The organism is Streptomyces sp. NPDC002734 (assembly GCF_040295685.1).
Taxonomy (GTDB): Bacteria; Actinomycetota; Actinomycetes; order Streptomycetales; family Streptomycetaceae; genus Streptomyces.
Genome location: NZ_JBEOVU010000011.1, coordinates 136,153 through 191,935 on the forward strand (window position 1 = coordinate 136,153; position 55,783 = coordinate 191,935).

The 55,783-nt window shown below is 72.6% G+C and carries 51 protein-coding genes and 2 tRNA genes; 21 read left to right on the plus strand and 32 right to left on the minus strand.

Annotated elements, in window-relative coordinates:
* Window positions 1–80 precede the first annotated feature (80 nt).
* The gene (locus ABT026_RS12670) at window positions 81–389 is read left to right on the plus strand and encodes a hypothetical protein (protein ID WP_351114212.1); all 309 of its coding nucleotides are present in this window, start codon (window positions 81–83) and stop codon (window positions 387–389) included.
* A 57-nt stretch (window positions 390–446) separates the two neighbouring features.
* Here ABT026_RS12670 and bcp read toward each other — a convergent pair whose 3' ends face one another.
* The gene (gene bcp / locus ABT026_RS12675; RefSeq protein ID WP_351114213.1) at window positions 447–914 is read right to left on the minus strand and encodes a thioredoxin-dependent thiol peroxidase; all 468 of its coding nucleotides are present in this window, start codon (window positions 912–914) and stop codon (window positions 447–449) included.
* Between the two features lie 177 nt (window positions 915–1,091).
* Between bcp and ABT026_RS12680 the strand changes: the two genes are divergently transcribed.
* Together ABT026_RS12680 and ABT026_RS12685 are read left to right on the plus strand one after the other, a co-directional pair.
* On the plus strand, window positions 1,092–1,454 hold the full coding sequence (locus ABT026_RS12680; protein WP_351114214.1) for a DUF3618 domain-containing protein: 363 nt from the start codon (window positions 1,092–1,094) through the stop codon (window positions 1,452–1,454).
* Window positions 1,455–1,571: 117 nt separating this feature from the next.
* On the plus strand, window positions 1,572–1,874 hold the full coding sequence (locus ABT026_RS12685) for a GroES family chaperonin (protein ID WP_351114281.1): 303 nt from the start codon (window positions 1,572–1,574) through the stop codon (window positions 1,872–1,874).
* A gap of 129 nt (window positions 1,875–2,003) precedes the next feature.
* Here the strand turns inward: ABT026_RS12685 and ABT026_RS12690 are convergent, their stop codons facing one another.
* Window positions 2,004–4,457 carry a transglycosylase domain-containing protein gene (locus ABT026_RS12690; RefSeq protein WP_351114215.1) on the minus strand — a complete coding sequence of 818 codons (2,454 nt, stop codon included), beginning with the start codon at window positions 4,455–4,457 and terminating at the stop codon, window positions 2,004–2,006.
* 252 nt (window positions 4,458–4,709) lie between these two features.
* On the opposite strand from ABT026_RS12690, the gene ABT026_RS12695 reads away from it, so the two are divergent.
* Window positions 4,710–5,360 carry a DUF1707 SHOCT-like domain-containing protein gene (locus ABT026_RS12695; protein WP_351114283.1) on the plus strand — a complete coding sequence of 217 codons (651 nt, stop codon included), beginning with the start codon at window positions 4,710–4,712 and terminating at the stop codon, window positions 5,358–5,360.
* 185 nt (window positions 5,361–5,545) lie between these two features.
* Here the strand turns inward: ABT026_RS12695 and ABT026_RS12700 are convergent, their stop codons facing one another.
* Together ABT026_RS12700 and ABT026_RS12705 are read right to left on the minus strand one after the other, a co-directional pair.
* Entirely contained in the window at window positions 5,546–7,039 is a 1,494-nt protein-coding gene (locus tag ABT026_RS12700) for an MFS transporter (RefSeq protein ID WP_351114216.1), read from the minus strand.
* Between the two features lie 64 nt (window positions 7,040–7,103).
* Window positions 7,104–8,591: a DUF445 domain-containing protein gene (locus ABT026_RS12705; RefSeq protein ID WP_351114217.1), complete on the minus strand. Its 1,488-nt coding sequence runs from the start codon at window positions 8,589–8,591 to the stop codon at window positions 7,104–7,106.
* A gap of 189 nt (window positions 8,592–8,780) precedes the next feature.
* Here ABT026_RS12705 and ABT026_RS12710 point away from each other — a divergent pair, with 189 nt between their 5' ends.
* From ABT026_RS12710 to ABT026_RS12725, 4 genes are all read left to right on the plus strand, one after another.
* On the plus strand, window positions 8,781–10,097 hold the full coding sequence (locus tag ABT026_RS12710; protein WP_351114218.1) for an SGNH/GDSL hydrolase family protein: 1,317 nt from the start codon (window positions 8,781–8,783) through the stop codon (window positions 10,095–10,097).
* A gap of 115 nt (window positions 10,098–10,212) precedes the next feature.
* Window positions 10,213–10,863: an HNH endonuclease signature motif containing protein gene (locus tag ABT026_RS12715; protein ID WP_351114220.1), complete on the plus strand. Its 651-nt coding sequence runs from the start codon at window positions 10,213–10,215 to the stop codon at window positions 10,861–10,863.
* Between the two features lie 58 nt (window positions 10,864–10,921).
* Window positions 10,922–11,506, plus strand: a complete 585-nt coding sequence (locus ABT026_RS12720; protein ID WP_351114221.1) for an HNH endonuclease — start codon at window positions 10,922–10,924, stop codon at window positions 11,504–11,506.
* A 39-nt stretch (window positions 11,507–11,545) separates the two neighbouring features.
* Window positions 11,546–11,620: transfer RNA gene (locus ABT026_RS12725), tRNA-Leu, on the plus strand.
* Window positions 11,621–11,668: 48 nt separating this feature from the next.
* Here the strand turns inward: ABT026_RS12725 and rdgB are convergent.
* Window positions 11,669–12,271, minus strand: coding sequence for an RdgB/HAM1 family non-canonical purine NTP pyrophosphatase (gene rdgB / locus ABT026_RS12730; RefSeq protein WP_351114222.1), 603 nt, complete (start codon window positions 12,269–12,271; stop codon window positions 11,669–11,671).
* Between the two features lie 60 nt (window positions 12,272–12,331).
* On the opposite strand from rdgB, the gene rph reads away from it, so the two are divergent.
* On the plus strand, window positions 12,332–13,063 hold the full coding sequence (gene rph / locus ABT026_RS12735; protein ID WP_351114223.1) for a ribonuclease PH: 732 nt from the start codon (window positions 12,332–12,334) through the stop codon (window positions 13,061–13,063).
* A gap of 130 nt (window positions 13,064–13,193) precedes the next feature.
* Window positions 13,194–13,610: a hypothetical protein gene (locus ABT026_RS12740; protein ID WP_351114224.1), complete on the plus strand. Its 417-nt coding sequence runs from the start codon at window positions 13,194–13,196 to the stop codon at window positions 13,608–13,610.
* Between the two features lie 68 nt (window positions 13,611–13,678).
* Here ABT026_RS12740 and ABT026_RS12745 read toward each other — a convergent pair whose 3' ends face one another.
* From ABT026_RS12745 to clpS, 8 genes are all read right to left on the minus strand, one after another.
* Entirely contained in the window at window positions 13,679–14,431 is a 753-nt protein-coding gene (locus ABT026_RS12745; protein ID WP_351114225.1) for an MBL fold metallo-hydrolase, read from the minus strand.
* Between the two features lie 302 nt (window positions 14,432–14,733).
* Window positions 14,734–15,684: a PLP-dependent cysteine synthase family protein gene (locus ABT026_RS12750; RefSeq protein ID WP_351114227.1), complete on the minus strand. Its 951-nt coding sequence runs from the start codon at window positions 15,682–15,684 to the stop codon at window positions 14,734–14,736.
* A gap of 20 nt (window positions 15,685–15,704) precedes the next feature.
* A complete protein-coding gene (locus ABT026_RS12755; protein WP_351114229.1) occupies window positions 15,705–15,983 on the minus strand; it encodes a MoaD/ThiS family protein in 279 nt (92 codons plus the stop codon).
* Between the two features lie 132 nt (window positions 15,984–16,115).
* Window positions 16,116–16,217, minus strand: a complete 102-nt coding sequence (locus ABT026_RS12760; RefSeq protein WP_351114230.1) for a putative leader peptide — start codon at window positions 16,215–16,217, stop codon at window positions 16,116–16,118.
* Window positions 16,218–16,324: 107 nt separating this feature from the next.
* Window positions 16,325–16,756, minus strand: a complete 432-nt coding sequence (locus tag ABT026_RS12765) for a M67 family metallopeptidase (protein WP_351114231.1) — start codon at window positions 16,754–16,756, stop codon at window positions 16,325–16,327.
* Window positions 16,757–16,896: 140 nt separating this feature from the next.
* Window positions 16,897–18,348: an amino acid permease gene (locus ABT026_RS12770; RefSeq protein WP_351114232.1), complete on the minus strand. Its 1,452-nt coding sequence runs from the start codon at window positions 18,346–18,348 to the stop codon at window positions 16,897–16,899.
* A gap of 418 nt (window positions 18,349–18,766) precedes the next feature.
* Window positions 18,767–19,396, minus strand: a complete 630-nt coding sequence (locus ABT026_RS12775; RefSeq protein WP_351114233.1) for a DUF2017 domain-containing protein — start codon at window positions 19,394–19,396, stop codon at window positions 18,767–18,769.
* Window positions 19,397–19,454: 58 nt separating this feature from the next.
* A complete protein-coding gene (gene clpS / locus ABT026_RS12780) occupies window positions 19,455–19,778 on the minus strand; it encodes an ATP-dependent Clp protease adapter ClpS (RefSeq protein WP_351114234.1) in 324 nt (107 codons plus the stop codon).
* Between the two features lie 105 nt (window positions 19,779–19,883).
* On the opposite strand from clpS, the gene ABT026_RS12785 reads away from it, so the two are divergent.
* Together ABT026_RS12785 and ABT026_RS12790 are read left to right on the plus strand one after the other, a co-directional pair.
* Entirely contained in the window at window positions 19,884–21,215 is a 1,332-nt protein-coding gene (locus ABT026_RS12785; protein WP_351114235.1) for a nicotinate phosphoribosyltransferase, read from the plus strand.
* Between the two features lie 99 nt (window positions 21,216–21,314).
* Window positions 21,315–21,914, plus strand: a complete 600-nt coding sequence (locus tag ABT026_RS12790; protein ID WP_351114237.1) for an isochorismatase family protein — start codon at window positions 21,315–21,317, stop codon at window positions 21,912–21,914.
* 181 nt (window positions 21,915–22,095) lie between these two features.
* Here ABT026_RS12790 and ABT026_RS12795 read toward each other — a convergent pair whose 3' ends face one another.
* Both ABT026_RS12795 and ABT026_RS12800 read right to left on the minus strand, forming a co-directional pair.
* Window positions 22,096–22,437 (minus strand): hypothetical protein, encoded by a 342-nt coding sequence (locus tag ABT026_RS12795; RefSeq protein WP_351114238.1) that lies wholly within the window; start codon window positions 22,435–22,437, stop codon window positions 22,096–22,098.
* 137 nt (window positions 22,438–22,574) lie between these two features.
* Window positions 22,575–24,905 (minus strand): immune inhibitor A domain-containing protein, encoded by a 2,331-nt coding sequence (locus tag ABT026_RS12800; protein ID WP_351114239.1) that lies wholly within the window; start codon window positions 24,903–24,905, stop codon window positions 22,575–22,577.
* 414 nt (window positions 24,906–25,319) lie between these two features.
* On the opposite strand from ABT026_RS12800, the gene ABT026_RS12805 reads away from it, so the two are divergent.
* The gene (locus tag ABT026_RS12805; RefSeq protein ID WP_351114240.1) at window positions 25,320–25,574 is read left to right on the plus strand and encodes a hypothetical protein; all 255 of its coding nucleotides are present in this window, start codon (window positions 25,320–25,322) and stop codon (window positions 25,572–25,574) included.
* A 21-nt stretch (window positions 25,575–25,595) separates the two neighbouring features.
* Here the strand turns inward: ABT026_RS12805 and ABT026_RS12810 are convergent, their stop codons facing one another.
* The gene (locus tag ABT026_RS12810) at window positions 25,596–26,405 is read right to left on the minus strand and encodes an RDD family protein (protein ID WP_351114241.1); all 810 of its coding nucleotides are present in this window, start codon (window positions 26,403–26,405) and stop codon (window positions 25,596–25,598) included.
* A gap of 84 nt (window positions 26,406–26,489) precedes the next feature.
* On the opposite strand from ABT026_RS12810, the gene ABT026_RS12815 reads away from it, so the two are divergent.
* The gene (locus ABT026_RS12815) at window positions 26,490–27,272 is read left to right on the plus strand and encodes a S16 family serine protease (protein ID WP_351114242.1); all 783 of its coding nucleotides are present in this window, start codon (window positions 26,490–26,492) and stop codon (window positions 27,270–27,272) included.
* A gap of 34 nt (window positions 27,273–27,306) precedes the next feature.
* On the opposite strand, the gene ABT026_RS12820 is transcribed toward ABT026_RS12815, so the two are convergent.
* Window positions 27,307–27,816 carry an Lrp/AsnC family transcriptional regulator gene (locus ABT026_RS12820; protein ID WP_351114243.1) on the minus strand — a complete coding sequence of 170 codons (510 nt, stop codon included), beginning with the start codon at window positions 27,814–27,816 and terminating at the stop codon, window positions 27,307–27,309.
* 124 nt (window positions 27,817–27,940) lie between these two features.
* On the opposite strand from ABT026_RS12820, the gene hppD reads away from it, so the two are divergent.
* Entirely contained in the window at window positions 27,941–29,086 is a 1,146-nt protein-coding gene (gene hppD / locus ABT026_RS12825; protein ID WP_351114245.1) for a 4-hydroxyphenylpyruvate dioxygenase, read from the plus strand.
* Between the two features lie 114 nt (window positions 29,087–29,200).
* On the opposite strand, the gene ABT026_RS12830 is transcribed toward hppD, so the two are convergent.
* Entirely contained in the window at window positions 29,201–30,757 is a 1,557-nt protein-coding gene (locus ABT026_RS12830) for an RDD family protein (RefSeq protein ID WP_351114246.1), read from the minus strand.
* Between the two features lie 265 nt (window positions 30,758–31,022).
* Between ABT026_RS12830 and ABT026_RS12835 the strand changes: the two genes are divergently transcribed.
* Window positions 31,023–31,442, plus strand: a complete 420-nt coding sequence (locus ABT026_RS12835) for an SsgA family sporulation/cell division regulator (protein ID WP_351114248.1) — start codon at window positions 31,023–31,025, stop codon at window positions 31,440–31,442.
* 35 nt (window positions 31,443–31,477) lie between these two features.
* Here the strand turns inward: ABT026_RS12835 and ABT026_RS12840 are convergent, their stop codons facing one another.
* On the minus strand, window positions 31,478–32,863 hold the full coding sequence (locus ABT026_RS12840) for an FAD-binding oxidoreductase (RefSeq protein ID WP_351114249.1): 1,386 nt from the start codon (window positions 32,861–32,863) through the stop codon (window positions 31,478–31,480).
* A 214-nt stretch (window positions 32,864–33,077) separates the two neighbouring features.
* Here ABT026_RS12840 and ABT026_RS12845 point away from each other — a divergent pair, with 214 nt between their 5' ends.
* A complete protein-coding gene (locus tag ABT026_RS12845) occupies window positions 33,078–33,713 on the plus strand; it encodes an IclR family transcriptional regulator (RefSeq protein WP_108955131.1) in 636 nt (211 codons plus the stop codon).
* An 81-nt stretch (window positions 33,714–33,794) separates the two neighbouring features.
* Here ABT026_RS12845 and ABT026_RS12850 read toward each other — a convergent pair whose 3' ends face one another.
* From ABT026_RS12850 to ABT026_RS12870, 5 genes are all read right to left on the minus strand, one after another.
* A complete protein-coding gene (locus tag ABT026_RS12850) occupies window positions 33,795–37,763 on the minus strand; it encodes a phosphorylase family protein (RefSeq protein ID WP_351114250.1) in 3,969 nt (1,322 codons plus the stop codon).
* 182 nt (window positions 37,764–37,945) lie between these two features.
* Window positions 37,946–39,751, minus strand: a complete 1,806-nt coding sequence (locus tag ABT026_RS12855; protein ID WP_351114251.1) for a DEAD/DEAH box helicase — start codon at window positions 39,749–39,751, stop codon at window positions 37,946–37,948.
* Window positions 39,752–39,861: 110 nt separating this feature from the next.
* A complete protein-coding gene (locus tag ABT026_RS12860; RefSeq protein ID WP_351114252.1) occupies window positions 39,862–40,266 on the minus strand; it encodes a type II toxin-antitoxin system death-on-curing family toxin in 405 nt (134 codons plus the stop codon).
* Window positions 40,263–40,463, minus strand: coding sequence for a CopG family transcriptional regulator (locus ABT026_RS12865; protein ID WP_351114253.1), 201 nt, complete (start codon window positions 40,461–40,463; stop codon window positions 40,263–40,265). Before ABT026_RS12865 ends, ABT026_RS12860 begins: the two co-directional genes overlap by 4 nt.
* Before the next feature lie 68 nt (window positions 40,464–40,531).
* Window positions 40,532–42,076 carry an MFS transporter gene (locus ABT026_RS12870; RefSeq protein ID WP_351114254.1) on the minus strand — a complete coding sequence of 515 codons (1,545 nt, stop codon included), beginning with the start codon at window positions 42,074–42,076 and terminating at the stop codon, window positions 40,532–40,534.
* A gap of 158 nt (window positions 42,077–42,234) precedes the next feature.
* Between ABT026_RS12870 and ABT026_RS12875 the strand changes: the two genes are divergently transcribed.
* Window positions 42,235–42,309: transfer RNA gene (locus ABT026_RS12875), tRNA-Cys, on the plus strand.
* A gap of 231 nt (window positions 42,310–42,540) precedes the next feature.
* Window positions 42,541–43,122: a hypothetical protein gene (locus ABT026_RS12880; RefSeq protein WP_351114256.1), complete on the plus strand. Its 582-nt coding sequence runs from the start codon at window positions 42,541–42,543 to the stop codon at window positions 43,120–43,122.
* Window positions 43,123–43,150: 28 nt separating this feature from the next.
* Here the strand turns inward: ABT026_RS12880 and ABT026_RS12885 are convergent, their stop codons facing one another.
* The 6 genes from ABT026_RS12885 to ABT026_RS12910 form a co-directional block, all read right to left on the minus strand.
* Window positions 43,151–45,442: a molybdopterin cofactor-binding domain-containing protein gene (locus ABT026_RS12885; protein ID WP_351114257.1), complete on the minus strand. Its 2,292-nt coding sequence runs from the start codon at window positions 45,440–45,442 to the stop codon at window positions 43,151–43,153.
* Complete coding sequence (locus tag ABT026_RS12890) at window positions 45,439–46,725, minus strand: (2Fe-2S)-binding protein (RefSeq protein ID WP_351114259.1); 1,287 nt, start codon at window positions 46,723–46,725, stop codon at window positions 45,439–45,441. The genes ABT026_RS12885 and ABT026_RS12890 overlap by 4 nt, the downstream gene beginning before the upstream one ends.
* Window positions 46,722–47,735, minus strand: coding sequence for an FAD binding domain-containing protein (locus ABT026_RS12895; RefSeq protein WP_502967960.1), 1,014 nt, complete (start codon window positions 47,733–47,735; stop codon window positions 46,722–46,724). The genes ABT026_RS12890 and ABT026_RS12895 overlap by 4 nt, the downstream gene beginning before the upstream one ends.
* A gap of 227 nt (window positions 47,736–47,962) precedes the next feature.
* A complete protein-coding gene (locus tag ABT026_RS12900; RefSeq protein WP_351114261.1) occupies window positions 47,963–49,564 on the minus strand; it encodes a beta-N-acetylhexosaminidase in 1,602 nt (533 codons plus the stop codon).
* A gap of 32 nt (window positions 49,565–49,596) precedes the next feature.
* Entirely contained in the window at window positions 49,597–49,893 is a 297-nt protein-coding gene (locus ABT026_RS12905) for a DUF3039 domain-containing protein (protein WP_170145114.1), read from the minus strand.
* A 73-nt stretch (window positions 49,894–49,966) separates the two neighbouring features.
* Window positions 49,967–50,527, minus strand: a complete 561-nt coding sequence (locus ABT026_RS12910; RefSeq protein ID WP_351114262.1) for a YqgE/AlgH family protein — start codon at window positions 50,525–50,527, stop codon at window positions 49,967–49,969.
* Window positions 50,528–50,793: 266 nt separating this feature from the next.
* Between ABT026_RS12910 and murA the strand changes: the two genes are divergently transcribed.
* Window positions 50,794–52,140, plus strand: a complete 1,347-nt coding sequence (gene murA, locus ABT026_RS12915) for a UDP-N-acetylglucosamine 1-carboxyvinyltransferase (RefSeq protein ID WP_351114263.1) — start codon at window positions 50,794–50,796, stop codon at window positions 52,138–52,140.
* An 88-nt stretch (window positions 52,141–52,228) separates the two neighbouring features.
* Here the strand turns inward: murA and ABT026_RS12920 are convergent, their stop codons facing one another.
* Window positions 52,229–52,510, minus strand: a complete 282-nt coding sequence (locus tag ABT026_RS12920) for an HU family DNA-binding protein (RefSeq protein ID WP_108955122.1) — start codon at window positions 52,508–52,510, stop codon at window positions 52,229–52,231.
* A 339-nt stretch (window positions 52,511–52,849) separates the two neighbouring features.
* Window positions 52,850–54,259, minus strand: coding sequence for an NAD-dependent malic enzyme (locus ABT026_RS12925; RefSeq protein WP_351114264.1), 1,410 nt, complete (start codon window positions 54,257–54,259; stop codon window positions 52,850–52,852).
* A 638-nt stretch (window positions 54,260–54,897) separates the two neighbouring features.
* On the opposite strand from ABT026_RS12925, the gene ABT026_RS12930 reads away from it, so the two are divergent.
* Window positions 54,898–55,740 carry an LAVTG motif-containing sortase-dependent surface protein gene (locus ABT026_RS12930; RefSeq protein WP_351114265.1) on the plus strand — a complete coding sequence of 281 codons (843 nt, stop codon included), beginning with the start codon at window positions 54,898–54,900 and terminating at the stop codon, window positions 55,738–55,740.
* Window positions 55,741–55,783: the final 43 nt, after the last annotated feature.

Below are 55,783 nucleotides of genomic sequence, written 5' to 3' on the forward strand. Positions count from 1 at the left end.
TGGCGTCGGAGCCCTGGGGAGCCGGTGACAGGATGGACGGAAGCTGTTCGGGCGATGTGACGCGAGGCGAGGAGGACGTGATGGCGGCGAAGGTGCCCACGGGGCTGGTGGCGGCGGCCGGACTGGTCGGCGGGTTCGGCGTGGCGCGCGGCACGAAGCGGCGTGAGCTGGGCGGGGTGGTGCTGGCCGCGGCGGGCGCGGCGGCGGCGACCCGGTGGAAGCGCCAGGCGGGCGGCCCGGTGGCGGCGGGTCTCACGACGGCGTACCTGGCCGCCTTCGCGGGCTCGCACCCCTTGGCCAAGCGGCTCGGCGCCTGGCCGTCCGTGCTGACGGTGACCGCGGGCGTCGCGGCGGCCTCCTGGGCACTCGCCGACCGACGCGGGGCCTGAGCCGACCGGGGCGGCGGGTGCGACTCACCGCCCCCGCCCGGCCCGGCTGCCGGCGTCTCAGACGCCGAGGTCGCGGATGATCTTGGCCACGTGTCCGGTGGCCTTCACGTTGTACAGCGCCCGCTCGACGGTCCCGTCGGCGTCCACCACGACCGTGGACCGGATGACCCCGACGACCGTCTTGCCGTACAGCTTCTTCTCGCCGAACGCCCCGTACGCCTCCAGGACCTTCTTGTCCGGGTCGGCCAGCAGGGTGACCTTCAGCGACTCCTTGTCGCGGAACTTCGCCAGCTTCTCCGGCTTGTCCGGGGAGATGCCGACGACGTCGTAGCCCGCGCCGGCGAGCAGCTCGAGGTTGTCGGTGAAGTCGCACGCCTGCTTGGTGCAGCCGGGGGTAAGCGCCGCGGGGTAGAAGTACACGATGACCTTGCGGCCCGCGTAGTCGGCCAGCGAGACCTCGTTCCCGTCGGCGTCGGGAAGGGTGAAGGCGGGGGCGGTGTCGCCGGGCTGAAGTCGCTCGGACATCGGGTGGGGCTCCTTGGTCACTCGTCACCGGGTGGGCGCGTACGAGCGTAACCGGGGGGCGTGGCCGTGCGGCCCGGCCCCGAGCTGACAGACTGGTGCACAGCACCACGGAACGCAGGACGACGTACGGTACGGACGACGGACATCCGACGGCGAAACGATCACGGAGGCGGCACGGTGGCGGACAGCCCGGACACCAGGACACCGGCGCAGATCAAGGCGGACATCGAGCGCCGTCGCGCTCAGCTGGCGGAGACGCTCGAGGAGATCGGGGTGCGGATGCACCCCAGGACGATGGTGGACGACGCCAAGGCCAAGGCGCGCAGCCAGGTCGACCAGACCCTCGGACGGGCCTACGTGAGCGTCAACCGGACGATGACCGAGGTGCGGGGACGTTTCGTCGACGAGGAGGGCTCGCCGCGGATGAACCGGATCGTGCCGGTGGCGCTGGTGGCGGTCGGCGTGGTCGGCCTGCTGGTGCTCAGCGGCACCCGGAGCTCCGGCGGCTCGCGCGGCAGGCGCTGCCGGCGCCGTCGCTGAGCGACCCCCGCACAGCGGCACCCGCTCGGACGGCGAGGGGTCCGGGCCAGGTAGGTTCGGACCGTGAGCGTCAACAGAACTGTGAGCGACACCGAGCACGACAAGCTTCCGATCCGGATGCTGCACGACCGCGTGCTGGTGCGTCAGGACACGTCGGAGGGTGAGCGCCGCTCGGGCGGCGGCATCCTGATCCCCGCGACGGCGGCCGTCGGCCGGCGCCTCGCGTGGGCGGAGGTCGTCGCGGTCGGGCAGAACGTCCGTACCGTCGAGACGGGGGACCGCGTCCTGTACGACCCGGAGGACCGGGCCGAGGTCGAGGTCCGGGGCATGACCTACGTCCTCATGCGGGAACGCGACCTGCACGCGGTCGCCGCGGACCGCTTCGAGGGCACGGAGGACACCACGGGCCTCTACCTCTAGCGACACCGCTGGGGACACCCGCGACACCCGAAGGGGCCGGACCGCCAACGCGGTCCGGCCCCTTCTCCCTGTCCCGCCGGGGCGGTCGCCGTTCCGGCGGGGTGGTCGCTCTCCCGCCGGGCCGGTCGCTCAGGGCATGAACCGCGGCGGCCACGGGAACTGCCCGTGCGGCGGAAGGTAGGGCCCTCCGCCGGGCCACGGCGCGGGCCTCCCCGGCGGCCGGCCGTCGACGGGGACGCCGTCGGAGGAGGCGGACTCCCCCGGCTGCGGCCCGTGCCCGGGTGACGGCAGCATCGCCTCGCCGGGTGCGGGCCCGGCGTCCGGGCCGCCCGCCCCCTCGACGCCGTGCCCCTCGCCGCCCTCCCCGCCCTCGACGGAACCGCCCTCGGAGGAACCGTCCTCGAAGGCCCCCTCCTGCTCCGGGTCGTCCCCGGGCTCGAACGCCCCTTCCTCCGACGGCTCGCCCGACGGCGAGGCCGAGGCGCCGTCGCTCGGCACGGCGTACGGCAGCTTCAGGTTGCCGCTGCCGGTGCGCACCTGGAGGTCGAACGCGGTCGCCTTGCGTCCCTTCATCGCGTCCTTGACGAACGCCGCCCACACCTCGGCCGGCGCGCCGCCGCCGTTGATCCGTCCGAGGCCCATCGCCCCGTACAGCGGCTTGTGCGCGGCCGTCTTCGGGTCCTGGCCCATCACCGATACCACCGCGGCCAGTTCGGGCGTGTACCCGGCGAACCAGGCCGCCGTGTCCTCCTCGGCCGTGCCGGTCTTGCCGGCCGCCGGCCGCCCCGCCGCCAGCGCCGCCGTGGCGGTGCCGCCGGACACCACGCCCCGCAGCACCGACGTCGTGGTGTCCGCCGCGACCCGGCTGACCGCCTGCGAGCTGTCGCGCTCCGGCACCGAGAGCGTCTGCGACCCGTTGCGGGTGATCTTCTCGATCAGCGTGTACGGCCGGTGCCGCCCGTGGTCCGCGAGGGTCGCGTATGCCTGCGTCATGTCCAGCACGCTCGCGGTGGCCGTGCCCAGCGCCATCGACGGGGAGGCGATCAGGTCGGGGGTGCGCTCCGGGAGCCCCAGCCGCACCGCCGTCCGGTGCACCCGGTCGGGGCCCACGTCCACCGCCATCTGGGCGTACACCGCGTTCACCGACTTGTCGGTGGCCTCGCTGACGGTGATCTCGCCGTAGTCCTTCCCGTCCTCGTTCTCCGGCGTGTACCGGGCCCCCGGCCAGCCCTCGACCGCCCGCTTGCTGGTGCCGTCGTACATGGTCTGCGGGGTGATGGGCCGTCCGTCGTGGGTCTGCGCCTGGTGCTCGAGGGCGGCGGCCAGCACGAACGGCTTGAACGTCGAACCCACCTGGAAGTCCCGGCGGGTGGCGTTGTTGGTGTACTGCTTCAGGTAGTCGGTGCCGCCGTACATGGCGACCACCTTGCCCGTGCGCGGTTCGATCGCCGCGGCCCCGGCCCGCACGTTCTTGTCGGCGTCCCGGGCCTTCGGCTCCAGGTTGTCCAGGACCTCCTCCTCGACCGCCTCCACCAGGGCGTCCTGGGCCGGCTTGCGCAGCGTGGTCCAGATCCGGTAGCCGCCGCCGTCGAGCGCGGCCTCGTCGAGGATGCCCCGCTCAGCCAGGTACGCCTTCACGGCGTTGACGACGTAGCCGCGCTGGCCCGACAGGGCGGTGTTGATCCGGTTGGGGCGCGGGGCGGGGAACTCCAGGGAGGCGCGCTGCTGCTGCGTCAGCCAGCCCTCCTTGACCATGCCGTCCAGCACGTACCGCCAGCGCACCAGGGCCTTCTTCCGGTTCTCCGGGTAGGCGTCGACGTCGTAGGCGTTCGGGGAGTTGAGCAGCGCGGCCAGGTAGGCGCCCTGGGCCGCGTTCAGCTCCGATGCGTCGATGCCGTAGTAGGCCTGGGCGGCGGCCTGGATGCCGTAGGTGTTGCGGCCGAAGTAGCTGGTGTTCAGGTAGCCCTCGAGGATGTCGTCCTTCCGCTTCTCCCGGTCCAGCTTGATCGCGATGAAGAACTCCTTGGCCTTGCGGGTGAGCGTCTGCTCCTGGCCCAGGTAGTAGTTCTTGACGTACTGCTGGGTGATGGTGGAACCGGACTGCCGGCCCTTGCCGGTGACGGTGTTCCAGGCGCCGCGGACCATCGCCTGCGGATCCACCCCGGAGCCGTCGTAGAAGTCGCGGTCCTCGGCGGCGAGCACGGCGTGCTGCGCGGCCGACGACACCTGCGACAGCCGGACGCTCTCCCGGTTGACGTCGCCGTCGCGGGCCAGCCGCGAGCCGTCCGCGTACAGGAAGACGTTGCTCTGCATGGTGGCCAGGGCGTTCGCGCGGGGGATCTTGACCAGGTGGTAGCCGACGGCCAGGGCGCCCGCGCAGAGCAGAATGACGGTGACCATGCCGAGGAGGGTGAAGCGCCAGGTGGGGAGCGCGCGGCGCCAGCCCTTGCGGCCGGAGGCGGCGGGCCCCGGGGCGGCGTCACCACTCCCGCCCGCCGCGCCCCCTTCGCCTCCCGAGGGGGCGGCGGACGCTGCCGGATGCCGCCAGCCCTGCACCGGCTTTTTCCTGCGGTCGTTCTTCATCGCGTGCTCCGGCTCCGTTCCTCCGCGTTCCGCCGATACACCATGTGCTCACTATGTACCGGTATGACCGATGCGCGCCCGCAGTAGTGGGCTGTGTCGGTGCGACGGCGTCACCCCGTCCCGCACGCTCTCGCCGGGACGGCGTTACCGGCGGCGTCCCGAACTCGTATGCTGCGCGGCATGGCCGACGCGTCGAACGAGCGGGACGAGCGGGTGGAGCGGGACGAGGCAGCACGGGGCGGGCGCCGGGAGGTGCCGCTGCCCGAACTGCGGGCGGGGGACGCCGACCGGGAGAGGGTCGCCGAGCGGCTCCGCGACGCCCTCGCCGAGGGCCGGCTCGACATGGACGAGTTCCAGGAGCGTCTGGACATCGTGTACGCGGCGAAGACCTACGGGGAGCTGGAGCCGGTCACCCGGGACCTGCCCGCGCCCGACGGACCGGCCGTCTCCATGGTGAAGCGGCCCGCCCGGGCCTCCGGGGCGGAGATGGACTGGTCGTCGCGGATCACCGGCGGCCGGGGTTCCTCCGACCGAGGGATCGCCGTGATGGCCGGCTTCCAGCGGGTGGGCCACTGGGTCGCGCCACGACGGTTCGACGCGGTGGCCGTGATGGGCGGCGGCGTCATCGACCTGCGCGAGGCGTACTTCGCGGGGCACGAGATCGTCATCAACTGCGTCGCCCTGATGGGCGGGGTGGAGATCATCGTCCCGCCGGGCGTCGAGGTCGTGATGCGCGGCACCGGCTTCATGGGCGGCTTCGACCACGACGCCCGGGGCGACGACGGCTCCTACTCCCCCGACGCGCCCCGCGTCGTCGTCACCGGCTTCGCCTTCTGGGGCGGCGTGGGCGTCCGCACCAAGCGCCCCAAGGGCGCAAGGAAGCGCCAGCTCCCCCCGTCCTGACACCACGTGCCCCCTGCGGTGCGCCCCGGCCGCAGGGGGAGTCCCGAATGCCGTCGCCGACGACAGCGGACACCCACGGACACGGAGACGGACACGGGCACGGACGCGCCGCAGCCGTGCCGCGAGAGGATCCGCGGCACGGCTGCGTGAGGGAGGGGGAGCCCTGCGGGAGGGAGGAAGCGGGATCAGGGAGCAGGCGTGGGCGACTTGACGGCGGAAAGAGGCGTGGCGATGTCCTCCAGACTCCGCCGCTCCGCCTTCACCGCGAGGAACACCGCGACGAGCCCCGCCGCACACATCAGCCCCGCACCGATCTGGAAGGCCAGCACCGTCTCCCCGATCACCCCGGACTCCGTGAGGTCCGCGAAGATCAGCGGACCGGCGATACCGCCCGCCGCCGTACCCACCGCGTAGAAGAAGGCGATCGCCATCGCCCGCGTCTCCATCGGGAAGATCTCCGACACCGTCAGGTACGCGCTGCTCGCGCCCGCCGAGGCGAAGAACAGCACCACGCACCAGCACGCCGTCAGCGTCGTCGCCGTCAGCACCTCCTTGCTGAACAGCCACGCCGTGACGAACAGCAGCAGGCCCGACAGGATGTACGTCGACGAGATCATGATCCGGCGGCCGACCGTGTCGAACAGCTTGCCGAGCAGCAGCGGGCCCATGAAGTTGCCGGCCGCGATCACCGCGAAGTAGTAACCGGTGTGACCCACCTGCACGTCGAAGAACTTGGTGAGGATCGCGCCGAAACCGAAGGTGATCGCGTTGTAGAGGAACGCCTGTCCGATGAACAGGGCCAGGCCCAGCACCGTGCGCCGCGGGTACTTCGTGAACACCGTCTTCGCGATCAGACCGAAGCCGATGGACTTGCGCTGGTGGATGGTGATCTCACCGGCCGGCGGCGGAAGCTTGCGGCCCTTCTCCTCCTCCACCTGCCGCTCGACGTCGGTGACGAGTTTCTCCGCCTCCTCGCCATGGCCGTGGATGAACTGCCACCGTGGACTCTCCGGAACGTTTCGCCGCACCAGCAGGATCACCAGGCCCAGGACCACACCGAGCGCGAAGGTGAGCCGCCAGCCGACGTTGGCCGCGAAGATGTCGGTGTCCAGCATCACGATGGACAGCAGCGCGCCGCCGATGGCGCCGAGCCAGTAGCTGCCGTTGATGATCAGGTCGACCCGGCCCCGGTACTCCGACGGGATCAGTTCGTCGATGGCGGAGTTGATCGCCGCGTACTCGCCGCCGATGCCGAAACCGGTCAGGAAGCGGAAGAGGAAGAACCACCACACGTCGAACGAGACAGCCGTCAGGGCGGTCGCCGCCAGATACACCGCGAGCGTCGTGATGAAGAGCTTCTTACGGCCGAACCGGTCGGTCAGCCAGCCGAAGAACAACGCGCCGGCACACGCACCGGCCACGTACAGCGCTGCCGCCATTCCGGTGACCTGGGCCGAACTGATGGGCAGTCCACTGCCCTCCTCGGCCAGCCGGCCGGCGATGTTGCCGACCGTCGTCACCTCCAGGCCGTCCAGGATCCACACCGTGCCGAGGCCGATGACGATCATCCAGTGCCAGCGGGACCACGGCAGCCGGTCCAGTCTCGCCGGAACGGCCGTCGTGACGGTGCCTGTCTCCTCCGGGATCTCCGAAGGCTCGGGTGTCGCGGAAACTGCCATCGCGTGGTCTCCCTCTCCGTCGAGCGAGCGGCGGTCCCACTCCCTGTTGCCCCGCCCGTTACGGCTATGCCCCCAGCATGCGCGAAACCGTGTGGATCAGCAGCCCGGCCAACGAGCCGACGACCGTGCCGTTGATGCGGATGAACTGAAGATCCCGGCCGATGTGCGCCTCGATCTTCCGCGTCGTGTGCCGCGCGTCCCAGCCGGCCACCGTGTCCGTGATCAACGCGGTGATCTCACTCCGATAGGTGGTGACCACATAGGTCACCGCGCCCTCCACCCAGTGGTCGACCTTCTCCTGCAGCCGCCGGTCCGCCTTCATCCGCGCGCCCAGCGACAGCAGAGCCGCCCGCACCCGCAGCCGCAGCCGGCTCTGCTCGTCCTCCGACGCCTCCACCATCATCCGGCGCACCGCCGACCAGGCCGAGGCGATCAGGTCCTGCACCTCGTCACGGCCCAGCACCTCCGACTTCAGCCGCTCCACCCGCGCCCGCGTCCCGGTGTCCGACTGCAGGTCGGAGGCGAAATCGGCGAGGAACCGGTCCAGCGCGTCACGCGCCGGATGCGTCGGCATGTCCCGCATCTCGGTCACGAACCGCAGCAGCTCCTTGAAGACCCGCTCACCGACCTTCCGGTCCACGAACCGCGGCGTCCACCCCGGCGCACCGCCCTGCACCGCGTTCATCACCGCGTCGCTGTGCAGCTCCAGCCAGTCGTGCGCCCTGGCCACCACCAGGTCCACCGTCCGCCGGTGCCCCTGGTCCGCGACCACCCGCTCCAGCGTCTTGCCCAGCACCGGCGCCACCTCGGCGGCCTCCGCCCGCCGGGTGATCGCCTCCCCCACCACGTCCTGCACGTCACGGTCCTTCAGCACCGTCAGCGCACCGCGCAGCGCCGTCGCCAGTTCGGCCGTCACCCGGTCGGCGTGCTCCGGCTCCGCCAGCCACGTCCCCAGCCGGTTGCCGATCCCCACCGCGCGCAGCCTGGTCCGCACCACCTCCGCGGACAGGAAGTTCTCCCCCACGAACTCACCCAGGGACTCCCCGAGCTGGTCCTTCTTGGTCGGGATGATCGCGGTGTGCGGAATGGGCAGCCCCAGCGGATGCCGGAACAACGCCGTCACCGCGAACCAGTCCGCCAGCGCGCCCACCATGCCCGCCTCGGCCGCCGCCGCGACATAACCCGCCCAGGCCCCCGCACCCTGGTGCTCCAGCCAGGTGAACAGCGCGTAGATCACCGCCACCAGCAGCAACAGCCCGGTGGCCAGCGCCTTCATCCGACGGACACCCCGCTGACGCTCCTCGTCGGCGAGGGTGAAACCATCTATGGGGCGTGCGGCCGAACGGGGGACGCCGCGCTTGCCGCCCTCCGGCGGCCGGGCATGCTCGCCCTGCCCCGGCCCCGCGTCTCCACCCCCGCCGCCACCGCTCCCGTCGCCACCGACGCCGACGACGCCGGTGTCGGCGGTGTCGGCGGTCCCGGCAGTGTCGGCGGTACCGGCGGTGTCACCGGTGTCAGCGGGGTACCCGCCGTTCTCGTCCTTCTGTCCCATTCGTCGCCCGTCCACCTGTATCGCATGCCCCGTCAGGAAAGAAACGTCCCTTCTGACCGACTCCGGGAACGGAACAAACGTTCCCGACGTCCTGTTCACGAGGACGCGCGGAAAGCCGCCGGGGATGACCCGCACCGCCCGCCGTCCCGACCGTTCCGTCGTTCCACAGCCCGAGGAGTCGTGCCCCGCATGACCAGGCGTCACGCTTGCGCCCTGCTGGCGGCCTTCACCGCCCTGATAATCGCCGTCAGCACCGGCATATACCTCGCGGCACGCGAGGCGAGTCCCCGCACCGAGGCACGCGACACCAGCCTCCCCTCCGGCCGCACCCCCCACAAACCGGCCGCCCCCGCCTCCACCGGCGCCTGGGTCGGCAGCTGGGCCGCCGTACCCTCCGGCGCCGAACCCCGCACCGAACTCACCGGACTCGCCGGACGCTCCATCCGCAACGTCATCCACACCAGCGCCGGCGGTACCGCCGCCCGGGTGACCCTCTCCAACCACTACGGACAGCAGCCCCTGCACATCACCTCCGCCTCGGTCGCCGTCGCCGCCGACGACGACACCCCCGAAGCACTCCCCGGGACGCTGCGCCCGCTGACCTTCTCCGGCGCCCGCGCCGTCACCGTCCCGCCCGGCGGCCAGGTCGTCAGCGACGCCGTCGCCCTGCGCGTGCCCGCCGCCGCCGACCTGCTCGTCACCACCTACTCCCCCACCCCCGCCGGCCCGGTCACCTACCACCGGCACGCCCGCCAGACCTCCTACCTGGCCACCGGCGACCACGCCCTCGACCCGAAGGGCCTCGCCTACACCGACCGCTCCCCGTTCTGGCGGTACGTCACCGCCCTCGACGTCCTCAACAAGGACGCCCGGGGCACCATCGTGGTCATCGGCGACTCCCTCACCGACGGCGTCACCTCCACCCCCGACGCCGACCGCCGCTGGACCGACGTGCTGGCCGGCCGCCTCGGCGACCGCTACGGCGTCGCCAACGCCGGCCTCAGCGGCAACCAGCTCCTCACCGACGGCGTCGGCCGCCCCGCCGACAGCCCCAGCGGCCTCAACCGCTTCCAGCGCGACGCCCTCTCCCGCCCCAACACCAAGGCGATCGTCGTCGTCCTCGGCATCAACGACATCCTCCGCGACCCCGACGGCACCCCCGACCCCGCCGCCATCACCCAGGGCCTGCGCACCCTGGTCTCCCGCGCGCACGCCCGGGGCATCCCGGTCGTCGGGGCCACGCTGATGCCGTTCGAGGGCCACCTGGGCTACGACGGGGTCCGCGAGACGGCCCGTCAGGCCGTCAACACCGAGATCCGCGCCGGCGGCGTCTTCGACGCGGTCGTCGACTTCGACAAGGCCCTGCGCGACCCCTACGCCCCGCGCCGCCTCGCCGGGCAGTACGACTGCGGCGACCACCTCCACCTCAACGACGCCGGCTACCGCCGCATGGCCCAGACCTTCGACCTCACCGCCCTCGAGACCAACGGCACGGCGAGCCTGTGACCGTCGCTCCGCGACACGCCGGTGTTCGCCCATCGGACGTAACCGTCCGATAACCGGTTCGTTGATCCGTGCGAGCCGTGCGAACGCGCGCGCGGCCGGAACGGAGGAGACGGCCATGCCGACGGCCAGGATCAGCGACGAGGCCCTGCGGGAGGCGGCGGGCGCGTCGCGGACGCTGACGGAAACGCTGGAACGACTGGGGGTGGACCCGCGGGGCGGCAGCCGGGATTACCTGCGCGTCCGCCTGCGGCGGCTCGGCGTCACCTCGCACTTCGAGCGCGAGGTGAAGTGGAGCAGGGAGGTCCTGCAGGCCGCCGTGTCCGCCTCGCAGACCATGGCGGAGGTCCTGCGGCACCTCGGGCTCGATCCGGTGGGCGGAAACCACACGCACATCAGCCGCCGCCTGAGCGTGTACGGCATCGACACCTCGCACCTCGACAGGTCATCGCGCCGAGGTCCACGCGTGCCTGGGCAGCGCCACCCGGACTGGCCGCTGGTACGACAGGAACCGGGGACTGCACGGCGGCTGAAGAACGAGCAACTGCGCAAGGCCATGCACGCCATCGGGGTGCCTGAGCGCTGCTCCGACTGCGGGAACCCCGGCGAATGGCTGGGGGAACCGTTGAAGCTGGAAGTCGATCACGTCAACGGTGACTGGCGCGACAATCGCCTGTCCAACCTTCGCTTCCTCTGCCCCAACTGCCATGCGGCAACCGACACCTACCGGGGTCGCGCAAAGGGCAGGGGAAGGACGTCCGCATCATGACGACCGGAAGCCCGTACACACGGTTCGGCTGACCGAAGCCGCCGCACGGTGTGCCAGCGTGGAGGAAGTCATCGCCTTCCTCGGTGCCCGGCCCTACGCGAATCTCGGCCGTTACCTCAAGAAGCGCTTCGCATTCTTCGGTATCGACATCTCACACTTCACAGATTCCCGGGACTCCATGCGCCCCGGCGTCGCAGCACTGACAGCTGCGGTGGCCGGGGCAGTCTCCGTCGCGGATGTGCTGCGCCGTCTCGGCCTGCGCGACTCCACCACCACACGCCGGCGGCTCCGCACCTGGCTCCAGGAGGCCGAGCTGTCCACCGCGCACTTCCTGGGGCAGGCCCATCAGCGAGGCAAGCAGGGCACTCGACGGCCGGCTGAGGACATTCTGGTGGTGCACAACAACGCGTACCGGACGAAGACTCGCCTGTTGCGTCGGGCCCTCGCGGAGATCGGCGTGCCCGAGAGATGCGCCCGGTGCGGCACCGGGTCCGCATGGGATGGCAAGCCCATGACCCTGGAGATCGACCACATCAACGGCGACCGGCGCGACGACCGCCGGGAGAATCTGCGCCTTCTGTGCCCGAACTGTCATGCCCTGACCCCTACATGGTGCAGGGGCTTCCGATGGCGAGCGGCCTGATCCACGCGCAACGGAACGCAGTAGAGTGTCTGTCGCTGCGGGCCCGTACCCCAGCTGGCAAGAGGGCGCCGGTTTAGGTCCGGTGTGTCGTGGGTTCGAGTCCCACCGGGCCCACTGCTCGAGAGGGCGTCGCAAAGGCGACGCCCTCTCGCACGTTCCGGTTCAGCCCAGCAGCTCCCGGACCACCGGGACGAGCTCCCGGAACGCCTTCCCCCGGTGGCTGATCGCGTTCTTCTCCGCCGCCGTCAGCTCCGCGCAGGTACGGGTCTCGCCCAGGGGCTGGAGGATCGGGTCGTAGCCGAAGCCGTGGGAGCCCGCCGGGGCGAGGCGGAGGGTGCCCTCGAGGCGGCCCTCGACGACGCGTTCCGTGCCGTCCGGGAGAGCGAGCGCGGCGGCGCAGGCGAAGTGCGCCCCCCGGTGCTCCTCGGCGATGTCGGAGAGCTGGGCCAGCAGCAGCTCCAGGTTCGCGAGGTCGTCGCCGTGGCGGCCGGCCCACCGGGCGGAGAAGATGCCGGGCGCGCCGTTCAGGACGTCGACGCAGAGGCCGGAGTCGTCGGCGACGGCGGGCAGGCCGGTGGCCCGGGCCAGGGCGTGGGCCTTGAGGAGCGCGTTCTCGGCGAAGGTGACGCCGGTTTCCTTGACGTCGGGGACCTCGGGGAACTCCTCGGCGCCGACGAGTTCGTGGGCGAGGCCCGCCTCGGCGAGGATGGCGCGGAGTTCGGTGATCTTCCCGGCGTTGCGGGTGGCGAGGACGATGCGGGTCATGGGGTCCAGTATCCCGCCGGCCGTCGGGGCCACGGTCGCGGGGCGGATAGGCTCGGGCACATGTCTCGTATCGACGGCCGTACCCCCGACCAGCTCCGCCCGGTGACCATCGAGCGGGGGTGGAGCAAGCACGCGGAGGGCTCCGTCCTCGTCTCCTTCGGCGACACGAAGGTGTTCTGCACCGCCTCGGTGAACGAGGGCGTGCCGCGCTGGCGCAAGGGCAGCGGCGAGGGCTGGGTCACCGCCGAGTACTCGATGCTGCCGCGTTCGACGAACACGCGCGGGGACCGTGAGTCGGTACGTGGGCGCATCGGCGGGCGGACGCACGAGATCAGCCGGCTGATCGGCCGTTCGCTGCGCGCGGTGATCGACTACAAGGCGCTGGGCGAGAACACGATCGTGCTGGACTGCGACGTGCTGCAGGCCGACGGTGGGACGCGTACCGCGGCGATCACGGGTGCGTACGTGGCGCTGGCGGACGCGGTGTCGTGGGCTCAGGGCAAGAAGCTGGTGAAGGCGGGGCGGCAGCCGCTGACCGGGACGGTGTCGGCGGTGTCGGTGGGCATCGTGGGCGGGGTGCCGCTGCTGGACCTCTGTTACGAGGAGGACGTGCGCGCCGAGACGGACATGAACGTGGTGTGCACCGGGGACGGTCGTTTCGTCGAGGTGCAGGGCACCGCGGAGGCGGAGCCGTTCGCCCGTGAGGAGCTGAACGCGTTGCTGGACCTGGCGGTGGCCGGGTGCGGTGACCTGGCGACGGCGCAGCGGGTGGCGCTGGAGGCCACGCTGTAGGCGTGTCGCCGGCCCTGTCACCCTGCGGGGTGAGGGGGGAACTTCGGTCGGCCGTCGCGCGTCCTTCCTGTCGGGGACGTACGGCGGCCGTCGTGCGCTCCGGCCCCCTACGACAGGAGGACCGGTTTCCATGTCTGCTCCGGCGGCGCGTGCCGCGAGGAAGAGTCGTGCCGCGAAGAGGGTTCCGGCGGTGGTGGCCGTGGTGGCGGCTGCCGCGTTGCTGACGACGGGTTGCGACGCGTTGTCCACGGCTGTGGACTGCGCGCGGACGGCGGCGGCCATATCCGACAGTGTGGCCGAGCTTCAGCAGGCGGTGGAGACGGCGGGCAACGATCCGACGCAGTTGGAGGAGTCGCTGACGGCGATCGACCAGAACCTGGGTGAGCTGGACGATTCGACGGGTGACGCGGACGTCGCGAAGGCGGTGGACGATCTTCAGGCGGGTGTCGGCCAGGTCCGCAGGTCGGTGGAGGCGGGGGATGCCACGCCGGACATCTCTCCGATCACGGACGCGTCCCGGGAGCTGGCGAAGGTCTGTTCTCCCTGACGCTCGACTGACCTCCGGCGGACGCTCGGCTGACGTCCGGCCCGGCCGGTGATCCTCTGCCGGGTGGTTCAGATGTCGTAGACCGCTCCGGCGCGGGCGAGTTCGACCGGGCCCGGGTAGGCGGCGACGGCTGAGTCGAGGTTGGTCTGGGGGTCGGTCCAGGGCGCGATGTGGGTGAGGACGAGCCTGCGGGCTCCGGCGCGGGCGGCGACCTCGCCGGCCTGGGTGCCGTTGAGGTGCAGGTCGGGGATCTGGTCCCGGTCGGCGTCGAAGGCGGCCTCGCAGAGGAAGAGGTCGGTGTCGCGGGCGAGTTCCTCGAGTGCGGGGAGGGGTCCGGTGTCGCCGGAGTAGGTGAGGGACCTGCCGTCGTGCTCGATGCGGATGCCGTAGGCCTCGACGGGGTGGGCCATCAGCTCGGTGTGGACGGTGAAGGGGCCGATCTCGAAGGTGCCGGGCTTGACGGTGTGGAAGTCGAAGACCTCGCTCATCGAGCTGGCCGAGGGGGTGTCGGCGTGTGCGGTGGTGAGGTGGTGTTCGGTGCCTTCGGGTCCGAAGACCGGGATGGGTTCGCAGCGGCCGCCGTCGGGCCGGTAGTACCGGACGACGAAGTAGGCGCACATGTCGATGCAGTGGTCGGCGTGCAGGTGGCTGAGGAAGATCGCGTCCAGGTCGTACAGGCCGATGTGTCGCTGCAGCTCGCCGAGGGCGCCGTTGCCCATGTCGAGGAGCAGCCGGAAGCCGTCGGCCTCGACGAGGTAGCTCGAGCAGGCCGATTCCGTGGAGGGGAACGACCCCGAGCAGCCGACGACGGTGAGCTTCATGGAGCGGGAACCTCCGTTGGCGGGCGGTGGGACGGCGGCGGTGGGACGACGGGGCTCGTGCGGTCCGTCGAGACTAAGCCGCCGGGGCGTCCGTGGCTCCTCGCGGAGGCTCCGTTGTGGGGGAACTCACCTGCCTTGTCACCGGTTCGGCTGGTCGTGGGGCACATGGGGCGCGTGGGGGCGCACGACGGCGGCCGGCGCCCCTCGGGAGGGGTGCCGGCCGCCGTGTGACAGGTGTGTCGCGTGTGCTCCGGTGGGCCCGTGGCCGGGCCCGCGGAGGGGTCCGCGGAGGGGTCCGCGGATCAGGCCCAGAGCTGGCCGTGGAGGGCGGCGATGGCTTCTTCGCTGGTGGCGGCGGTGTAGACGCCGGTCGACAGGTACTTCCAGCCGCCGTCGGCGACGACGAAGGCGATGTCGGCGTCCTCGCCCGCCTGGAGGGCCTTCTTGCCGACGCCGATGGCGGCGTGCAGGGCGGCTCCGGTGGAGACGCCGGCGAAGATGCCTTCGAACTGGAGCAGCTCGCGGGTGCGCACGACGGCGTCCTCGGAGCCGACCGAGTAGCGGGTGGTGAGCACGGAGGCGTCGTAGAGCTCGGGGACGAAGCCCTCGTCGAGGTTGCGCAGGCCGTAGACCAGGTCGTCGTAGCGCGGCTCGGCGGCGACGATCTTGACGTCGGGCTTGTGTTCGCGCAGGTAGCGGCCGACGCCCATGAGGGTGCCGGTGGTGCCGAGGCCGGCGACGAAGTGGGTGATCGACGGCAGGTCGTCGAGGATCTCCGGGCCGGTGGTGGCGTAGTGGGCGCCGGCGTTGTCCGGGTTGCCGTACTGGTAGAGCATCACCCAGTCGGGGTGTGCGGCGGCGAGTTCCTTGGCCTTGCGGACGGCGGTGTTGGAGCCGCCGGCGGCGGGGCTGGGGATGATCTCGGCGCCCCACATGCCGAGCAGGTCGCGGCGTTCCTGGGAGGTGTTCTCCGGCATGACGCACACCATGCGGTAGCCCTTGAGCTTGGCCGCCATGGCGAGCGAGATGCCGGTGTTGCCGGAGGTGGGCTCCAGGATGGTGCATCCGGGGGTGAGGCGTCCGTCCTTCTCGGCCTGTTCGATCATGTGGAGCGCGGGGCGGTCCTTGATCGAGCCGGTGGGGTTGCGGTCCTCGAGCTTCGCCCAGATGCGGACGTTCTCGGACGGGGAGAGCCGCGGCAGGCGCACCAGAGGGGTGTTGCCCACCGCGGCGATCGGGGAGTCGTAACGCATGTCTGGGCCGGCCCGGCCGCTCAGACCATTCCGCCGGCCACGGCCGGGAGGATGGTGACGTTGTCGCCGTCGTTGAGCTTGGTGTCGATGCCGTCGAGGAAGCGGACGTCCTCGTCGTTGAGGTAGACGTTGACGAAGCGGCGCAGCTGCTCGCCGTCGACGATGCGGGCCCGGATGCCGGGGTGGCGGGACTCGAGGTCCGTGATGAGGGTGCCGAGGGTGTCGCCGGTGCCCTCGACGGCCTTCTGCCCGTCGGTGTACTGGCGGAGGATGGTGGGGATGCGGACCTCGATGGCCATGTCAGGGCTCCTGTCGGTGGTGGTGCGGGTGGCTGTGCTGCGGGTGGCTGTCGGGGGCGGCGGCCCGTGGCTGGTCGGGCGGCGCCCCGGGCCGGGGGCCTTCCTGGCCGCCCCGGGGACGGCCGCGCGCGATCAGCGCGGACAGAGGGCGCTGTTGAGGCGGCACAGGTCGACGTGCAGCCGCGCCACGAGCAGGGTGCCCGGCGTCTTCTCGCTCACGTCGTGGAAAACCATGCGGTCATCGTATCGATTCCCGAAGGCCGGGCCGACAGCGCGTCTCGCTCTGCGGTCGATCCGGCCAGTATGCGGACATCCCGCCATGGTGGGGACGAATCCGCAGGTCAGGCGGCCGGGTAGGCGTCGACGACCTGGACGGGCTCTTCGGTGACTTCGCCGTCGACGATGCGGTAGGAGCGGAACTGGAAGTCGCCGAGGCCGTCGGCGTCGGCCGTGGAGACCAGCACGTAGTGGGCGCCGGGCTCGTTGGCGTAGGAGATGTCGGTGCGCGAGGGGTAGGCCTCGGTGGCGGTGTGGGAGTGGTAGATGACGACCGGTTCCTCGTCGCGGTCGTCCATCTCCCGATAGAGCTTCAGCAGGTCCTGGCTGTCGAACTCGTAGAAGGTGGGTGAGCGGGCGGCGTTGAGCATGGGGATGAACCGCTCCGGCCGGCCGGAGCCCACCGGGCCGGCGACGACGCCGCACGCCTCGTCGGGGTGGTCCGTGCGGGCGTGCTCGACGATCTGGTCCACGAGGGCCTGGGTGATGGTCAGCATGGCGGCAGGATATGTCGTGGCGGGCCGCCGCATTCACGGACCGGCCCCGCCTCTCGCGTGGCGAGACGGCGGGGCCGGTATGCGGGACCGGGTGTGTCCGGGCCGGTGGGGCGGCTGCGCCGTCCCGGTGATGCGGAGGGTCAGCCGACCTTGTCGAGCAGCGGCTCGTCGCGGCGGGTGATCTCGGGGTTGCGGGCCTTGAGGACCTGCCAGCCGATGCCGAGGGCGACGGCCCAGCCGCCCATCACGTAGAGGCAGATCCGGGAGTCCGCGTTGAGCGCGATCATCACGGTCACCATCAGCAGGAAGGCGATGGCGATCCAGCTGCAGACCGCTCCGCCCGGGGCGGGGAAGGAGGAGGCGGGCACGCGGCCGGCGGCGACGGCGCGGCGGTAGAGGACGTGGCTGACGCAGATCATCAGCCAGGTCCAGATGCCGGCCGCGGTGGCGACGGAGGTGACGTAGCCGAAGGCCTTCTCCGGGACGATGTAGTTCAGGACCACGCCGATGCCCATGAGGATCGCGGAGACGGTGATGCCGACGGCCGGGGTCTTGGTGGAGGACAGCTTGTTGAAGACCTGGGGGGCCTCGCCGTTGTCCGCCAGGGTGCGCAGCATGCGGCCGGTGGAGTACATGCCGGAGTTGCAGGAGGACAGGGCGGCGGTCAGCACGACGAAGTTGACGATGGCCGCGCCGGCCGGGATGCCGATCTTGGCGAAGGCGGCGACGAACGGGCTGACGTCGGGCGCGAACTCGGTCCACTTGACCACGCAGAGGATGACGGTCAGGGCGCCCACGTAGAAGAGGGCGATGCGCCAGGGCAGGGTGTTGATCGCCTTGGGCAGCGTCTTCTCGGGGTTCTCCGACTCACCGGCGGTGACGCCGACGAGCTCGACGGCCAGGTAGGCGAACATGACGCCCTGCAGGGTCATCAGCGAGGAGCCGATGCCGTTGGGGAAGAAGCCGTCGAACTCCCACAGGTTGGAGACCTGGGCGGTGTCGCCGGCGGCGCTGAAGCCGAAGGTCAGCACGCCGAGACCGATCACGATCATGCCGATGATGGCGGTGACCTTGACCATGGAGAACCAGAACTCGATCTCGCCGAAGAGCTTGACGGAGATCAGGTTGGCGCCGAAGAGGACGACCAGGAAGACCAGGGCCGAGACCCACTGCGGGATGTCGGGGAACCAGTAGTGGATGTAGATGGCGGCGGCCGTGAGCTCGGCCATGCCGGTGACCACCCACATCAGCCAGTACGTCCAGCCGGTGAAGTAGCCGGCGAACGGGCCGACGAACTCACGGGAGTACTCGGCGAAGGAGCCGGAGACGGGGCGGTAGAGCAGCAGCTCACCGAGGGCCCGCATGATGAAGAAGATGATCACGCCGGCGAGGGCGTACATCAGGATCAGGGAGGGGCCGGCCTTGGCGATGTTCGCCCCGGCTCCCAGGAACAGGCCGACGCCGATGGCGCCGCCGATGGCGATCATCTGGACCTGACGGCTGCCGAGCCCTCGCTCGTACCCCTCCTCGGGGGCGTCGCCGCGCACGGCCTCACTGCTGTCGTTCGTCTTCGCGACCTGCGGAGAGGTCATGTTGGTGCGCCTTTCTCCAAGAAACCGGCCCGTCGCGCGTCGTCTTCGACGTGTTGGGCGGGCCGGGCAGTACGTGCCCCGAGGGGGCGTGGGGGGAGTTTTTTTCCTGCCTGCCGACGGTCGGTCGGCCTGGTGGCGCCGTTCCCGGAGGGCGTGGGTGTGGCCCGCGGGAACGAGAAAGTTGGCTCAAAGGTACGGAGAAGCAGACCGCCGCGCTGTGGGCAACTCCACAACGCGGCGGTGAAATATTCCGAATTTGACCGATTTGCCGTGTCCGGAAATCGGATTTTGCTGTCCGTTTACTGAACGTGGGGCAACGGCCGAAGTTCGTCCTTACGCGATCCTTACGGCATCCCTACGCACTGTCCGCCCCGCGTCACCGCGGGCACACCGCGGGCACACCCCGGGCCCACCGGACTCACTGCGGCATCAGCGTCTCGACGAGGCTCTCCTGGAGGCCACCGAGCCACAGGTAGGCCATCACGAGCGGCTTGCGCTCGTCGGTGTCGGGGAGGCGGTAGAGGATCTCGCTGTCCTCCTCGTCGGTGATGTCCAGACGCGAGGCGATGGCGAGACGGATGTCGTTGAGCGTCTTCAGCCACTGGACGGACCGCTCGGGGGTCAGCTCGAGGCGGCCTCCGCCCTCGCCCTCGCCCTCACCGTCGCCGGCGCCCATCGTCAGCTCGTCGAGGGAGCGGATCACCGCCAGGGCGTCCTCGCGCTTGCCGGCCCGCAGGTCGTTCTCGGTGTAGCGGCGGAACTCCGAGGAGTACGCCTTCGCCTCCTCGGCCTGCTCGGCGGTGTCCGGGAACCTGGCCGGGTCGGTGTAGGCGTCCGGGAAGAGGCGGCGCAGCACCGGGTCGGTGGGCGGCTCGCTGGGGCCGTCGGCGAAGAGTTCGGCGAGCGGGTCGGCGGAGGCGTCCTCGGCGGGGCCGGGGCCGATGAGCTCCAGGAGCTGGGCGGCCAGCGACCGGATGATCGAGATCTCGACGTCGTCGAGTGCGACGGCCGCGCCGCCGCCGGGAAGCGGTTCGAAGGTTCCGGGCATGGGGTGGCAGTTCTTTTCGGCTCGGCGGGCGGTCGGTCCGGTCGCGCGCGGCAGGTGACTACCGGCGGTCCTGCTGGAGGGTGGCCCACAGACCGTAGCCGTGCATGGCCTGCACGTCGCGCTCCATCTCCTCGCGGGAGCCGCTGGAGACCACCGCCCGGCCCTTGTGGTGGACGTCCATCATCAGCTTGGTGGCCTTGTCCTTCGAGTAGCCGAAGTACGTCTGGAAGACGTAGGTCACGTAGCTCATCAGGTTGACCGGGTCGTTGTGGACGATCGTGACCCAGGGGACGTCCGGCTCGGGCACGGCGAAGGTCTCCTCCGCCGACTCGGTGCGTTCGGTTTCCATGGGTGCGGGAGCGGGTGACGTCACAACAACCATGCTGCCACCCCGGGTGGGTACCCGCACGGACCGGGTCCCGGGGCGGCGCGAGGCGTCGCCGGACACTAATCGTCAAATTGACGAGATGGGGGTAGCATCGCTTCCATGAACACCGCGGAGCTCGGGCTGCCGGTCGACGTGCCGTCGACGGCTCTCTTCACCGACCACTACGAACTGACCATGCTGCAGGCCGCCCTGAAGAGCGGGACGGCCGAGCGGCGTTCCGTCTTCGAGGTCTTCACCCGCCGCCTGCCCTCGGGCCGCCGCTACGGCGTGGTCTGCGGCACCGGCCGGGTGCTGGACGCCGTGCGCAACTTCCGCTTCGACGAGGCGCAGCTGGGCTTCCTGCGGGAGCGCCGGGTGGTCGACGACGCGACGCTGGACTGGCTGGCGGACTACCGCTTCACGGGCGACATCTGGGGCTACCCGGAGGGCGAGGTCTACTTCCCCGGCTCGCCGATCCTGCGGGTGGAGGGCAGCTTCGCGGAGTGCGTGCTGCTGGAGACGGTGATCCTGTCGATCCTCAACCACGACTCCGCGATCGCCGCGGCGGCGTCCCGGATGGCGGCGGCGGCCGGTGACCGGCCGCTGATGGAGATGGGCGCGCGCCGTACGCACGAGCTGGCGGCGGTCGCCGCCTCGCGGGCGGCGTACGTCGGTGGTTTCTCCTCCACCTCGGACCTGGCGGCCGGCTTCCGCTACGACATCCCCACCATCGGCACCAGCGCGCACGCCTTCACGCTGGTCCACGACTCGGAGCGGGACGCGTTCACCGCGCAGGTGGACTCGCTGGGGCGCGGCACGACGCTGCTGGTGGACACCTACGACGTCGCCGAGGCGGTCGCGCTGGCGGTGGAGGTGGCGGGTCCGGAGCTGGGCGCGGTGCGGATCGACTCCGGTGACCTGCTGCTGGTGGCGCATCGGGTGCGGCAGCAGCTGGACACGCTGGGCGCGCGGGAGACCCGGATCGTGGTGACCTCCGACCTGGACGAGTACGCCATCGCCTCGCTGGCCGCGGCGCCGGTGGACGCGTACGGGGTGGGCACGCAGCTGGTGACCGGGTCGGGGCACCCGACGGCGTCGATGGTCTACAAGCTGGTGGCCCGTGCGGTCTCGGCGGACGCGGACGCGCCGCTGGAGCCGGTGGCGAAGCGTTCCGGCGGCGGCAAGCAGACGCTGGGCGGCCGCAAGTGGGCCGCGCGCCGCTACGACGCGTACGGGGTGGCGGAGGCGGAGGTGATCGGCACCGGGGAGGTTCCCGAGGAGCTGGCCGGCTCGCAGCTGCTGGTGGAGCTGGTGCGCGGGGGTGAGGTCGTGGGGCGGGAGCCGCTGGAGGCCGCGCGTGAGCGGCACGCGGCGGCGCGGGCCTCGCTGCCGATGTCCGCGACCCAGCTGTCGCGGGGGGAACCCGTCATTCCGACGGAGTACGCGGTCTGACGACGTGCGGCGGTGGCGGCGGAGGGGTATGCAGCAGCCGTCGGTGCGTGAAGCTTTGTCGTTGTCTTCATACGAGGGTCGAGAGGTTGGTACGGGGCGATGCGTCGAGCGTTGATCGTGGTGGACGTGCAGAACGACTTCTGCGAGGGCGGCAGCCTCGCGGTCTCCGGCGGGGCGGACGTCGCCGCGGCGATCACGGAGCTGATCGGTCAGGCGGGTCAGGCGGGGGCGTACCAGCACGTGGTGGCCACGCGTGACCACCACGTCGCGCCGGGCGGGCATTTCGCGGACGACCCGGATTTCGTGAACTCCTGGCCGGCGCACTGCGTGGCGGGGACCGAGGGTGTCGGGTTCCACCCGAACTTCACGCCGGCGGTCACCTCGGGGGCGGTGGACGCGGTCTTCGACAAGGGCGCCTACGCGGCCGCGTACAGCGGGTTCGAGGGGGCCGACGAGAACGGTGTGGGGCTCGCGGAGTGGCTGCGGGAGCGGGACGTCGAGGAGGTCGACGTCGTCGGCATCGCCACCGACCACTGCGTGCGGGCGACGGCGCTGGACGCGGTGAAGGCGGGGCTGCGCACCCGGGTGCTGCTGCCGCTGACGGCGGGCGTCGCCCGCACCACCACCGACCGCGCCCTGGAGGAGCTCCGGCTGGCCGGTGTGGACCTGACGGGCGAGCCGGTCGTCGCGGGCGGCTGACGCCCTCAGGGGCAGGAGCCCGGCAGAGGGCGGGGCCGAGGGCAGGGGGCAGGGGCCCCGGGCCCCGGGCGGGAGCCCCAGGCCAAGGGCGGGGGCCCCAGGCCGAGGCCGGGGGCGGGGACCCCGGGCCGAGGGCCCGGGGGCCCGGGGGCGGCGAGCCTGAGGAGGCCGGCCCGGGGGGTCAGGCCCAGGCGGCAGGGCGGCCGACGAGGGTGCGGATGGGGTGCCAGGGGTGGTACTGCGCGCCGCGGGGGGCCGGGGCCTCGCGCCATATGAGCCCGTCGGGGTGGTGCAGGACCGCGGTGACCTCGTCGGGGGTGGGGGGCGCGACGTTGCCCCGCAGGTACACCGCCCGCAGTCCCAGGTTGCGCAGCCGGGTGAGCGCCCGCGCCCGGTTCCGCGCGTGCACCAGTACCCGTACCCGGTCCCGGCCGCGCCCGCGGCCCCCCGGCTCGTCGGGCCGGGGCAGCGTGAGGGCGACCACCACACTGCCGCTCGGCAGCCGGACGAATCCTGAGGACATGACGATGCCTCCCGTCGACTTCGAAAATTTCGATGGGAGGCATCTGAACACGTCCGGCGGCGCCCCCGCCAGGGGAACGCCGCCGAACGCTGTCTGACCTGCGGTGATGCAGTGTGACCGATATTACCCGGTATGCACTACTTGCCCGCGGGGCTGACCTTGACCGTGATCGTGGAACCGTCCTTGGACTGGCTCACGAGCTGGATCCGGGTGTTGGTGCTGTCGATCTTGACACCCGCCAGCTTGTTGGCCTCGTCGTAGTAGTCGTCCTTGGTGTCGTCGAAGACCGGCACGCCGGGCAGGGACGGGACGACGGTGGCGACATCGGCCTTGTGCAGGGTCATGCCGGAGGTCCGCGTCAGGCTGAACGGAGAGTCGTAGGCCTGGATGCGGGCCCGCATGAGGGTGCCGTCGGTCCAGCGCAGCGGGGCCGGGTGGGCGTCGATCGGGAGGATCAGGCCGGTGCCGGGGTGCTGGCTGGTGTTGTTGTCCGCCTGGGAGGTGTCCCACTTCCAGATCAGCATGCCGGTCTGGTACGCGTAGTGCTCGACCCAGTCGGGGCGGGTCGTCGAGAAGCCGAAGTTGTACGGGCCCGTCTTCAGCTGCTTGTCGTAGCCGACGTGCTGACGGTTCTCGACGATGTAGTACTGCGGGTAGCTGTCGGTGAAGCTGGAGCCCACACGGGTGAAGCCGTTGGCGGTCCAGCCGGCCACCTCGGTCTCGGCGTCGTCGGAGAAGACCGACGTGCCGTCCGCAGTGATGGCGATGCTGTCGGCGACCAGACCCGGGCGGGACAGGCCACCGTCGGTGGCGTAGCGGAAGCGGACCTGGATCTGCTTGCCGGCGTACGCGTCCAGCGGGAACTCGAAGGTCGAGTTCGTGTCGACGACACCGGTCAGCGCCGGGGCGCCGCTGCCGTCACGCGGGATCTGCTGGCCCTCGACGGTGCCGTCGATCGCCGTGAAGTTGGCGCCGCCGTCCGTGGAGACCTCGACGTAGCCGTAGTCGTAGTCCTGCTCGATGTCGTACTGACCCTCGAAGGACAGCTTGGCCGACGTCTTGCCGGTCAGGTCGACGCTGCGGGTGAGCGTGTTCCGCAGGTCGTCGCCCTTGCCGCTCCACCACTGCTTCTCACCCTGGGCGGGCGTGAAGACCTCGGTGGTGACGCTCTTCTCGGGCAGCTCGACGACCAGCGCCTGCTTGTCCTTCGTGTTGTAGGACTGCACGCCCAGCTTGGTGGACGTGGCCGACTTGGAGCCGACCAGCTTGTAGTCCAGCCAGCCCAGCATCAGCTTGTCCCAGGCGTTCATGTCGCCGGGGCGGTTGCCGATCTGGCCGTCACCGGTGCCCAGCCACGAACCCGAGGACATCAGCGTCCAGAACCCCGTGGAGTTCTCGCCGCCCTGGGTGTCGTAGTGGTCCGGCAGACCGAGGTCGTGGCCGTACTCGTGCGCGAAGACACCGAGGCCGCCGTTCTCCGGCTGGATGGTGTAGTCGCCGACCCAGACGCCGGTGTCACCGATCTGGGTGCCGCCGAGCTTGTTGCCCTCCGGACCGCTGCGGCCGGCGTCGGTGCCGAACGCGTACCAGCGGTGGGCCCAGATGGCGTCCTCGCCCTGGGCGCCGCCGCCGGCGGACTCGTCCTCACCGGCGTGCACGATCTGGAAGTGGTCGACGTAGCCGTCGGCCTCGTTGAAGTTGCCGTCGCCGTCGAAGTCGTAGCGGTCCCACTGGTCGTACTCGGCCAGGCGGGACTTGAGCTCGGCGGACGTGGCGCCCTTCGCGGTCTCCGACGCGAACCAGGCGTTCAGACCGTCCTGCACCGCGTTCCACGCGCAGGGGTCACAGAGGTTCGAGCCGTAGCGGGCCTCGTTGTAGGGCACCTTGACCCAGTCGGAGACCTCGCCGTCGACCGAGTAACGACCGGAAGACTGCTTCTCGTAGTACGTCTTGAGGGACTCGCCCTCGCCGAAGTACATGTCCTCGAAGTGCTTCTGGTTGTAGTCGGCCTGCCACTCGGTCGAGTTGTCCTTCGACCGGTCGGGCTGGGCGATCTTGTTGTGCATCGGGCCAGGGGTGCCGCCGTAGCGGGGGTCCACCTGGTCCCCGAACTCGACCAGGATGGTGAAGATCTTGTCGGTCTTCTCCCGGCCCAGCTCGACGTACTTGCTGCCGCCGTGCTTGTTCTTGCCCTTGAGCTCGACGACCTTCGAGCCGTTCTTCTTCTCGGCCGTGGCCTCGCCGGCGAGGACCTGGTTGATGGCCTCGTCGCGCTTGGTCTCCTGACTGTGGGTCAGGGGGCCTTCGAAGTTGTGTTCACGGTTCTCGCCCTTGGTCGGCGAGCCCGTCTTCGCGGTGACAGCGGTGCCCTCAGCGGGCTGTGCCACGGCGAAGGTCGAGAGACCGGCTCCGGCCGTCGTGATGACGACGGCAGTAGCGGCCGCCCGAAGCGCCCATCTGGATGCCACTTGAATTCCTCCCCCGCGTCCGCGCGCACATAGAGAGATGTCCTGAGTACGGAAGTACTGGGTCCTGCGATTCCAGGCAGGCAGGAGCTGCGCGCGTAGATACGCGTGTGTCAAGTGAGAACATTTGACCGGACGTTCGTTGGAAAAACTAGACCTTGACTTGTCGTGTGCACATCGTGTAAGCGGTCGCTCGGTCGGGAGTCCGGGGCGCTCTCCGTGCCCTGCGCGTGCCTGCGTGCGCCCCCCGGTGCACCGGTCGCCGGACGGTGTCGCGCTTGTCCGGCAGGTGGCCCGGGCATGTGCCGGACAGAAGCCGTCCTCTGCCCTCCGCCGGGAGCGCAGCCGCGGCGGCTCCCGGCACAGGCCGTCCGTCACCTACGCACCGAGGACACGATTGCCATGGCTCGTCCGCCCGTGACTGCCCCCGTGACCCCGTCCGCCGCGCAGCTGGTCCGTGGGACCGGTGCGGCGGTGCTGTGCACGATCGCCCTGCTGGCGCTCAGCGGGGCGAGTTCGGTCCTCGCCGTCGCGTCGGTCGTGGTCCTCTCGCTCGCGCTGGGTGTGCTCGCCGCGATGGCCTCCGGGCCGGTCGGACGCGGCGCCGAGGAGCGGGTTCCGGCCACCTCGGACACGACCGGCGCCGCGCGGCGTGAGCCCGCGCGGCGCTGACGGTCCCTCGGCCGTCCGGCGTCAGGTGGTCGGCTCGGTGCTGACCACCACCGTCTTGGCGGCCTTGTCGTGAAGGCCCTGCTTGTACGGCTTGTCGAAGAAGCTCCAGCCGCCCGCGATGGCGATCCACAGGCAGGCGCAGCAGAACGCGAACGGCACCCAGAGCACGGCCGCGCGCAGCAGCGAGGTGGCCAGGGACGGGGTGCTGCCGTCGTCGAGGTTGGCCACGCGCAGCTTGAGCAGCTTCTTGCCGAGGGTCTGGCCGTTGCGCGCGGTCATGATCGTGTCGTAGGCGACGTAGAGGACCGCGATGATGATGTCGCGGATCCAGAACTTCGCGGCGTCCACGCGGTCGGCGTCGAACTCGTACTCGTCGACGTTGAACGCCCAGGCCAGCAGTCCGGCGACCACGCCGACGAGGATCAGGTCGATGATCCGGGCCCCGACGCGGCGCAGGCTGTCGGCGAGCGGGGGCATGCCGGCCAGCGGGTCGGGGGCGGTGCCGCCGGAGTACGGTCCGCCGGGCCCGTAGGCGCCCGTGGGCCCGTACTGGCCGTGCGGGCCGCCGGGCGAGGCGGGGCCGCCCGGGTCGTACGGGCTGCCGGGGCCGGCGTTGCCCTGCGGCTGCGCGCCGCCGGGGCCCTCGGGGCCGCCGGGCGGGTCGTACGGGCTGCCCGGACCGCCCGGGTCGCCGGGGCCGCCGGGGCCGGGCGTCGCGCCGGCGTTGCCCGCGGCGTCGCCCGCGCCCGGGGAACCGCCGCCGGAGGGCGGGCGCTTGCGGAACGGGTCGTCGTCGTCCGGGGGCGGCGGGGGCGGGGCGTCGCTGCTCATGGGGCGAGTCGACCGCGCCCGCGAGACGCTCGCATCCGGCAGGGGTCCGTCCGGGGGAGGGGTGCGCACCGTTAGATTGACCCCGTGCTCTCTCGCCTCTCGCGCCCCCAGGCCGTCGCCCTCTGCGCCATGCCCGCCGCCGCGCTGGTCGCGGTCGCGGCGCTCGCCCCGCTCCCGTTCACGGTGGCGCGGCCGGGCATGACCGCGAACGTCCTCGGTGAGCGGGACGGCAAACCGGTGATCTCCGTCGAGGGCCCCGGCGTCCGCGCCGTGCCGGTGGACGGGCAGCTGCGGATGACCACGATCGAGGCGACCGGGCCGGACGCCGACGTGCGGCTCGCGGACGTCGTCGACGGCTGGTTCCGCACCGACGAGGCCGTGATGCCGACCGACGCCGTCTACCCGAGCGGGGACGACGTCGAGGAGATCGAGAAGTACAACACCGAGCAGATGCGGCAGTCCCAGGACGACGCGACCGAGGCGGCCCTCGGCTACCTCGGGCGCGACCCGAAGGACGTGAAGGTGACGCTGCGGCTCGCGGACGTCGGCGGGCCGAGCGCGGGGCTGCTGTTCTCGCTGGGCATCGTGGAGAAGCTGGGCACCGACCTCGCGGGCGACACGGTGGTCGCCGGGACCGGCACCATCTCGCCCGACGGCGCGGTGGGCCCGGTCGGCGGCGTGTCCCTGAAGACCCGCGCGGCGTCCCGCGACGGGGCGACGGTGTTCCTGGTGCCCCGCGCCGAGTGCGGCGACGCCCTCGCCGAGCGCCCGAAGGGCCTGCGCCTGGTGCCGGTGACCAGCCTCAGGGGCGCGATCACCGCGCTCGAGGCGCTGCGCACCGGCAAGGGCTCCGTCCCCTCCTGCTGACGCCCGCCGCGCGGGCCCCGGCCCCCGGTCCGGGTTACACCAGGGCCTCGGCGGGAGCGGCCCCGGCGGCCGGGGGCGGCAGCTGGGCCGCCTGCTCGACGAGGGGTATCACCCGCAGCGGCACCGCGTTCTCCATGACGATGGCGGTGGACGCGCGCACGATGCCGTCGAAGCCGACGACGAGGTCGATCACCCGCTGGAGGTCCGCGTTGGACCGCGCGACCAGCCGGCACAGCATGTCGCCGCTGCCGGTGGTGGTGTGCAGCTCCAGGACCTCCGGGACGGAGGCCAGGTGCGCCCGGACGGCCGCCCCGCTCCCCTGCCGGATCTGCAGCGTGGCGAACGCGGTCACCGGATAGCCCAGCGCGGCCGGGTCCACGTCGGGCCCGAAGCCGCGGATCACCCCGCGCGCCAGCAGCCGGTCCAGCCGCGCCTGCACGGTGCCCCGGGCCACGCCGAGCCGGCGGGACATCTCCAGCACGCCCAGCCGCGGCTCGTGCGCGAGCAGCGCGATGATCCGCCCGTCCAGCCTGTCGATCCCCATGGCTCGCCCCCACCGATGGTCATCCTGTACAGATACGCCGTCGTCACGGCCCTAAGACTGTGCAACCTGCGCAGCGAAAAAGCCATGGATTGCGCACCTTGCGGTTCGGGGTGACCCTGCCCACATGACGCAGACCACACACCACGTTCCTGACACCGCCCGGCAGGCCGACCCCTTCCCGGTCAAGGGAATGGACGCGGTCGTCTTCGCCGTGGGCAACGCCAAGCAGGCCGCCCACTACTACTCGACCGCCTTCGGCATGCGCCTGGTGGCCTACTCCGGACCGGAGAACGGCTCCCGGGAGACGGCCAGTTACGTCCTGGAGAACGGCTCCGCCCGCTTCGTGTTCACCTCGGTGATCAAGCCGGCCACCGACTGGGGACGCTTCCTCGAGCGCCACGTCGCCGAGCACGGCGACGGCGTCGTCGACCTCGCCCTGGAGGTCCCGGACGCCCGCGCGGCCTACGCCTACGCCATCGAGCACGGCGCCCGTTCGGTCGCCGAGCCGTACGAGATGAAGGACGAGCACGGCACCGTCGTGATCGCCGCCATCGCCACCTACGGCGAGACCCGCCACACGCTGGTCGAGCGCCGCGGGTACGAGGGCCCGTACCTGCCGGGCTACCAGGTGGCCCGGCCGATCGTGGAGCCGCCGGCCGAGCGCACCTTCCAGGCGATCGACCACTGCGTGGGCAACGTGGAGCTCGGCCGGATGGACGAGTGGACCGAGTTCTACCGCCGGGTCATGGGCTTCACCAACATGAAGGAGTTCATCGGCGACGACATCGCCACCGAGTACTCCGCGCTGATGTCCAAGGTGGTCGCGGACGGCACCCTGAAGGTGAAGTTCCCGATCAACGAGCCGGCGATCGCGAAGAAGAAGTCGCAGATCGACGAGTACCTCGAGTTCTACGGCGGCCCGGGCGTCCAGCACATCGCGCTCAACACCAACGACATCGTGCGCACCGTGCGCACCATGCGGGCGGCCGGCGTCGAGTTCCTCGACACCCCCGACTCGTACTACGACACCCTCGGCGAGTGGGCCGGCGAGACCCGCGTGCCGGTGGAGACGCTGCGCGAGCTGAAGATCCTGGTGGACCGCGACGAGGACGGCTACCTGCTGCAGATCTTCACCAAGCCGGTCCAGGACAAGCCGACCGTCTTCTTCGAGATGATCGAGCGGCACGGCTCCATGGGCTTCGGCAAGGGCAACTTCAAGGCGCTCTTCGAGGCCATCGAGCGGGAGCAGGAGCGCCGCGGCAACCTCTGACCGCTGCCGCACACCGCCTGACCCAGGGGCGCCCCGCCGGACCGGCGGGGCGCCCCTTCGGCGTCGGCGGCGGGCGCAACGGCGCGGCGGCCGGCTCCCGCGGCGTCGGCGGCGTCAGCGGCCGGCCACGAAGGTGTGCGCGGCCTTGTCGTGCCAGGCCTGCCGCCAGGGACGGTCGAAGAGGGCCCACAGGTGGCCGATCACGCCGATCACCAGCAGCGTGGGGATCGTCCCGACCGCCCAGCGCAGCAGCGCCGTGCCGAAGGACGGGGGCTCGTGGCCCTCGATGTCGCGGACCTGGAGCCCGAGCAGCTTCTTGCCGAGCGTGCGCCCCGTCCGGGAGGTCGGCAGCACCTCCAGAAGCACGCCCGCCACCACCAGGACCGCGAGCACGATGCCCAGCTGCACGCCGGTGGTGCCGTCGACCAGCCAGACGGTGACCTTCTCCCCCGAGAGCCGCGCCGCCTCCAGCTTCTCCTGCGTGTGCTCCCACGCCCGCGTGCCCAGCGGGACGGCCGCGGCCGCGGTGATCGCGCCGACCAGCAGCAGGTCGATCAGCCGGGCCGCCATCCGGCTGCCCAGCGGCGCGGGACGGGCGGACGCCTGCCGCCGGGCGGCGGCGGTGAACGGGTCCTCCGGCACGGGCTTCCACGGAGCGGCGGGCCCCTGCGCCGCCGCCTGGGGAGCCGCCTGCGGGGCGGCCTGGGCCGCGGCGTGCGCGGCGGACGCCCGGGCGAGCGCCGCCTGGGCCGCGGCGGCCTGCGCGGCCGCCGCCTGCGCCGCGGCCTGGTCGCCCGCGAGGTGCCCGATCTGCTGCGGCCACGGGGTGGTCGCCGGAGTGGGAGCCGGCGCGGGTGCGGGAGCCGGGGCCGGGGCGGGCGCGGGGGCCGCCTGCTGCGGGCCCTGCGGCCCGGCGGGGGGCTGCTCGGCCGCGGGGCGGGTCCGGAACACCATGGTGCCCTCCTCCTGCGAGGGCCGCTGCTCGGGCTGCTGGTCCCCCACCGCCCGCGGGTCCGGCGTCTCCTGCCCCGCCGACCCCCACGAGACGGGCCGCGGCCGCTCGGCCGCGCCGGCCCGCACCGCGTCCCAGCCCGAACCGCCCGCCGCGGGGGCGGAGTTGCCGCTCTCCAAGGGTGCGGGCGGCGAAGACCGCGGGAGCTGCGACGGCTGCGAGGTCACCGGTGCCGGGGACGGCGCGGGGGCCGGGGCGGGCGAGGGGACCACCGGGGTGCGGCCCGTCTCGGGCGCCATCTCGGTGACGATCTCGTCGCTGGTGTCCAGGAACTGCGGCCCCGTCTCGTCCACCGCCCCGGCGGGCTGCGGCGCCACCGGCGGCAGGGCGGCGGGGGCGGACGCGGGGGCCGGCGAGGGCGACGGCACGCGGGCGCCCGGCCGGTCGGCGGCCGACGGCCCGGGAGCGGCCGGAGCAGGACCGGGCGACGGCGTGGGACCGGGCGACGGCGTGGGACCGGGGGCCGCGGGCCGGGCGGGCGCCTGGGGCGTCACACCCGGCGGCGGGGGCAGCGGCCGTCCGTCCGTCGGCGCCGGGCGGCTGGTGCCCGGCACCCAGGCCGAGCCGTTCCAGTACCGGACGTATCCGGGGATGGACGGGTCCGGGTAGTAACCCTCACGGGGCGTGTCGTCACCGGGGGCCGGGGTGGGCGCACTCATGTCCGTCGTGTCCGGTATCTGCTCGGGATTCGAATCGGGTTACCCACACATACCAGAACGGCGCACCCGGCACTGCCCGTCCGGCCGTACGAGCCCCGAACGGGTTGATCTTCGCTGCGGGTTCACCCGGATCGGTGGTCCCTTGGAGGGTGAGGAAGGGCGGGGGGCGGCGCGCGGAAAAAATCTCCGCGAGTCGCGTAATGCCCGGGGCGCACGGCCCTCTCCTTCCACGAAGACGCACTGCCGCCTGGAGAGGAGCCCCATCATGCGGACCGTGGTGGAACGAGAGCTGACCATGACGTTGATCGTGTCGGCGGAGCAGCACGCGCCGGTCACCGCACGGCTGCGGTACGGCACCGACGATCCGTTCGCCGTGCACGTGGCCTTCCACTCCGGCACCGACCGGCCGGTGCGCTGGTCGTTCGCCCGTGACCTGCTGATGGAGGGCCGGTTCAGGGCCTGCGGTCAGGGGGACGTGCGGGTGTGGCCGGGGCGCGGTGTGGAGGGCGGCGCGCCGGTGATGCTGCTGGCGCTCTCCTCGCCGTGCGGGGACGCGCTGCTGGAGGCGCCCGCCGGGGAGGTGGCCGGCTGGCTGGCGCACACCCTGCGGATGGTGCCCCGGGGGCGGGAGGGCGAGCTGCTCGACCTGGACGGCCCGCTGGCCGAGCTGCTCGCCCTGGAGTGAGGCGCCGCGCACGTCCGGGCCTCACGGCCCCGGCGTCAGAACAGCTTGCCGGGGTTCAGCAGTCCGAGCGGGTCGAAGGCGTCCTTCACGGCCCGTTGGAGTTCCATGGCCACCGGTCCGGCCTCGCGGGCCAGCCATTCCTTCTTGAGGACGCCGACCCCGTGTTCGCCGGTGATGGTGCCGCCCAGTTCCAGGCCGAGCTCCATGATCTCGTCGAACGACTCCCGGGCGCGCCGGGACTCCTCGGGGTCGGCGGCGTCGAAGCAGACGGTGGGGTGGGTGTTGCCGTCGCCCGCGTGGGCGCAGACGCCGATGGTGAGCTGGAACTTGGCGGCGATGCGTTCGACGCCCTCCAGCATCTCGGTGAGCCGCGAGCGCGGCACGCACACGTCGTCGATCATCGTGGCGCCCTTGACGGCCTCCAGGGCGATCAGGCTCAACCGCCGTGCCTTGAGCAGGAGTTCGGACTCGGCGGGGGTTTCGGCGGGGACCACCTGGGTGGCGCCGGCCGCCTCGCACAGGGCGCCGACCGCGGCCAGGTCGGCGGACGGGTCGGCGGTGTCGAAGGCGGCGAGCAGCAGCGCCTCGGTCTCCTCGGGCAGGCCCATCCTGGCGAGGTCGTTGACGGCCTTGAGGGTGGTGCGGTCCATCAGTTCCAGCAGCGAGGGCACGTGACCGCCCTCCATGATCCGGCAGACCGCGTCGCCGGCCGCCGCGGCCGAGCTGAACTCGGCGGCCAGCACGAGCTGTTGGGGCGGCTTCGGCTTGAGTGCGAGGACCGCCTCGACCACCACGCCCAGTGATCCCTCGGAGCCGACGAACAGGCGGGTCAGGTCGTACCCGGCGACGCCCTTGGCGGTGCGGCGTCCGGTGGTGAGCAGCCGGCCGTCGGCCAGCACGACCTTCAGGCCGAGGACGTACTCGGCCGTGACGCCGTACTTGACGCAGCACAGGCCGCCGGAGGCGGTGCCGATGTTGCCGCCGATGGTGCACATCTCCCAGCTCGACGGGTCCGGCGGGTAGCAGAGCCCCTTCTCCTCGACCGCGCGGGAGAGGTCGGCGTTGATCACGCCGGGCTCGACGACGGCGTAGCGGTCGACGGCGTTGATCTCCAGGACGCGGTCCATCCTGATCAGCGACAGGACGATGCAGCCGTCGCTGGCGTTGGCGGCGCCGGACAGTCCGGACCGGGCGCCCTGCGGCACGACGGGCACGCGCAGCTCGGTGGCGGTGCGCATGACGTGCTGGACCTGTTCGGTGGTGCGCGGCAGGACCACGACGGCGGGGACGCCCGCCGGGCAGAAGCTGGCCATGTCGTGCGAGTAGGAGGCGGTGACGTCGGGGTCGGTCAGGACGGCGTCCTCGGGAAGGCCGTCCAGCAGTCGGGTGATCAGGTCGGTGATCAGGGGGTCACGGCTCATGAGGTCAGGGTGGCAGCGGCCCGCCGGTCGGGGAACCCTCGCGCGACCGGCGGGTCGTCGCGTCCTGCCCGGATTCTGGACGGCATCTTCCGCTCAGCGGACCCGCTTCGCTAATCTCGCGCCCACGAACACGGCCCGTGGCAGCGTCGCCCCGGCGCGTGATTCACGCCTGCCGGCGCCGGCCGCCGACCTCACCACCGAAGGAGTGGGTGTCGTGACCGCGGAGACCTCCCAGACTCTCGACAGAGGACTGCGTGTCCTCAAGCTCCTCGCAGACACCGATCACGGGCTGACCGTCACCGAGCTCTCCCAGCGGCTCGGGGTCAACCGGACGGTGGTGTACCGCCTGCTCGCCACGCTCGAGCAGCATTCGCTGATACGCCGTGACCTCGGCGGCCGGGCCCGGGTGGGCCTCGGTGTGCTGCGGCTGGGCCGCCAGGTGCATCCGCTGGTCCGCGAGGCGGCGCTGCCGGCTCTGCGGTCGCTCGCCGAGGACATCGGGGCGACCGCCCACCTCACCCTGGTCGACGGCGCGGAGGCGCTGACGGTCGCGGTGGCGGAGCCGACGTGGACGGACTTCCACGTGGCCCACCGGCCCGGTCACCGGCACCGCCTGGACCAGGGCGCGGCGGGCCGGGCGATCCTCGCCGCGCGCCACGAGGCGGACCCCGGGTTCACCCTCGTGCGCGGCGAGGGCGACGGCGGTGCGTGCGCGGCGGCGGCGCCGCTGCTGGGGGTCACCGGGGTCGAGGGCAGCGTGGGCGTCGTGATGCTCTCCGACGCGGTACCCGAGCGCGTGGGTCCCCGCGTGGTGGAAGCGGCCCGCGAAGTGGCCGAGGCCCTGGGCTGACCCGCCCCGTCGTCACGGCGCCGGGGAGCGCCGGGCCCGGGACGGAGCCTTCCCGGACCGGCTGCCGGTCCCCGGTCCCGCTCAGGCCAGCGTGGCCGAGGCGATGTCGGAGTAGTCGGCCCACGCCGCGAATCGTCGGCGGTGGACGGCGCTCATGTTCCGCGTGACCTCGCGCCGCAACGCGGTGACCAGCTTCGACTCCAGTTGCGTGTTCACGCGGCCCATCGCTCGGAGCACATGGGCCATGGAGACCGCTTGATACGGCAGCAGCGGTGGCGATGTGCTGCCCGGGTCACGCGCGTACGCGTGCAGCACGCCCTCGAGGTGCGGGGTCGCCAGTTCCACCGCGCTCGCGCCGTACCAGTCGCGGACGACGGTCGCGCACAGGGTCGGTACGGTTTCCTTCGCCCCGGGTTCGGCTCCGGCGAGTCCTCTCGCGACGGCCAGCGCGCGACCCGCGCCCGCCCCGAGCAGCGAACGCCGGACCGGCGGCGTGAGCACGGCGTCGGTGGCGGAGAGCAGCGCGCCCCAGAACTCCCTTTCGTCCGCCGGCCGGGTACCGATCATCCGGATCGCGCCGACCAGCGCGAAGTGACGCTCGGACCGGTGCAGCCCGGCGAACGCGGCGAGCGCCCGCGCCCGGTCGGCGGAGCCCGGGCGTGAGGCGAGGACGAGGTGCCGTCCGACGACGCCCGGGGCGTTGTGGCCGGCCGGTCGCAGGGCGGCCCGGCATTCCTCGCTGCCGGCGAAACCGCGTTGCTCGAAGACGGCGTCCGAGGTCCGGTAGGCCGAGCCGACGGCGTTGCGCGAGATCGCCCGAGGGGCGGCGGAGGTCGCGGCACTCCCTCCTGTCCGGAGGAGTTCCTCCGGGGCGGAGGGGTCGGGCGCGGCCCACCCTCGGACGGTCTCGACCAGGTTCACGCTCGCGCGCCGCTGCTGTGCTTCGGCAAGCTCACGCAGCTCGGCGCTCAGCAGCCGGCGACGGAAGTCCGAGGCCAGTTCCGGCGCATGGGAGGCGAGGGCGTCGGCCAGAAGCACGTACTGCTCCAACCCGCGTGCGAGGGTGCTCCGGGCCAAGGTGTCCAGGTGTTCGCCCAGACACCGGCGCACCGCCGGGAGCGCTCCGCCGATCGTCCGGGACCTGCCGGCCGCCGCGAAGAGGGCGGCGAAGTCGTTCGCGGTGAGCAGCGGCAGATCCCAGGCGAGCGTGTCGCCTTCCAGGCGGTCGCCGACGACCTTCTCGAGACGCACGCTCAGACCGGCCTGCCGGTGGGTGTCCGCCCACCCCCACAGACGGAGCAGGAGCCCGACGTGTCTGTTGGCGAGGCCGTCGCCGAGTTCGGGCCGGGTCTCGGCGCTCGCGAGCCGGTCCCGGAACGCCGTCGCCAGCTCCGGGCATCTGCGCTGCAGGAAGGAGTGGTACTGGATCACCTCGTCGGGTCCCCGGCGTATGCAGTGGCGCACCACCTCGGAGATCGACGCCCCGACCCGCTCCGCCATGACGGCGACGAACTCGGCTTCCCGCTCGACGATCTCGCCGGCCCGGCAGCAACTGGCCAGGTCGCCCGCGCTGGCCTGACCGATGCGCTCCGCCACGTCGGCGGCCCGGGTGGTGAAGAAGACGGCGAGCAGCTTCCTGCCCAGCTCGTCGTCGAACCGGCGGGCGGCCATCCCGACGTTCAGCAAGGACCAGACCGGCGCGTCGTAGGACCAGGCGATGAACTCCTGCCGTAGTGCCGGCTGCTTGAGCAGTGTGCTGAACACGGTGGTGGTTCGCGGCAGCAGCTTGAGGAACTGCAGGAAGTGCATGATGTCCGTCGGTGAGGACTGCTGAACCTTGGTGGCGAGGAGCTCCTGCTCCAGGGAGAGCTGGTGGTCGATGTCCGGGAGCTGCGCGACACCGACGGAGACGAGCAGGCGCGTCGTGCGGGACAGGTTGGGCAGATTGCACTCGGCGAGGACGTCCTCGCGGATGGCGCCGTTCTCGACCAGATGCGCGAGCAGTTGCGCGGCGTCGGTGCGGCGTCCGGCCTGGAGGAGTCGCGAGGCGATCCCGCAGGCGACATAGGGCTCGGTGAGCGCGATCTGCTTCAGCGCCGCGAGGTCGGCCGCCACGCCCAGCGCGCGCAGCAGCAGCCGCGCCACGGCCGGATGCCCCAGGGTGTAGTAGCGCTTGCGGGAGTGGACGAGGCCTTCGGTGACGAGCCTCGACAGGCCGTCGGAGGCGAGCGAGCCGGAGCTGAGACCGAACTCGTACCGTCCGACGGTGGCCAGGCGGCGCAGGTTCTCCTCCTCCTCGGCGCTGCGGCCGGTGAGATACCGCGTGCGGATGAAGGCGACGGCGTCCTGCTGGGAGAGCGTGGTCGCGCCGGCCGCCAGCCGACCGATGCTTCCGCGCATCGCGAGGGCGAACGTCACCAGGTCGGGGAAGGTCTCCTTCCATCTCAGGAGGGCGCCGTCCGACGGCGGGGCCAGGGCGGCATGGGCGAAGGCGTCCGTGCGACGCCACACGGCGAGCAGTGACCGGTCGCTGAGGCTGAGCCTCACGGTCGGCACGCGGTTGTCGTGCGCGTCGCGCCGGGAGAGCAGCAGCAGGAGACCGCGACCGCAGGTGGCCGACCAGTGGCTGACGACGGCCCGTTCCAGGCGTCCGTCGAGGTGTGTGTTGTCGACGACGATCAGTCTGCCGGGTTCGTCGAGAGCGGTGAGCCGGTCGAGGAGCAGAGCCGTGTCGGTGACGCTGAACGGTGCGTTGAGGCTCGCCAGGTCGACGTAGAAGGCCGCGTCGACCCGGGTGGCGTCACGTCCGACCATGGCCGCCATCGTGGTCTTCCCCGTGCCCGACTCCCCGCAGACGCGGGCGATGCGGCGCGTGGTCAGGTGCTCGACGACCTCGTGGAACTCGGGCAGCGGGTCGGTCGTGGTGGCGTCGTACTCGTCACGCCGCAGGGCGGTGGTCCCCGGGTCGCCGTCGCCGTAGATGTCGGCGTCGTCGATCCGGGCGAAGGGCGCGATCGACGGGACGTGGCCGCTGCCGTCGGCTTCGGCGGTGGGCAGCAACTGGGCGAGCAGGGCGTACAGCACCTCGGCCGAGGCGCGGGCCGCGAACCGCTTGTACCGATCGTCCTTGTCGCTGTCGGCGTGGTCCATGACGCCCTTGGCGATCAGGCAGTACGGCACCCGATGCTGGTGCGCCACCGTGGCGACGGTGGCGGCCTCCATCTCCACCGCGGCGATCTTCCGCACGCCCATGTGCCGCAACCGGGCCCACAGCCCGGGGTCGGCGGCCACGGCGCTCCCCGACGCCATCGGGGCCGCCACCACCTCGAACGGCAGACGCCGCGGCCCGTCCACGTCGTCGTACAGCCACCCCTCCACCAACTCGGCGCCCTGGTCGGTCAGTTCCAGGCCGGTCCGGGCACGGCGGATCAGTCCTCCGTGTTCCCACTGCCGCAGCCGCGCCCTCCAGGTGCCTTCCGGGAAGTACCGGCGACGCGCGGGATGGCTCCGTGGGTCCTGGCCCCGGTGCAGCCGTTCCAGCAGCCACGGCAGCGCGTCCTCGTCGTCGGCCGGGCGGTGGCTGGGCAGCCCTGCGGGAGTGAAGTCCTGCACGGCGTGGAGCCAACGGTGGTCCAGCCGTAACTGGCGGTGGTCGCCTTTCAGCCCTTCCGGGGACTGCTTGCCCTCGTCCCATTCGTAGACCGGGTCGGCCACCACGACGTCACCTTGGGCCATGTCGTCGGGGTTGCCCGCGCACACCCCGCACATGGCCAGGCACCGGGGCTGCAGCAGATGGGTCAACGTGGTGACGATCGGCGCCGTCTCGCGGCTGCCCATGTGCGTCGATCGGGCCAACGCCACCGACAGGCGCCGGCCGTCCGCCCGGCGGTACTCACCCCACCAGTAGGGGGCCGGTCCCCCCGCGCCGCGCTCCTCCCACCGCGCCACGCCAGGGTCTGCGAACACTCCGGCGAGGCCTGCGGCCTTCGCCTCCGCCAGCTCCTCCGGCAACGTGGCGACGACCAGAACGTCCACCCGGTCCACCGACACCTGGAGGCCACACCTCTCCGACGAACGCGGCCCGGTACCAGGCCCTGCGAATCAGACCAGGGTGTCCCGCGTCTCGTGGGACTTCGGTGACGACCCGTTCGTACTCTATGCCGCGGTGCCGACGGGCTCCAGGGAACCGGGGAACTGTCGGCCGGTGAGCCTTTTCGGTGTTGCCCGGAGGGTCAGCGCATGCGGGTGGCCCATTCCTGGACCTTGGCGATGCGGGCGTGGAGCTGGCCGGCCGTGGCCTCCGCCGCCGGCGGCCCGCCGCAGACGCGGCGCAGCTCGGTGTGGATCACCCCGTGCGGTTTGCCGCTCTGGTGGACGTACGCGCCGACGAGGTTGTTGAGCTGCCGCCGCAGCTCCATCATCTCCTTGTGGCTGACCACCGGCCGCCGGTCCGCGGGCAGCTCCAGCAGGTCGGCCTCCTCCGGCGGCTTGCGCTTGCTGTGCGCGATCTGCCGCTGCTGCCGCTTCTGGAGGAGCAGCTGGACCTGGTCGGGTTCGAGGAGCCCGGGGATGCCGAGGTAGTCCTGCTCCTCCTCGCTGCCCGGGTGCGCCTGCATCCCGAACTCGGCCCCGTCGTAGAGCACGCGGTCGAACACCGCGTCGGACTCCAGCGCCTCGAAGGGCAGCATGTCCTGCTCGCCGGTGTCCTCGTCCTGCTCCTTGTTGGCCTCGGCCATCTCCTTCTCGGACTCCGCGTACGGGTCCTCCTCGCCGTGCTTCTTGGGCCGGTCGAGGGCGTGGTCGCGTTCCTTCTCCATCTCGTTGGCGAAGGTCAGCAGGTCCGGCACGGTCGGCAGGAAGACCGACGCGGTCTCGCCGCGGCGCCGGGAACGCACGAAGCGGCCCACGGCCTGGGCGAAGAACAGCGGCGTGGAGATGGTGGTGGCGTACACGCCGACCGCCAGGCGCGGGACGTCGACGCCCTCCGACACCATGCGGACGGCGACCATCCACCGATCCTCGCTCGCGCTGAAGTCGTCGATGCGCTGCGAGGCGCCGCTGTCGTCGGACAGCACCAGGGTGGCCTTCTCGCCGGTGATGTCACGGATCAGCTTGGCGTAGGCGCGGGCCGACTCCTGGTCGGAGGCGATCACCAGCGCGCCGGCGTCGGGGATGCCCTTGCGGACCTCGGTGAGCCGCTGGTCGGCGGCGCGCAGCACCGCGGGCATCCACTCGCCCTTGGGGTCGAGCGCGGTGCGCCAGGCCTGGCTGACGGCGTCCTTGGTCATCGGTTCGCCGAGCCGCGCCTCGATCTCGTCGCCCGCCTTGGTCCGCCAGCGCATGTTGCCGCTGTAGGACAGGAAGATCACCGGGCGGACGACGCCGTCGCCGAGGGCGGAGCCGTAGCCGTAGGTGTAGTCGGCGGAGGAGCGGCGGATGCCGTCGTTGCCCTCCTCGTAGGTGACGAAGGGGATGGGGTTGGTGTCGGACCGGAAGGGCGTACCGGTCAGCGCGAGCCGGCGGGTGGCCGGCTCGAACGCCTCCAGGCAGGCCTCGCCCCAGGACTTGGAGTCGCCCGCGTGGTGGATCTCGTCGAGGATCACCAGGGTCTTGCGCTGCTCGACGCGGTTGCGGTGCAGCATGGGGCGCACGCCGACGCCCGCGTAGGTGACGGCCACGCCGTGGTACTCGCGGCCCAGCGGGCCCGCGCTGTACTCGGGGTCGAGCTTGATCCCTATCCGGGCGGCGGCCTCGGCCCACTGCTTCTTCAGGTGCTCGGTGGGCGCCACCACGGTGACCTGCTGGACGACATGGTGGTGCAGCAGCCAGGAGGCGAGGGTGAGCGCGAAGGTCGTCTTTCCGGCGCCGGGGGTGGCCACCGCGAGGAAGTCGCGGGGCTGCTCCTCGATGTACCTCTGCAGAGCCCCCTGCTGCCAGGCACGCAGCTTGCCCGCCGTGCCCCAGGGGGCGCGGCCGGGGAAGGCGGGCGACAGGTGGTGCGAGGGGGCGGGGACGCTGTATCCGGCGGAAGTAGTCACGGTCTCCGGTTCAGGGGATCGGTTACGCGAGGACGACCGAGCAACCTTATCGGCGGCGCGGCTGCCTCCCCGCCGCTAGCACACCGCGCCTACCCCGGATGGGACCGACCTCACACCGCGCCGGGGGCCGGGTCCTCGTCCCTGAGGTGCTCCAGCGCCAGGGCGATCTCCTTGAGCTCGTCCATGTGTCCGGTCGACACCGCGACGACCAGGCGTTCGCCCGCGTCGATGTCGGGGCGCAGTTGCACCCCGTTGATGGCGAGGAAGACCATGCAGGACACCCAGGCGGTGCGCTTGTTGCCGTCCACGAAGGGGTGGTTGACGGCGAGGGACTGGAGCAGCGCCGCAGCTTTCTCGAACAGGCCCGGGTATGCCTCCTGGCCGAACATGGCGGCCGAGGGGCGGTGTACCGCGGATTCCAGCAGGCCCGCGTCGCGGACACGGACCTGCTGGTCGTCGACCGCCATGTCGGCGATCTCCAGGACGTTCTCGGAGCTGAGGTACACGACGCTCACTTCAGCCGCTCCAGCAGCTCGGCCCACTTGGCGGTCTGCTCCTGCGCGGCCCTGCGCACCAGTGCGTCGTGTGCCGTGCGGGCCAGGTAGTCGTCGACGGCCTTCAGCACTATGGCGTGCATGCTCGCGCCCTCCTCCTCGGCGCGCAGCTTCAGGGCCTCGGTCTGGTCGTCGCGGAGACGCAGGTTCATAGCCATACCAGAACGGTACCACTCGTGGTACCGAACTGGTACTGGACCTTCGCCTGCCGCGGTTCCTGGCTCGCCTACCCCTCGGTCCGCAGGCGGCGGGTGACCTGGATGCCACCGAGGGCGAACACCGCGGCGAGGGCGAAGACGGCGGCGAACGCGGCCGGGTGGGAGCCGCCGGAGGCCGTGGTGGCGGCGTGCGCGGCGACGGTGCCGCCGCCGAGGGCGGCGAAGGCGGCGCCGGCCACGGCGAGGAGCAGGGCGTTGGCCAGGCCGTCGGAGATCTGCAGGGCGGCGGAGTTCACGCCGGCCTCGTGCGGCGGGGACAGCTTGAGCAGCAGGACGCTGGTGGAGGCGATCACCAGGCCCATGCCGAAGCAGCCGACCGCCCACACCGCGGCCACCGTCCAGGCGGGCACCGCGTCGATCAGCACGGCGGGCACGCCGGCGATGGCGAGCACGACCAGCGTCATGCCGAGGGTCACCAGCCGCTCGCGGTGCGGCTGGAGCCGGGGCCGGGACTGCACCCAGGACCCGGTGGCCCAGGTGATGCCGCCGGCCGCCAGGGAGTACCCGGCCCAGGTCGGCGTCAGCCCGCGCTCGGTGACCAGCATCAGCGGGATGAACGACTCCGCCCCGATGAACGCCCCGGACGCCACGCCCCGCAGCAGCACCACGGAGGGCAGGCCGCGCGCCGAACGCCAGGTGCCGGGCGGCAGCAGTCCGCGCACGGCCGGCACCAGCAGGGCCACGCCCAGGGCGGCAGGCAGCAGGGAGATCCACCGCAGGTCCTGCGCGGCGAACTGGAACAGGCCCGCGCCGAGCGAGACAGCGAGCGCGAGGCGGATGCGGCGGGGGTCCGCGGTGATCCCCTCGCCGGCCGGTCCGGACGCGCGGCGGCGGATCTCCGGCAGCGCCAGGGCGAGCGGCAGCAGGACTATCACCGGGATGCCGAGGAACACGTAGCGCCAGCCGAGGTGTTCGGTGACGGCGCCGGAGGCGAGCGGTCCGACCACCGAGGGGACCACCCAGCTCGCGGCGAACGCGGCCATGATGGCGGGGCGCAGCCGCTCGGGGTAGGCGCGGCGGATCACCACGTACAGCGCGACGATCACCAGGCCGCCGCCGAGTCCCTGCACGGCGCGGCCCAGCACGAAGACCCACATCGCCCCGGCCAGCCCCGACACCACCAGGCCCGCGCCGAACGCGGCGATGCCGAGGGCGACGGGGCCGAGCGGGCCGCGGCGGTCGGCCCACTGGCCGGACACCACCATGCCGAAGAGGCTGGTGGTGAAGAACGCGGAGAACGCGAAGGCGTACAGCGCCACGCCGTTCAGCTCGCGGGCGGCGACCGGCATCGCGGTGCCGACGGCGGTCGCCTCGAAGGCGATCAGCAGGACGACGGAGACGATGCCGATGCTGAGGGAGCGGTAGGAGCGGCCGAGCACCGACTCCTCGGGCCGGGTGTCGAGCGGGTCCGGGGCGGCGGCGCCCTCGGCGGGGTCGGCGGAGCCCTTGGCGGGTCCCTGGACGGGGCCCTGGGCGGGTCCCGTGGCGGGTCCCTTGGCGGTGTCGCCGCCGCTGCCGCGCGACGGGCCGAGAGGGCGAGGACGGCTGGTCATGCCGCCACTGTAAGGGGCGCGCCGGACAGTGGCTCCTGTCCTCCCCCCGCGGTCGCCGCGGCGGTTCATGAACGGCGTGTGGCAGTCGTGTTGCACGGGGGCCGGATGCCTTGAGGCCGCGTCCCGGGGGTCGTAGCGTCGTCCTCGTCGCCACACAGGACCGCGTGCCCGAGTGGCCCAGGGACTGGACTGCAACTCCAGGCACGCGGGTTCGAATCCCGCCGCGGTCTCCACCCATCGCGCCCCGCCCGGCCTCCGAGCCCGGCGGGGCGCGGTGCGTCCGCCGACCGCCCGGACGCAGGCGGCTGCGACTGCCGCGACGGGAACCAATTCGGTCGGATGACCGGTACATGATCAGTACACTGTGCGCCACCACCCCGATGCCACGTGCCCGGCCGGAGCGGCCGGCCGCAGGGGTTCGGGCGCCGGTTTCACGGGTTCCGTGCCGGCGAAAGGCGAGACGCATGAGACGGCGACACCCCGCAGCCTGGCCCGCACTGTGCGGCGCCGCCCTGATGGTCGCGGTGGCGGGATGCGGAGCATCCGACGACACCGCGAAGGCCCCCGCCCCCTCGGCGTCAAAGCCGGAGGCGTCCGCCCCGGTCAAGAACGCGCGGCAGGTGAAGCGGGACCTGAGGTTCGCCACGGCGGGCCTCGACGCGAAGACGGACGAGCTGCCCTCCGAGAGCGAGGAGCTCTGCAGGATCGACGCCTTCGCCGTGAGCGAGGAGGTGCCGGGCGAGGCGGAGCTTCGTGCGGTCGTGGACCGGCTCGTCGACCGCGGGTGGAAGATCGACAACAAGGGCGGCGAGGTGTTCACCGACGGCACCTTCCTGACGGCCGGCGCCTGGCGGATCATCACCGGGGCCGACGAGCTGCCCAAGGAGCTCCAGAAGGAAGCGAAGGCGAAGGGCGGCCTCGTGGTGAACGCCTCCGGGCCCTGCGACGGGAAGGTCCCCGAGCGCCTGGACGAGGACGACCCGGCCCTCAGCCCGCCCACGCCGCCCGTTCCGCAGCAGCCGTACTCGCCCCCGGACGCCGACTGACCGGGGGCGAAGGGGCCGGGGGCCCGCGCTACTGTCCTGTGACGACCGCGGCCTGGGGGCGGATGGGGAGGCGGTTGACGAGGCGGCCCGTGGCGGCGCGGACGGCGGAGGCGATGGCGGCCGGCGCGGTCACCACCGGCACCGTGGAGACGGACTTGGCGCCGAACGGGGCGACCACGTCACGCTCCTCGACGAGCCGGACCAGCCGCACGTCCGGCGCGTCCAGCGCGGTCGGCAGCGCGTACCCGCCCAGGTCGGGGTGGCGCACCAGGCCCCGCTGGGTGCGGAGGTTCTCGGTGAGCGCGATGCCCACGCCCTGCGTGAGCCCCGCCTCGATCCGGGCCCGCACCTGGGCGGGGTTCAGCACCCGCCCCACGTCCTGCGCGACCGCCAGCTCGACCACCCGCACCGCGCCGACCTCGACGTCCACGTCGACGACCGCCCGCACCGCGCAGAAGACGAGACCGACGTAGGCGTCGCCCTGCCCGTCCGCGTCCAGCGGCTCCGTCGGGTGGGGGCGGCACTGCGCGGTGGCCCAGAGTTCGCTGCCCTCCAGCGCCTCGACCACCGTGGTGGACAGCAGCCCGTCGTACGAGGTGATCTTCCCCTCGCTGATCTGCAGCAGCTCCGTGGACATGCCGAACTTGTCGGCCAGCGGCTGCAGCAGCTGCGTGCGGACCATCTTCGCGGCGCGCTCGACGGCGCCCGCCGAGACCCAGGTGTGCCGGCCCCGGCTGCCCGCGCCGGCCGGCGGCTGGTCGGTGTCGACGGGGGCGACCACGACGTCCTCGAGGCCGAGGACCTCCTGCACGATCTGCCGGGCCAGCGTGGTGAAGCCCTGCCCGTACTCGACCGCGGCGCACAGCACCGTGCCCACGCCGTCCTTCACCTTCACCGTCGCGGTGGCGACCTCGTCGGAGCCCTCCGCGCCCAGCAGGTGCACCATGCCGAGCCCGTAGCCGACGCCGCGCCGCACCGCGGACGGGTCGCCGGGACCCTCCGGGCCGCCGGGCAGCAGCCACTCCTCGACCGGGGTGTCCTTGGGCAGCTCCGGCATCGGCGCCTCCCGCACCGCGGCCAGCAGCTCGGCGACCGGGGCGGGGCAGGTCACGGTCTGCCCGGTGGGCAGCACGTCGCCGGTGGCGAGCACGTTGCGGGCCCGCACCTCGGCCGGGTCGGCGCCCAGCTTGCGGGCGACCTTGTCCATCTGCGCCTCGTAGGCCGCGCACACCTGCATCGCGCCCTCGCCGCGGACGTACCCGGACGGCGGGTTGTTGGTGCGCACCGCCCAGCCCTCGACGAACGCGTTGGGCACCACGTACGGGCCGCAGGCGAAGGAGACCGCGGCGGCCAGCGCCTCGGCGGAGGAGTCCGCGTACGCGCCGCCGTCCAGCAGGATCTGCGCCTCCACCTTGACCAGCCGCCCCTGTGCGTCGGCGTGGTGCCGGTAGCGCAGCAGCGTCGGGTGGCGGTGGGTGTGGCCGAGGAAGGAGTCCTCGCGGCTCGCCGCCAGTTTCACCGGGCAGCCGGTGCGCAGCGCGAGCAGGCCGAGCGGCAGCAGGAAGGCGGGGTCCTCGCGGTCGGCGTCCGCGCCGGGCACGCCGGTGACGACGACCCTGACCCGCTCGGGCTCCAGGCCGAAGCAGGCGGCGGCCGCGTCACGGTGGGCGTGCGGGTCGGTGGAGCCGACGTAGAACTCGACGCCGCCGTCCGGCCGCGGCACGGCCAGGCCGGCCTCCGCGCCGACGGGGGCGGGGTCCTGACGGCCGATCCGGTAGGTGCCCTCGACGACGATCTCCCCGGTGGCCTCCGGGTCGCCGCGGCGCAGCGGGATGTGCCGCAGCAGGTTGCCGTCGGGGTGCAGCGGCTCGGCCTCGAAGGCGTGCTCGGGATCGGTGACCGGTTCGAGGATCTCGTACTCGACCATCACCGCGGCGGCCGCCATCCGCGCCGTGTCGGGGTGGTCGGCGGCGACCGCGGCGATCGCCTCGCCGTGGTGGCGCACGACCTCGGAGGCGAAGACCGGGCGGTCGCCCCTGCCCCGCCCGTGCAGCGCCTCGCCGGGCACGTCCTCGGCGGTGATCACGGCGTGCACGCCGGGCATCTCGCGGGCGTGCGTGGTGTCGACGGACAGGATCCGCGCGTGCGGGTGCGGGGAGCGGAGCACAGCGGCCCACAGCAGACCCTCGGCCCACAGGTCGGCGGCGTAGGCGAAGGTGCCGGACGTCTTGGCGTCGACGTCGTCACGGGGCACGGACGCGCCGATGCCGTGGAACGGAAGGCCTCCGTCGGCGTCGACGGCGACGGTGTCGTAGCTCACGCGTGGCCTCCGTCCTCGGCGTCCTCGTACACGGCGGCGGACGCGGCGGCCGCGCCGTCGTGGTGATGGCTCTCGCCGCCCGTCCCGGCCTCGGCCTCCGCCTCCTGCCGGGCGCGGCGCTCGGCGACGACCTCCTCCACGGCGTCCAGCACGCCGCCGTAGCCGGAGCAGCGGCAGAGGTTGCCGCTGAGCGCGGTGCGGGCGTCCAGGCGGGTCGGCGCGGGGTTGCGTTCGAGCAGGTCGTGCACGGTCATCGCCATGCCGGGGATGCAGAACCCGCACTGCACGGCCCCGCAGCGGGCCAGCGCGCGCTGCACGTCGGAGGGCTGCCCGGTCTCGTCCGGCAGTCCCTCGACGGTGCGCACCTCGCTGCCGGCCGTGGTCACGGCGGGCACCAGGCAGGAGGCGACCAGCCGGCCGTCCACCTGCACGTTGCAGGCGCCGCACTCGCCCTGCGAGCAGCCGTCCTTGGCGCCGGCCAGGCCGAGCCGCTCGCGCAGCACGTAGAGCAGCGACTCGCCGAGCCACGCGTCGGTGACGGGGCGGTCCGCGCCGTTGACGCGCAGCACGTAGGAGGCGAGGGGGTGGTCGTCGTGGAGCGGGGCGTGCAGGGGCGGCTCGTCGTCGGCGTCCGTGTCCGACGCGGCCTCGTCGGCCGCGTCGGCCGCGTAGGGATCGGCGACCTCCACGGCCCCGGCGTGCTCGGTCACGGGCGCCTCGCCCGGGACCTCGTCGGAGGGCGCGGCGCCGGTGTCCTCGTGCCCGGGGGCCTGCGGCGGCCGCTCCGAGGCGTCCTCGGGGTGCTGCTGCGGGATCCACGCCTGGGCGTGGTCGGACTCCCAGGCGCCGGGGGCGTGGGCGGTGTTCCACGCGCCGGTGTCGTAGGGCTTCTCGGTCTGTCCCCACTGGTGGCCGGCGTCCGGGTAGCCCGCGGCGTCGGACCACTGGGCGGGGATCTCCTGGCTCTGCGGCGCCGCGGCGGCCTGGTGGTGGCCGGTGTCCTGGTGCGGGCCCGCGTCCGGCGGGTGCGGCACGGCGTCCGGCTGGTGCCAGGCGGCGGGCGGCGTGGGCGCGGCCGGGTCGGCGGTGTCCGCGGCGTGCGGGACCGCCGTTATGCGCGGCGGCACGAAGCCGTGGCCGGGGGCGGCGAGCAGCGCGTCGATGCCGCCCTCGGGCAGCTGCACGAAGGCGGTGGCGCCGTCGTCGTACTCGCCCTGGGGCAGCGGGTCCCAGCGGCTCGGGCCGCCCGGGGTCTCGTTCCCCTCGTGCTGGTCGTCGGTCACGACAGAGCCCTCCCCAGTGCTCGCCGGGCCAGCGCGGCGACGGTGCGCCGCAGGTGCAGGACGGCGGGCGGCAGCTGCTGCACGGAGCCGTCCTCGGCGGGGGCCGGGTCGGGGATGCAGGCGGCGGCCACGTAGTCGCCGAAGGCGGTGACGGCGTCCGGGACCAGGGCCCGGTTGTCGTCCCAGTCGATGAGGCCGGCGATCCACTGCTCGGCCTCCAGCGGCCGCAGCGGCATCGGGGCGACGGCCCCGACCGCGCAGCGCACCGAGCGGCGGGCCGGGTCGAGGACCAGGGCGACGGAGGCGCTGGCCCGGCCGGGGCCGGTGCGGCCGGTCGCCTTCAGGAACACCTGCGGGGCGTGCAGCAGCGGGACCCGCACGTAGCCGATCAGTTCGCCGCCGCGGAGCATCTCCACGCCGGCCAGCAGGTGGGAGACGGGCACCTCGCGGCGGGCGCCGCCGGGGCCGGCGACGATCACCGTGGCCTCCAGCGCGGCCAGCACCGGCAGCGCGTCGCCGGTGGGCGCGGCGGAGGCGATGTTGCCGCCGAGGGTGCCGGCGTTGCGGATCTGCGGCGGTCCGGCCGTGCGGGCGGCGGCGGCCAGGCCGGGGATCAGCGCGGCGAAGTCGGGGCGGCCCATGCGGGCGTGGGTGAGACCGGCGCCGAGCAGGGCGTGTCCGTCCTGGTACTGCCAGCCGCGGATCTCGGCGATGCGGCCGAGGCCGACGAGGGCGGAGGGGCGCAGGCGGCCGGAGTTGACGGCGGCCATCAGATCGGTGCCCCCGGCGACGGGGACGGCGGTGGGCGTGGCGGCGAGCGCGTCGACGGCCTCGTCCAGCGAGGCGGGCAGGGTGACGGCCTGCGGCGCCTGCGGCGCGTGCGGTGTGTGCGTGGTCAAACCGGCTTGCCCCTTCCCGCTTCCCCCGGCCTGGAACCGCCTCGTGCCTGTTCCGCGGCCTATGGCCGTACGGTACGTGCTGACAGGGCGGACGTGGCAACTCTGGCACATCCCCGTGCCCACCTGTCGCCACCCCCCGCTCCTTTGCCGGGCATGCCGCCCGGGGATCGCGGCGGTCGGCGGCGGGGCCCCGGCGCCCGGCACGGCGCGCCACGGCCCTTGCGGCAAGCGGCGCGTCACCGCCCCCGGCAGCAGACGGCTCACCGCCCGGGCGGGAGCGGCGCGTCACGGCCCCTGCGGCAAGCGGCGCGTCACCGCCCCCGACGGCAGGCGGCGCGTCACGGCCCCGGCAGGGGGCGGCCGGCCAGGCCGGGGCGGCGCTGCCAGGGGTGGGGCCCGTCGACGGGGCGGTGTTCGACGCCGAAGGCGCCCAGGCGGGGCAGGTGGGCGGCGAGCCGTTCGGGGAAGTCGCGCCGGTCCGCGGACCAGACGACCTCGGCGAAGGCCGCGAGCCGCGGGAAGAGCTGGTAGTCGGCCCGCCGGCCGTCCTCGACGACCTCGGTCCACAGGTTGGCCTGCGCCCCCAGAACCCGCTCCGGGTACCCGGCGAGCTCGCCGGGCGCCGGGTCGAAGGCGTGGACGTCCTCCACCGTACGGACGAACCCCAGCGGCACCGGTTCGTCGTCACCCGCCGCCTGGCGGTGGTCGAGGTACACGTGCTGCTCGGGGCAGACGACCACGTCGTGGCCGGCCCGGGCCGCCGCGAGACCGCCCTCGTAGCCCCGCCACGACGACACCACGACCCCGGGCGGCAGCGGGCGGCCGCCGTCGAGGATCTCGTCCCAGCCGGTCATCCGCCGGCCCCGCTCGGCCAGCCACCGGGCGAAGTGGCCCATGAACCAGGCCTGAAGCCCGTCCTCGTCGCCGACGCCCAGCTCGCGGATCCGCGCCTGCGCCACCGCGGAGGCGCGCCACTGCTCCTTGGGGCACTCGTCCCCGCCGAGGTGCACGAAAGGCGACGGAAAGATCTCCAGAACCTCCTCCAGCACCTCCTCGTAGAAGCGCAGCACCCGCTCGGTGGGGGCGAGGACGTTCGGGCTGATGCCCCAGGTGTCCCACACGCCGAGCGCGGCGGTGTCCACCACGTCGGTGTTGCCCAGCTCGGGGTAGGCGGCGACGGCGGCCTGCGAGTGCCCGGGCAGGTCGATCTCGGGCACGACGCTCACGTGCCGCGCCGCCGCGTAGGCGACGATCTCCCGCAGGTCGTCCTGGGTGTAGAAGCCGCCGTGCGGGCGCTCGTCCCACAGCGGGGAGGCGCGGTGGCCCAGCTTGGTGCGCGGGCGCCAGGCGCCGGCCTCGGTGAGCCGGGGGTGGCGGCGGATCTCGATCCGCCAGCCCTGGTCGTCGGTGAGGTGCAGGTGCAGGACGTTCAGCTTGTGGGCGGCCATCAGGTCGACGATCCGCAGCACGCCGTCCTTGGGCATGAAGTGCCGGGCGACGTCGAGCAGCAGCCCGCGCCAGCGGAACCGGGGCGCGTCCTCGATCCGCACGGCGGGGACGACGGCGGCCTGTCCGGGGCGCACGGGGGCGCGGCGGAAGGCGTCGGGCCCGAGCAGCTGACGCAGCGTCTGGGCGCCCCAGAAGACGCCGGCCGGGGATCCGCCCACGATCTCCACGCCGGTGTCCGCGCCGGCCCGCAGCCGGTACGCCTCGGGCGCGAGGCCGTCGTCGAGCAGCAGGCGCAGGCCGCGGTCGGCGGGGCCGGGCGGCAGCGGCAGCGCGTACACGGCGCCGAGGACGGAGCGCAGCCAGTGGGCGACGTGCTCGGTGCCGGGCGCCGCCCACAGGGTGGTGTCCTGCTCCAGCACACAGCCGTGACCGCCGGGGAGCCCGGCGGTCACGGGGAGCGGCACGAGGCCGGCGGTGTTCGTTCGGCGCATGGTCACGCGGCGCGGACGGGGCGGGGGTCCGGCTACTTGCCGCCCTTGCCGCCGCCCTTGCCGCCCTGGTCGTCGCCGCCGGCGCCCATGGACTCGTAGATCTCCTTGCACATGGGGCACACCGGGTACTTCTTGGGGTCGCGCCCCGGTACCCAGACCTTGCCGCAGAGCGCCACGACGGGCGTGCCGTCCAGCGCGCTCGCCATGATCTTGTCCTTCTGGACGTAGTGGGCGAAGCGCTCGTGGTCGCCGTCGCCGTGCGACGTCTTCGGGGTCGGTTCGACCAGCGTGCCGGTGCCGGTGCCGCGCTCGGGCTCGAGAGTGCTCATGGGTGCCAAGAGTACCGGGACGAGTGCCGGTGGCGGCAGGGCCAAACGCCGCTTCCGGGCGGCCCCGCGGGCGTCAGTTGAGGGAGGGGTCGTCCGGGTAGGTGGCGATCATGGCCAGCTCGCCGCGCTGGCGGCGCAGCACGTCACGCCACAGCCGCTCGGGGGCGGGCGAGGAGACGTCCCCCGGTTCGGACTCGACGACGTACCAGGCGCCCTCGGTCAGCTCGTCCTCCAGCTGGCCCGGACCCCACCCGGCGTACCCGGCGAAGATCCGCAGCGAGCCGAGCGCCGCGCCCAGCGTCTCGGGCGGCGTCTCCAGGTCGACCAGGCCGATGGCGCCGTGCACCCGCCGCCAGCCCGGCGGGCCCTCGCCGCCCGGGACCACGGCGACGCCCAGCGCGGAGTCGAGCTGGACCAGCCCGCCCTGGAAGACGACCGGCGGTTCGCCCGCGTACCGCGCCCAGTCGTCGAGGATGTCGGCCACGTCGACCGGCGTCGGCCGGTTGAGCACCACGCCCAGCGTGCCCTGGCCGTCGTGGTCGAGCAGGAGCACCACGGCGCGCGCGAAGTGGGGGTCCGCCAGCGCGGGCGTCGCGACGAGCAGCCGGCCTGTGAGCGAGGACACCTCGGTCATGCCCGCCATGATGGCGCATCGGGCCGGCCTGGGAAGCGCCGGAGGGGGTACCAGGGTGAACGACACGTTCCGGTGACGCCGTGTACGCACCTCGTTCCCCACCGTTCACCTGCGTGCCGGCCGGCCGATCGCCGACGGAGGCCAGGGTGCGGGCTCCCGGGCTCGGACTTCCGTCAACGCGGCGGGCGGCCATTACGCTAGCTCTCCGGACGCGCCCCAGAAACGGCCTTCCGGCCCCCTGCCCATCCGATCGGAACGCGAGATTCATGACCGTCAACGGCTCTGACGACGTACTCCTTGTCCATGGCGGCACCCCGCTGGAGGGCGAGATCCGTGTCCGCGGTGCGAAGAACCTCGTGCCGAAGGCCATGGTCGCCGCCCTCCTCGGTTCCGGCCCGAGCCGGCTGCGCAACGTCCCCGACATCCGCGACGTCCGCGTCGTGCGGGGTCTGCTCCAGCTGCACGGCGTGACGGTCCGTCCCGGCGAGGAGCCGGGCGAGCTGGTCATGGACCCGTCCCACGTGGAGAGCGCGAACGTCGCCGACATCGACGCGCACGCCGGCTCCTCCCGCATCCCGATCCTGCTGTGCGGCCCGCTGCTGCACCGCCTGGGCCACGCCTTCATCCCGGGCCTGGGCGGCTGCGACATCGGCGGCCGGCCGATCGACTTCCACTTCGAGGTGCTGCGGCAGTTCGGCGCGCGCATCGAGAAGCGGGCCGACGGCCAGTACCTGGAGGCCCCGCAGCGGCTGCGCGGCACCAAGATCCGGCTGCCCTACCCGTCGGTGGGCGCCACCGAGCAGGTGCTGCTGACGGCCGTGCTGGCCGAGGGTGTGACCGAGCTCTCCAACGCGGCGGTCGAGCCGGAGATCGAGGACCTCATCTGCGTGCTGCAGAAGATGGGCGCGATCATCGCGATGGACACCGACCGGACCATCCGGATCACCGGTGTCGACGAGCTGGGCGGCTACACCCACCGCGCCCTGCCGGACCGCCTGGAGGCCGCCTCGTGGGCCTCCGCGGCGCTGGCCACGCGCGGCAACATCTACGTCCGCGGCGCGCAGCAGCGGTCGATGATGACCTTCCTGAACACCTACCGGAAGGTCGGCGGCGCCTTCGAGATCGACGACGAGGGCATCCGCTTCTGGCACCCCGGCGGCGAGCTGAAGTCGATCGCGCTGGAGACGGACGTCCACCCCGGTTTCCAGACGGACTGGCAGCAGCCGCTGGTCGTCGCCCTGACGCAGGCCACCGGCCTGTCGATCATCCACGAGACGGTCTACGAGTCCCGCCTCGGCTTCACCTCCGCGCTGAACCAGATGGGCGCGCACATCCAGCTCTACCGCGAGTGCCTGGGCGGCTCCCACTGCCGGTTCGGGCAGCGGAACTTCCTGCACTCCGCGGTGGTGTCGGGCCCGACCCGGCTGCAGGGCGCGGACCTGGTCATCCCCGACCTGCGGGGCGGGTTCTCGTACCTGATCGCCGCGCTGGCCGCCGAGGGCACCTCGAAGGTCCACGGCATCGAGCTGATCAACCGCGGCTACGAGAACTTCATGGAGAAGCTCGTCGCCCTGGGCGCCAAGGTGGAGCTCCCCGGCAAGCCGCTCGGCTGAGCCGGCGGGCCCCGGGCCCCGCGCGCACGCAGAAGGGCGGCCACCCCCCAGGGGGTGGCCGCCCTTCACGCTGCCTGAGCCGGCCGGGTCACTTGCCCTTGGCGGCTTCCTTCAGCTTGCTGCCCGCGGAGACCTTGACGCTGTAGCCGGCCGGAATCTGGATCGGCTCACCGGTCTGCGGGTTGCGGGCGGTGCGAGCGGCACGGTGGGTGCGCTCGAAGGTCAGGAAGCCGGGGATCGTGACCTTCTCGTCGCCCTTGGCGACGATGTCGCCGACAACCTCGGCGAACGCGGCCAGAACGGCGTCGGCGTCCTTGCGGGTCACCTCGGCGCGGTCGGCCAGCGCGGCCACCAGCTCACTGCGGTTCATGTTCTTACTCCCGTGTTTCTTCTTGCCGTTGAGGCGGGCCACGCGGCCAGGCCGCATGTCGGGCACAGCGAAGCCGATGCTGCCAGGGTCACCGGAGAGCCCCACGCACCCGGGTCCGTGGTCGGACCCTCGCGCCCAGAGAGGCATCCTGCCCCCACCTGCGGCGCTAAAGCCAATCCGGCACCGACGAACACGGCGGGGAGTCACACGTACGCGTGGCGTGGCCACCGCACGCGGCGGCTCCGGCCGCGATGCCCCCTCACGTTACGTCCTGCCGCCGACAGTGTCCGCCCCGCCCCGCCGGACGGGTCCGGCGGGGCGGGGCGGAACCCGGGCGGGTCAGCCCTGGACGGACTCCGCGGCCCGGCGGACCGCCCCGGCGACCGCTCCGGCGACCTTGTCGTTGAAGACGCTCGGGACGATGTAGTTCGCGTTCAGCTCGTCCTCGGTGACCACGTCGGCCAGCGCCGTCGCGGCGGCCAGCATCATGCCGGTGTCGACCGTGCGGGACTGCGCGTCCAGCAGGCCGCGGAAGACGCCGGGGAAGACCAGCACGTTGTTGATCTGGTTCGGGAAGTCGGAGCGGCCGGTGGCGACCACCGCGGCGGTCTGCCGGGCGACCGCCGGGTCGACCTCCGGGTCGGGGTTCGCGAGCGCGAAGACGACGGCGTCGTCGGCCATCGCGGCCACGTCGGCGCCGTCCAGGACGTTGGGGGCGGAGACGCCGATGAAGACGTCCGCGCCGCGCACGGCCTCCTTGAGGGTGCCGGTGAGGTTCTCCGGGTTGGTGTTGTCGGCGATCCAGCGCAGCGCCGAGCCGGGCTCGGCGTCGACCAGGTCGTGACGGCCGGCGTGCACCACGCCGTGGATGTCGGCGACCACGGCGTTCTTCACGCCGGCCGCCAGCAGCAGCTTCAGGATGGCGGTGCCGGCCGCGCCGGCGCCGGACATGACGACGCGGACGTCGTCGATGGGCTTGCCGACCACCCGCAGCGCGTTGGTGAGCGCCGCCAGCACCACGATGGCGGTGCCGTGCTGGTCGTCGTGGAAGACCGGGATGTCCAGGGCCTCGCGCAGGCGGGCCTCGATCTCGAAGCAGCGGGGCGCGGAGATGTCCTCGAGGTTGATGCCGGCGAAGCCCGGGGCGATCGCCTTGACGATCTCGACGATGGCGTCGGAGTCCTGGGTGTCCAGGCAGATCGGCCAGGCGTCGATGCCCGCGAACCGCTTGAAGAGGGCGGCCTTGCCCTCCATCACCGGAAGGGCGGCCTTGGGGCCGATGTTGCCGAGGCCCAGCACGGCCGAGCCGTCGGTGACGACGGCGACCGCGTTGCGCTTGATGGTCAGGCGGCGGGCGTCCTCGGGGTTCTCCGCGATGGCCATGCACACCCGCGCCACGCCCGGCGTGTAGACCATGGAGAGGTCGTCACGGTTGCGAATGGGGTGCTTCGACGCCATCTCGATCTTGCCGCCGAGGTGCATGAGGAACGTACGGTCGGAGACCTTGCCCAGCGTGACGCCCTCGATGGTGCGCAGGTTCTCGACGATCTCGTCGGCGTGCGCGGTGGAGGTGGCGGCGATCGTGACGTCGATCCGGAGCTTCTCGTGCCCCGAGGCGGTGACGTCGAGGCCGGTCACCGAGCCTCCGGAGGACTCCACGGCGGTGGTGAGCTGCGACACGGCGGTTCCGCTCGCGGGCACCTCCAGCCGGATGGTCATCGAGTAGGAGACGCTGGGCGCCGTTGCCATGGCGGAGTTCCTCTGCTTTCGCGTGTACTGCGTGTACTGCTGTTGTCGCCGTTGCCGCAGGTGCGGCCGCCGCTGCCGCCGCGAGGCCGGGCGTCGTCGCCGAAGGCGGGCGGCGGGCGGTGGCGGAATCGAATCTGCCGTCCGATCGTCGCACCTACCGACGAGTAGGCGTTAGTCGGGGGAGGTTCGTCACAGTTCACCCGGGAAGGCGCCGAAAGGCCCCGTCCGCCCGCGGCCGCCCGCGGCCGCGTCCGGGAACGACGAGGACCCATGCCGCCCGTGGGTGACATGGGTCCCTGATTCCCTGAAGTGGAGAGGTGACACCGACCCGCCATGCTCGCCTCGCGGCAAGTGGTCGCTCGTAGCGACGAAGGTTGGGCCCGGGGGCTTGGATCGGGCCGGTGTCACGTTCAAGGCTAACAAACGCTTCCGGCCACGCCAGGGTCGCGGGGCGTTTTCCGCCACCGTGGCCGAGGATCACCGGACGGTCCGTAAACCTTCCGTTACGCAATCGTTGTCCGGAGCAAAGCGGGACAAGGCCGTCAACTGATCCTTTCGCGTCTTGACCGTGATCACTTAGGGACAGGAAGCTCGCTCTCTCGGCCACACTCATCCGCTTCTGTGCCAGAGGTGCCCCCATGTCTCACCGCTCACTTCCCCGTTGGGCCTCCGCGCTTCCCCTCGCGGCGACCCTCCTGCTCGCCGGCGCGGCCGTCCCCGCCGCTGCCACCGGCGCGGAGAACCACACCGAGCAGATCCGCCAGGACCTGCCCCTCACGGCCGGCGGCTTCCAGAACGGCGACTGCCCCACCGTTCCCGCCGGCAAGGACGGCTGGCACTTCGTGCTGCCGGGCAACTCGACCGTCTTCACCAAGCTGACCGTCACCTTCGAGCCCGGTGGCGAGCAGGTGATCACCGACTTCGGCCCGCCGAGCGACAAGCACGCCTACGCGGCCTCCGAGCCGGGCGCGAAGCTGGTCGCGGCCGTGGCCGAGACCGAGGGCGCGGACGTGAAGTACTTCAACCTCTCCCACACCTGCCCCGCCTCCGCCGCCCCGGAGCAGCCGGGCGAGGAGAACCCGGGTGGGGAGAACCCGGGCGAGGAGAACCCGGGTGGGGAGAACCCGGGCGAGGAGAACCCCGGCGGGGAGAACCCGGGCGAGGAGCAGCCGTGCGAGGAGCAGCAGGGCGGCGCGGGCGACGAGCAGGACTGCCAGACGCCGCCGTGCACCGGCACCGGTGACGAGCAGGACTGCGACGAGCAGCCCGGCGGCGGCACCGAGGGCGGCGCCACCGGTCAGCCGACCGAGGCGCCGACCGGCGCCGAGCCGACGCAGGAGGCCACCGCCGCTCCCGCCGAGGGCGACCTCGCCGAGACCGGCGCCGGTCCGGCCGTCGGCCTCGCCTTCGCCGCGGCCCTGCTGCTGGCGGCCGGCGGCGCGATCGTGATCCGCAACCGTCGCGCGGGTGCCGGCAGCTGACGCCCCGCACACGCCAGGAGGCCCGGACCGCGCTCGCGGTCCG

Coding starts and splice junctions, on each gene's coding strand:
- ABT026_RS12670 (WP_351114212.1), top strand. CDS start 81: ATGGCGGCGAAGGTGCCCACGGGGCTGGTGGCGGCGGCCGGACTGGTC.
- bcp (WP_351114213.1), bottom strand. CDS start 914: ATGTCCGAGCGACTTCAGCCCGGCGACACCGCCCCCGCCTTCACCCTT.
- ABT026_RS12685 (WP_351114281.1), top strand. CDS start 1,572: ATGCTGCACGACCGCGTGCTGGTGCGTCAGGACACGTCGGAGGGTGAG.
- ABT026_RS12690 (WP_351114215.1), bottom strand. CDS start 4,457: ATGAAGAACGACCGCAGGAAAAAGCCGGTGCAGGGCTGGCGGCATCCG.
- ABT026_RS12700 (WP_351114216.1), bottom strand. CDS start 7,039: ATGGCAGTTTCCGCGACACCCGAGCCTTCGGAGATCCCGGAGGAGACA.
- ABT026_RS12705 (WP_351114217.1), bottom strand. CDS start 8,591: ATGGGACAGAAGGACGAGAACGGCGGGTACCCCGCTGACACCGGTGAC.
- ABT026_RS12710 (WP_351114218.1), top strand. CDS start 8,781: ATGACCAGGCGTCACGCTTGCGCCCTGCTGGCGGCCTTCACCGCCCTG.
- ABT026_RS12715 (WP_351114220.1), top strand. CDS start 10,213: ATGCCGACGGCCAGGATCAGCGACGAGGCCCTGCGGGAGGCGGCGGGC.
- rdgB (WP_351114222.1), bottom strand. CDS start 12,271: ATGACCCGCATCGTCCTCGCCACCCGCAACGCCGGGAAGATCACCGAA.
- rph (WP_351114223.1), top strand. CDS start 12,332: ATGTCTCGTATCGACGGCCGTACCCCCGACCAGCTCCGCCCGGTGACC.
- ABT026_RS12740 (WP_351114224.1), top strand. CDS start 13,194: ATGTCTGCTCCGGCGGCGCGTGCCGCGAGGAAGAGTCGTGCCGCGAAG.
- ABT026_RS12745 (WP_351114225.1), bottom strand. CDS start 14,431: ATGAAGCTCACCGTCGTCGGCTGCTCGGGGTCGTTCCCCTCCACGGAA.
- ABT026_RS12750 (WP_351114227.1), bottom strand. CDS start 15,684: ATGCGTTACGACTCCCCGATCGCCGCGGTGGGCAACACCCCTCTGGTG.
- ABT026_RS12755 (WP_351114229.1), bottom strand. CDS start 15,983: ATGGCCATCGAGGTCCGCATCCCCACCATCCTCCGCCAGTACACCGAC.
- ABT026_RS12760 (WP_351114230.1), bottom strand. CDS start 16,217: ATGGTTTTCCACGACGTGAGCGAGAAGACGCCGGGCACCCTGCTCGTG.
- ABT026_RS12765 (WP_351114231.1), bottom strand. CDS start 16,756: ATGCTGACCATCACCCAGGCCCTCGTGGACCAGATCGTCGAGCACGCC.
- ABT026_RS12770 (WP_351114232.1), bottom strand. CDS start 18,348: ATGACCTCTCCGCAGGTCGCGAAGACGAACGACAGCAGTGAGGCCGTG.
- ABT026_RS12775 (WP_351114233.1), bottom strand. CDS start 19,396: ATGCCCGGAACCTTCGAACCGCTTCCCGGCGGCGGCGCGGCCGTCGCA.
- clpS (WP_351114234.1), bottom strand. CDS start 19,778: ATGGTTGTTGTGACGTCACCCGCTCCCGCACCCATGGAAACCGAACGC.
- ABT026_RS12785 (WP_351114235.1), top strand. CDS start 19,884: ATGAACACCGCGGAGCTCGGGCTGCCGGTCGACGTGCCGTCGACGGCT.
- ABT026_RS12790 (WP_351114237.1), top strand. CDS start 21,315: ATGCGTCGAGCGTTGATCGTGGTGGACGTGCAGAACGACTTCTGCGAG.
- ABT026_RS12795 (WP_351114238.1), bottom strand. CDS start 22,437: ATGTCCTCAGGATTCGTCCGGCTGCCGAGCGGCAGTGTGGTGGTCGCC.
- ABT026_RS12810 (WP_351114241.1), bottom strand. CDS start 26,405: ATGAGCAGCGACGCCCCGCCCCCGCCGCCCCCGGACGACGACGACCCG.
- ABT026_RS12820 (WP_351114243.1), bottom strand. CDS start 27,816: ATGGGGATCGACAGGCTGGACGGGCGGATCATCGCGCTGCTCGCGCAC.
- hppD (WP_351114245.1), top strand. CDS start 27,941: ATGACGCAGACCACACACCACGTTCCTGACACCGCCCGGCAGGCCGAC.
- ABT026_RS12830 (WP_351114246.1), bottom strand. CDS start 30,757: ATGAGTGCGCCCACCCCGGCCCCCGGTGACGACACGCCCCGTGAGGGT.
- ABT026_RS12835 (WP_351114248.1), top strand. CDS start 31,023: ATGCGGACCGTGGTGGAACGAGAGCTGACCATGACGTTGATCGTGTCG.
- ABT026_RS12840 (WP_351114249.1), bottom strand. CDS start 32,863: ATGAGCCGTGACCCCCTGATCACCGACCTGATCACCCGACTGCTGGAC.
- ABT026_RS12865 (WP_351114253.1), bottom strand. CDS start 40,463: ATGGCTATGAACCTGCGTCTCCGCGACGACCAGACCGAGGCCCTGAAG.
- ABT026_RS12870 (WP_351114254.1), bottom strand. CDS start 42,076: ATGACCAGCCGTCCTCGCCCTCTCGGCCCGTCGCGCGGCAGCGGCGGC.
- ABT026_RS12880 (WP_351114256.1), top strand. CDS start 42,541: ATGAGACGGCGACACCCCGCAGCCTGGCCCGCACTGTGCGGCGCCGCC.
- ABT026_RS12895 (WP_502967960.1), bottom strand. CDS start 47,735: ATGTGCCAGAGTTGCCACGTCCGCCCTGTCAGCACGTACCGTACGGCC.
- ABT026_RS12900 (WP_351114261.1), bottom strand. CDS start 49,564: ATGCGCCGAACGAACACCGCCGGCCTCGTGCCGCTCCCCGTGACCGCC.
- ABT026_RS12905 (WP_170145114.1), bottom strand. CDS start 49,893: ATGAGCACTCTCGAGCCCGAGCGCGGCACCGGCACCGGCACGCTGGTC.
- ABT026_RS12910 (WP_351114262.1), bottom strand. CDS start 50,527: ATGACCGAGGTGTCCTCGCTCACAGGCCGGCTGCTCGTCGCGACGCCC.
- murA (WP_351114263.1), top strand. CDS start 50,794: ATGACCGTCAACGGCTCTGACGACGTACTCCTTGTCCATGGCGGCACC.
- ABT026_RS12920 (WP_108955122.1), bottom strand. CDS start 52,510: ATGAACCGCAGTGAGCTGGTGGCCGCGCTGGCCGACCGCGCCGAGGTG.
- ABT026_RS12925 (WP_351114264.1), bottom strand. CDS start 54,259: ATGGCAACGGCGCCCAGCGTCTCCTACTCGATGACCATCCGGCTGGAG.
- ABT026_RS12930 (WP_351114265.1), top strand. CDS start 54,898: ATGTCTCACCGCTCACTTCCCCGTTGGGCCTCCGCGCTTCCCCTCGCG.